The sequence below is a fragment of the Nannocystis sp. RBIL2 genome, assembly GCF_026626745.1.
GTDB lineage: Bacteria > Myxococcota_A > Polyangia > Nannocystales > Nannocystaceae > Nannocystis.
In genome coordinates this window covers 6,040,172-6,096,552 of sequence record NZ_JAPNJW010000001.1, presented here as the reverse complement: position 1 = coordinate 6,096,552, position 56,381 = coordinate 6,040,172, and the positions used below count along the sequence as shown (strand labels likewise).

Sequence of the window (56,381 nt, the reverse complement as noted above, 5' to 3'; positions counted from 1 at the left end):
CGGCGTTGGGGTCGTCGCTGGGGACGGCGTCGATGAACTTGCGGGCGTGGTGCTGGGCCTCGTCCTTGACCCCGGCCTCCCACGTCAGCACCGCCAGGTTGAAGCGGGCCGGGCTGTAGTTCGGATCGGCCTTGAGGGCGGCCAGGTAACGGCTGCGGGCGTCGTTGTACTTGCCGCGCTTCTGCGCCACGAGGCCGAGGTTGTAGAGGACCAGAGCGTCGCCGCCGGCTTTGGCGAGCGGCTCGAGCAGGCGCGTCGCCGCGTCGAGATCTTCGCGGAGGATCGCCAGCTTGGCGGCGAGCAGCTGGGCGTCGCGGCCGGCCCCCGCGGCGATCGCCTGCTCCACCGCGATCCTCGCCTCCTCGTGACGCCCTGCCGCCTCGAGCTCGAGCGCCTCGCGGTACTGCTTCTCGGCCTCGGGCGACACAGCCGGCTCGGCGGCCGGGGTCTCGGCGCTCGGGCGGTCAGGCGGGGCGGCGGGCGTCGAGCCGTCGCAGGCCACTGGCAACGCGAGCAGGAGCGGGAGCAGCACGACACGGCGCAGGCACGGCGACATCAGGACCTCGGAGCCTCGCAGTCATAGCATTAACCGGCCGCCGGGCGTCGGCGATCGCCGTCCTCCGCGCGCGTCGGCGCGCCTGCCGCCGCGCCCATATCCCAACCCGCGCCCGCGCGGCGCCGCTCGTTCACCTGCCCCTTGGGACATATCGAATGAGACGTCACCGCCCCTGCAGCATGTCCCTCGGGACATCCGAACACTGCACCGTGCAGCCGGCGACGCACTCGCCTCGCGCGAAAGTGCCGCTTGTGAACGCGCGGGCAATCATGATAGCTTGCCGGGGATTGTGGCGCTTTTCGACGTGGGTCGAACGCCGCGTCTCTCGTTGTAGACGTCGCTCTTCGGACTGGGGGTGAGCATGCGCCGAACCGCGCGCAAGCGCCGGTGTGAGGCTGGATTGGGGCTGATATGTGTCGCCGCGTTCGCGGCCGGATGTGCTGACGACACCACCGCCGGCACGCTCTCCATTAGTGGCACCGAGGGCTCGACGGCGACCACCACCGACGCGCCGACGTCTACTGATTCGCCGACGTCCCCCGTCACGACCGACGCCCCGACCACCACCAATCCGGTGACCTCCACCGATTCCACCACCACCGAGTCGCCGACCACCACGGTCGCCCCCACCACCACCGACTCGACGACGACCACCACGGGCGACACCGACTCGACGACGACCTCGACGACGTCCGTCACCGACACCGACACCACCACCGGCGATCCCCTCGTCGGCCGCTCCGTCACCCAGACCGTCAACAGCGGCACCGTCGCCTCCAGCCCCAACTTCCGCATGGTCTTCACTCTGGGCCAGCCCACCCAGAACCAGGCCGTCTACACCTCCGACAACTTTCGCCTGCAAGGCGGCCTCATCGGCGCCAACGGGAACCCGCCATGAAATCGCTACCTAGCTCGATGATGAGGAAGAAGTGGTGGCTCGGTGCCCTCCTCGCCTCCGCCTGGCTTTTCCCCCTCGACGCCAGCGCCCTCGCCGTCCCGGCCCTCGTCACCCACCAGGGCCGACTCTTCGACGCCGGCGGCGTCCCCGTCGACGGCACCCAGGACATCACCTTCGCCATCTACGACGCCGAGATCGCCGGCAACGAGATCTGGGCCGAGACCATCAGCGTCACCTTCGATGAGGGCTTTTTCTCCGTCCGCCTCGGCGAGCAGCTCGTCCTCGACGAGATCGTCTTCGACGGCAGCACCCGCTGGCTCGGCATCACCGTCGGCAGCGACCCGGAGATGACGCCCCGCGCCGCCATCGTCAGCGTCCCTTACGCCATGTTCGCCGGCGACGTCCGCGGCGAGATCAACCCCACCAGTGTCAACATTCAGGGCTTCGGCCAGGTCATCAACGAGAGCGGCCAGTGGGTCGGCGATCCTTCCGGCCTGATCGGCCCCGCTGGCCCGCCTGGACCCGCCGGTCCTGCCGGCTCCGAGGGCCCCGCCGGTCCTGCCGGTGCGGAGGGCCCCGCCGGTCCCGCCGGTCCTGCCGGCGCTGCCGGCCCCGAAGGCCCTGCCGGCCCCGCCGGCGCAGAAGGTCCCGCCGGCCCTGCGGGTCCTGCCGGTCCTGCCGGTCCCGAAGGCCCTGCCGGCCCCGCCGGCCCCGATGGCCAACCCGGTCCCGCCGGCCCGGCGGGCCCCGCAGGTCCGGCAGGTCCCGCCGGTCCTGACGGCCCTCAGGGTCCCCAAGGGCCTCAGGGCGACATTGGTCCCGTCGGTCCTCAGGGCCCGCAGGGCGAACTGGGCCCTGCCGGTCCCCAGGGCCCGCAAGGCGAACCCGGCCCTGCCGGTCCCCAGGGCACCCAGGGCGAACCGGGCCCCGCCGGCCCGCAAGGCCCACAAGGCGAACCCGGCCCTGCCGGTCCCCAGGGCACCCAGGGCGAACCGGGTCCTGCCGGCCCCGCCGGCTCGCAAGGCGACCCCGGTCCCGCCGGGCCTGCCGGTCCTGCCGGCCCCGCCGGCCCCGCTGGCCCGCAAGGCATCCAGGGCGACCCGGGCCCCGCCGGTCCCGCCGGCCCCACCGGCCCTGCCGGTCCTGCCGGCCCCGCTGGAGCCCAGGGCCCCGCAGGCCCTCCAGGTCCGCAGGGCGCAATCGGCCCGATGGGCCCCGCCGGTCCCGCGGGCCCGGTCGGTCCCGCCGGCCCCGCCGGTCCCGCCGGCCCTGCTGGCGCGACCGGCCCTCAAGGCCCGCAAGGCCCGCAGGGCCCCGAAGGCCCCCAAGGCCCGCAGGGCGTCCCCGGCCCGACCAGCATGCCCGCGTGCCCCGCGGTCGGCTTCGCCGATCAGCTCGCCGCGGTGAACACGACCCGCTCGCTGCTCTGCGTGTACCACGAGGGCTTCGCCGGCGACTGGAACAAGGCCTCGAGCGACTGTTACCTCTACTACGGCGGCGCCCACCTGTGCCGCCACGAGGAGGTCCGTCGCGCCTGCCTCGCCGGCGGATTCACGCCCATCATCAATGCGTGGCTCGCCGAACGCATCGACGACGACGACGCCATGTTCACCAACATCGCCGACTGCGGCAACTTCGACGGCCAGGCTGCGGTCGGCGACTCCAAGGCCGGCAAGTACTGCTGCTCCGAATGGCCCAAGTACTGAGCCTCGCCCCGGCTCCGCGGCCGGGCGCGCGCAATCATCGTACATGACCCGAAGTTCAGACATCTTCGCGCGCAGCGGTCGACGGACCGCCGCCGCCCTCGCCGGCAGCGCCGTGCTCCTGCTCGGCAGCTGGTACGCGCTGTCCGGCGGCGAACAGCCCGATCCGTCGCCCACCCCCGAGCGCGAACCCGTCGTAGCCCACGGCGTGCAGGCGGCCGATGCCGATTCGGCGCGCCGCGAGCTGCCCGACTTCGACCCCCGCCCCGACCACTTCGCCGCCGCCCCGCCGGCGATCGAATCTGTCCCCGAGGACACGTTGACCGACGACCGCCGTGCCTGGCTCGCCGATCCCGGCCCCCGCGTCGAGGTCGACACGGACGCGCAGACCCGTCTCCAGACCGCCCGCGACGCCGCCACCGCCGAACTCCAGAAAACCCTCGACGACCGCGGCAGCGCGCTCCTGCGCGCCTGCGGCGGCAAGAACCCGCGCGGCATTTTTTTGGAAGCGACCTTCGGCCCCGACGGCAAGCTGCTCGAGCGTCAGTTCGCCACCCACGGCGACTCCGCCGGCGTCCGCGAGTGCCTCCAGTCGCAGCCCTTCGCCATGTCGATCCCTCCCCCCGGCATCGAGCTCAGCGTCCGCGGCGTGGTCGCCCCGCCGTGAACTCGACCTGTCCCGAAGAACATGTCTCGGCAGGACCCGCCCCAACCCGGCATCGAGCTCAGCGCTCGCAGCGTCGCTGCCCCGAGAACACATTCTATTTGTAGAACACTCGCGGGCGCGAGAGCCGGCAAGACTGAAGCGGCATCGTAGCGCCGCGCGTGACCCATCGAGTCCGGCCTCGCGCCCGTGCCCGAAAGTCGGACGACGCTCGACGGTCGACGGCCGCGATCGAGCTGTCCTTTCGGGCAGCATGCGATCGCCGCTGTGAAGCCGCCGACGCACCCGCCTGCGCGAAACTGTCGTCTTGTTGGCCTGCGGACATTCGTGATAGCGTCCGCAAAATCGTCGCGTCACGAGGTCGCGGCGGTCCTGGACGGGGGGTGGAGCATGCGCCGAACCGCGCGTAAGCGCCGGTGTGAGGCTGGATTGGGGCTGATATGCATCGCTGCGTTCGCGGCCGGATGTGCTGACGACACCACCGCCGGCACGCTCTCCATTAGTGGCACCGACGGCTCGACGGCGACGACCACCGACGCCCCGACGTCCACCGATTCGCCGACCGTCACCACCGACGCTCCGACCACCACCAATCCGGTGACCACCACCGATTCCACCACCACCGAGTCACCGACCACCACGGTCGCCCCCACCACCACCGACTCGACGACCACGACCACGAGCGACACCGAATCGACGACGACCTCGACGACCTCCGTCACCGACACCGACACCACCACCGGCGATCCCCTCGTCGGCCGCTCCGTCACCCAGACCGTCAACAGCGGCACCGTCGCCTCCAGCCCCAACTTCCGCATGGTCTTCACTCTGGGCCAGCCCACCCAGAACCAGGCCGTCTACACCTCCGACAACTTTCGCCTGCAAGGCGGCCTCATCGGCGCCAACGGGAACCCGCCATGAAATCCACGCGAAGCAACCCGATGAAGAAGTGGTGGCTCGGTGCCCTCCTCGCCTCCGCCTGGCTTTTCCCCCTCGACGCCAGCGCCCTCGCCGTCCCGGCCCTCGTCACCCACCAGGGCCGCCTCTTCGACGCCGGCGGCGTCCCCGTCGATGGCACCCAAGACATCACCTTCGCCATCTACGACGCCGAGATCGCCGGCAACGAGATCTGGGCCGAGACCATCAGCGTCACCTTCGATGAGGGCTTTTTCTCCGTCCGCCTCGGCGAGCAGCTCGTCCTCGACGAGATCGTCTTCGACGGCAGCACCCGCTGGCTCGGCATCACCGTCGGCAGCGACCCGGAGATGACGCCCCGCGCCGCCATCGTCAGCGTCCCTTACGCCATGTTCGCCGGCGACGTCCGCGGCGAGATCAACCCCACCAGTGTCAACATTCAGGGCTTCGGCCAGGTCATCAACGAGAGCGGCCAGTGGGTCGGCGATCCTTCCGGCCTGATCGGCCCCGCTGGCCCGCCTGGACCCGCCGGTCCTGCCGGCTCCGAGGGCCCCGCCGGTCCTGCCGGTGCGGAGGGCCCCGCCGGTCCCGCCGGTCCTGCCGGCGCTGCCGGCCCCGAAGGTCCTGCCGGCCCCGCCGGCGCAGAGGGTCCTGCCGGCCCTGCGGGCCCCGCCGGACCTGCCGGTCCCGAAGGCCCTGCCGGCCCCGCCGGCGCCGATGGCCCTGCCGGTCCCGCCGGCCCTGCCGGTCCCCAGGGTACGCAGGGACCGATGGGCGAGCAGGGCCCCGCCGGTCCTCAGGGCCCGCAGGGTCCGATGGGCGCCATCGGTCCGATGGGCCCGATGGGCCCGCAAGGTCCCCAAGGCTTGCAGGGCCCCGCGGGACCCGTGGGCCCGACCGGTCCGACCGGCCTGACCGGTCCCCAGGGCCCTCAGGGCCCCAAGGGCGACACCGGCCCGCAGGGCCCGCAAGGCATCCCCGGCCCCACCAGCGTGGCCGCATGCCCGAACTACCCGGCCTTCTCGACCTTCCAGGTCAACACTGCCACCTCGCTGCTGTGCCTCTACTACGACACCGCCGGCGGCAATCAGAACTGGTACCAGAGCGCCGATCGCTGCCGCACTGCCTACGGCGGCGCGTATCTCTGCACCTACGAGCAAGTCCGCCGCGCCTGCGTGACCGGCATGACCCTGCAGCTCAACACCTGGATGGGCGACCGCGTCGACGACGACCGGGGCATCCGCGTCAACGAGAACAACTGCAACAACTTCGACGAGGACGAGAACTACGGCGCGACCTTCGGCGCCCGCTACTGCTGCCTGCAGTGGATGAAGTACTGACGCCGACTCGCCGCGCGCGCGTCCTCGCCCGCCGCCGCGCTTGACCGTTCCCCTGCTGTCTGCCACCACCAGTCGTGCTCCTTGCCTCGCGCCGTCTCCTGCTCGTGCGCCCCGGCGCCGCGGCGCTCGCCCTCCTGTCGGCGGTCTGCGGCGCCCCTGCGAGCGCCCCCGATCCATCAGCCCACGCGGCCTCGCCGCTCCCCGCGGACAGCCCGCCCCCTGCACCTGTCCCCAAGGACATCTCTCCGTCAGCCCCGGCCCCTCAGGCCAACCCGGCCTCGCCTGTCCCCGCGGACATCCCAAAATCACCTGTCTCCACGGACAGCCCACCTCCCGCCGACGCGCAGGTCCGCTGGTGGTGCGCCTGTTACTCGCGCGTCGGCCCGACCCCCGCCACCGCCTGTCGCAAGGCCGAGGCCGACTGCAAGGGCCTCGAGCGCAAGGCACGTGGCGCGGGCAGCAGCGCCATCGTTCCCGGCTCGCTGACGCATGTCTGCCGCGAGTTCGTCGCCGAGCACCCGGGCGACCTCCTGGGCACGCGCGAGCAGTGGAAGCCGAGCGAGCGACCTGGCGCTTGGGTCAGCTTCGGCGCCTGCCTGCTGCCCGGCCCGCCCGACGCCGGCGCCGCGGACGGCGAGCCGACCGAGGAGCTGTCGTCGATCCTCGACCGCGAGGAGCTCGGCGAGCTCAAGATCGGTCTGGCCGCCGCCGAGCTCACCCGGCTGCTCGGCGCTCCGGCGCGCCGGGGTCGAGCCGAGCTGTCCGAGGCGACCGGCAGCTACGTCCAGCAGTGGAGCTGGCCGGACAAGGGCCTCGAGCTCGGCCTCGACGCCGCCGACAAGCGCGGCCCTTACGCGCTCGCCGCCATCCGCGCCGTCGCCCCTTGCGCCCTGCGCACGACTCGCGGGATCGGCCTCGGCGACAGCTACGAGGCCGTCGAGACCGCCTATCTCGCCGACCGCGACCCCGAAGAGGAACAGGACGACCTGTCCTTCGTCGCCGGTTCGGTCTATAGCGGCGTCATCTTCACCTTCGACGCCAAGCGCGGCAAGGTCAGCGAAATTTTCTTCGGCGCCGCCGCCGAGTGATCGCGTGCAGTCATGAACGAAATGCTCCCCTGCGTCGAGGTCGACGCCAAGGTCCCCGCCACCGCCAGCGTCATCTTCCTCCACGGCCTCGGCGCCGACGGCCACGACTTCGAGCCGGCCGTCCCGCTGTTCGGTCTGCCGTGGGCGCGCTTCATCCTCCCGCACGCGCCGGCGATGCCGATCACGATCAACGGCGGCTACGTCATGCCCGCCTGGTACGACATCCGCAGCCTCGGCTTCGACCCGCACGCCGGCCCGCGCGAAGACGAGGCCCACATCCGGGCCAGCGCCGCCGCCATCACTCGCCTCGTCGCCCGCGAGAACGCGCGCGGGATCGCCAGCGACCGCATCGTCCTCGGCGGCTTCAGCCAGGGCGGCGCCATGGCCCTCTACACCGGCTCGCGTCACCCCGAGACCCTCGCCGGCCTGCTCGTCCTCAGCGCCTACGAGCTTTCGGCCGACAAGCGCGAGGAGCAGACCCGCGCCAACTTCGACACCCCCGCCCTGTTCTGCCACGGCCGCAACGACCCGCTGGTGCCGCTGTTCGCCGGCCGCGCCGCCCACGACGCCGCCCTCCGCCCCGGCCGCGACGTCCGCTGGCACGACTACCCGATCCAGCACGAGGTCTCGACCGCCGAGCTCGAGCTGGTGTCCGGCTGGCTGCACGAACGCCTCCCGCGCTGAAGCTTTTTCGAAGAATGGACATGTCCTCATGGACATGTCTCTCGAGGCACCCGTTGGGACACATGACCGCGAACATTCGCGGCGGCATCTTTTAAAAACTAAAAACTAAAAACGCAGCAGCAGCGTGGCTCCGCCGATCGTCGGGGCCACCGTCGCCCGGCCTTCTTTCCAGCGGAGGAACGCCTTGCGGCGCAGCACTCCGTGGGTGAACAGGCCCCAGCCGATCGCCGCGGCCACCAGCCCGCCGCCGATCAGCGGCACCCCGGCGCGACGGTCCTCGCCGAACACGTCGGTCGTGCGCGCCGCGATCCCGAGGCCGAACACCACCAGTCCGAGCGTGCCGACCGCCGCACCGATGATCATGCGCGGGGTCCCGTTGGGCGGGGTCTTGTTCGGATCGATCGGCGTCTCGGACACCTCCACCACCGCCGGCATCTGCCCGTTCGGCGGCCCCCAGCTGTGCTCCGCGCCGGGCAACGGGCGCTGGTAGATCTGCCACGTCCGCGGCCGCGACCGCCCCGGCTCCGGCGGCGTCTCCACGGCCACCGATCCGCCCGGAGCCGTCGTCGGCGGCACCTCGGCGCTCTCCGGCGGCACCGCCGGACTCGTCCCCTCGGCGCGCGCAGGCGAGCTGGCCGGTGCCGTCGTCGCGCTCCCCGTCGTCGACTCTCCCGGCGCCGTCGCCTCCGCAGGTCCTGTCGTCGCCGGCGCCGTCGAGCCCGCAGGTGTCGTCTCCGTCGGGATCGTCGCGCCCGGACTGAGCGGCCCCGGAGCACCCACCTTCATCGCTGTCGGCAGCCCCGCGGACGTCGCCACACCCGTCGCCGTCCTCGCGTCCGGACTGCTCGCTCCCTCGAACCTCCTCGCAACGCCGACCGAACCAGGTTCTCGCGGACTTGTTGCAGGTGCGACGTTCGTCGGCGCCGCGTACACGAGCGACGGGGTCAACGTCAGCGACACCGTCACGCAGATCGCTCGCGAGCGCATGGACCTCATGGCGGGCGCATCCTCGCACATTCGCGCCGCGAAGTCGCGCGCGTGCGAGGCTCGCGCCGACTCGGTTATGCTCCAGCCTGCATGGCGCTGCGCATCAACGGAACCCTCGCCCCGCCCGGCTCTCCCTGGTACGAGCGACTGTTCGCCGACCAGCTCTGCACCGTCGTGATCGCCTGCGGCTTCGACGAATACGGCGCCAACCGCTCGCAAGACCAGCTCCTCGAGTCCGGCCTGGCCGCGCGCGGCTTCTCGCGCGACGACGCCGGCGCCCTCGCGCGGATCGCCGCCGGCAAGCGCGTCGTCCCCCAGCGGCCCGCCGAGCACTGGATCGCCGGAGCCGCCGCCACCGACGCCGCCGGCCGTCCGGTCGACGTCCTCGTCACCCTCGTGCGCGCGGGCGACGGCAGCGCCGGCGGCGACGCGGCCTCCGCCTTCCTCGACGGCCTCGGTCGCTGCGACGTGGCGATGTACGGCGGCCACGGCCGCTACGGCACCGGCCCCGACTTCGACTACAACTTCACCGCCGACCTCGTCGACGACCAGGGCGCGATCGAGGCCAGCTTCAGCGAGTACAAGGACCTCGAGGAGTTTTTGGTCGAGCGCGGGCGAACGAGCAAGCGCTCGCCGCTGGCCGAGTACCGCGCTCTGGTCGCCAGAGGCCGCCTGCAGATCCGCCGCGTCAACTCCGGCAACCTCGTGATCAACCTGCGCAACTATCACACCGCCGAGTTCGGCGCGCACGTGATGGTCGATCAGCTCAAGACCGACCCCAACATCCGCCGCATGTCGAAGCAGGCGTTCGACAAGCGCTACCGGCTGTGGCTGTTCAACGGCTGCCGCACCAACGATTACTTTTATAACCTGCGCAAGCTCAACCCGAAGGCCAACGCCGGCGGCCTCGACCTGATCGGCACGCGACGCGTCACGTATTGGAGCATGATCGGCGACACCATGCTGAAGCTGCTCGACGAGCTGCTGCAGCGGCGCACGTTCTCGCAGATCTTGCAATCACTCCACGCGGTCAACCCCGACAACCCGGGCGACGACGCCAGGGGCCCGAGCCACGTCGCCGACCTCGGCCGCCGCGCCTGACACCACGGAGCCGACCATGTCCACCCCCGACTTCGCCAGCCGAGTCCAGGCGTTCGCCGACAACCCCTCGCCCGCCGCCGCCAAGGCCCTCGCCGCCGAGCACGACGACCGCGCCTTCGCGGCCCTCGTCGACGCCATGAACGACTTCATGGAGGGCCCCGACGCGGTCGCCTACCGCGAGGCCGTCCGCACCGTCGCCACCCCCGCCGTCCTCGCCAAGTGGATGAGCGGCGACCTCGACGCCCGCCGAATTGCCGCCCACGCGCTCAGCGCCCGCTTCCCCGACCACGTCCCCTTCATCGCCCAGGGCCTGCGCGACCCCGACGACCAAGTGCGGGCGATCTGCCGCCGGTCTCTTCGGTCATGGTCTTCGAGCCCTGGCCTTCACGACCTGTTCCTCGAGTCAGTTCGGCACGAGGACCCACGCGTCCGCCTGCTGGCCGCCGAGGGCCTCGGCAAGCTCGGCGGGCCGGCCGACCTGCCGGCGCTGCAGGCGGCCCTCGATGCCGAGCAGGACGACCGGACGCGCGACCGCCTGGCCTGGGCGGTCGAGCGCATCGAAGATCAGGCCGCGGACGAGCAGGGCTGACCCTTGCGGACAGTCGCGCGGCCGGAGGTCCGGTCCGGGCCGTCCGCGATGCGCGAGCACCGACCCCGACGAGCCGCTCCGACGTCGTCGAGCGAAAGCCTGCGCACGAAGCGGGCCCGACGGAGCCTCCGCACGAACGCGACATCCGTCGGCGAGCCGCGAAGTCGGAGCCTCCGCACGAGGCGAACGCGACGGCCCGGCCGCACGCAGCGGACACGCGATGACGACGACTCGCAGCGAACATCGAGTCGTGACGCGTGAAGCGACCCGCAGCACGGAGCGCCCGCACAGCTCGGCGGCGGCGTAGCGGTCGGACCCGCGGGTGTGCTAGCTTCCCGCGCTCCTCAAAGCCTCATGGCCAGCCGCTCCACCGCCCGCAAGCACACCCTCGCCGAACAGGCCGACCGCTTCGCTCTCTATCAAGAGGCAGTCAACGCCCCCGTCGACAACATCGAATTCATCGAGCGCGTCTACAGCGAGATGCGCGGCGTCAAGCCCAAGGTGCTCAAGGAGGACTTCTGCGGCACCGCGCTGCTGGCCACCGAGTGGGCCAAGCGCGGCCCCCAGCGCCGGTCGATCGGCGTCGACCTCGACACCGAGGCGCTCGCCTGGGCCCGCCGCCACAACCTCGGCCCCGCCGGCCCCACCATCGCCAACCGCATCGAGCTGGTCCACGCCGACGTCCTCGCCCCGAACGAGTCCCGGGCCGACGTCGTCTGCGCCCTCAACTTCAGCTACTTCCTGCTGCCCTCGCGCCAGCAGCTGCTCGCCTACTTCCGCAACGTCCGCCGCTCGCTGCGCCCGCGCGGCCTGTTCGTGCTCGACTGCATCGGCGGCACCGAGGCCGTGGCCGACTACCACGAGCGCCGCGAGTACGACGGCTTCTCGTACCTGTGGGACCACAGCGAGTTCAACCCGCTCGACCACACCGCGCGCTGCTCGATCAGCTTCGCCTTCCCCGACGGCTCGCGCATCGAGCCCGCGTTCGCCTACCGCTGGCGCGTGTGGACGGTGCCCGAGCTGCGCGACCTCCTCGAAGAGGCCGGCTTCGCCGCGCCGCGGGTGTTCTGGGAGTACACCGACGAAGAGGACGGCGCGACCGAGTACCGCGAGATCGCCCACGAGCAGAACCAGGAGATCTGGTTGACCTACCTGGTTGCCTCGACATGAACCGCAACATGGCGAACTTCCGTCCGTTCCCCGTCATCGACCTGGTCCGCGCCGCCGCGCCCCGCCGCGAGCCGCTCACCTGGCCGCCACGACATGCCCTGGAGGACAGCCTGCCCGTCGTCGCGGCGGCGCCGGCTGCCCTGGCCGGCGCCATTTATGTCCCCAGGGACAGCAAGCTCCGGTCTCGAGTACTTGCTCGGCAGGACATGACCTGAAGGACAGCATGACGAACTTCCGCTCCGACAACAACGCAGGCCTGGTCCCGGAGGCGCTGGCGGCGTTGGTCGAGGCGGCGCAGGGCGACGCGGTCGCCTACGGCGGCGACGACGTCACCAGCAAGTCCGCGACCAGGGTCGCGGCCCTGTTCGGCGCCGAGGCCCGCGCGGCGGTGTTCTTCGTCGCCACCGGCACGGCCGCCAACACCCTGGCGATCGCCGCGTTGACGGAGCCGTGGCAGCGGGTCCTGTGCCACCGCTACAGCCACTACAACGAGGACGAGTCGACCGCGCCCGAGCGCATCACCATGTGTCGCACGACGCCGATCGAGCCCGGCGCCGACCCGACCCGCCTCGCCCCCCAGGACCTCTTGCCGCACCTCGTCGGTCGCCGCGGCGACGTCCACGAGCCCGCGCCCGGCGTGCTCACCCTGTCGAACCCGACCGAGCTCGGCACCGTCTACGCCCCGGCCGAGCTGGCGGCGCTGTGCCGCCTGGCCCACGAGCACGGCTTCCGCGTCCACGTCGACGGCGCGCGCTTCAGCCAGGCCGTGGCCCACGTCATGCGCACGCTCGACCTGTCCGAAGAGGCAGCCTGCCGCGCGCTCACCGTCGACGCCGGCGTCGACGCGCTCTCCTTCGGCGGCACCAAGGCCGGCCTGGCGATCGGCGAGGCGGTGGTGCTGTTCACCGGTCACTCACCCGCCGCGGCCCGGGCCGCCGAGCGCCTGCCGTTCTTGCGCAAGTCGACCGGCCACCTGCTGAGCAAACACCGCTACGTCTCGGGCCAGTTCAACCGCGTGCTCGCCCACGGCGCGTGGGTCCGCCACGCGACCGTCGCCGCGACGATGGCCGAGCGCCTGGCCGCGGGCCTGCGGATCCGCGGCCTCACGCCCGCCTTCCCGCGCGAGTCCAACGCGGTGTTCGTCGACCTGCCTCCCGCCGTAGACCGTCGCCTGCGCAACCGCGGCCACGCCTACTACCCGTTCGCCACCCCCGTCGGCGCGCGCGCTCGCCTGATGTGCAGCTTCGCCACCACCCCCGCCGACATCGACGCCTTCCTCGCCGACATCCCGCCGCCCTGATCGAGCGGTGAGCACGGATCTCCGCGCGACTGGAGTGCCCGCGACGCGTCCACGGTGACGCGTCCTCCAGCGATCACGCGTCCTCGCAAACCCGAGACCAGAACTCAGACCTCGCACGCTCTCGCGGCCTCACGGACGCGAGCTCGAGCGCTCACGGCTCATCACCGAGAGAGCATCACCGTCGAGGCACGCGGCTCTTGTTTTTTAAACTCCGCGTCTGCCTGAGGGTCTGCTCCGGCACTCTCTGTCCGAGCGACTCTCGTCGCGTGGCAAGATCCAAAGCCGGACACTTGACCGGGCACCTCGGGACATGCCCTCTTCGACATGTTTTAAAAGACAGGGCGAAGTCGCTCATGTGCGGCTTTTCGCCCTCGCCTGAGGCCTGGAGACAAGCGCGGCGGACGCCTTGAGGTCTAGAGCCGGAATTCTCACGGAGCCCCGATCTGGGGCGGAAAGCCGGCGAAGGTGCCGCGCGCTTGCACGCCTCGGCACGCTTCTTCACGCTGGGGGGCGATGGCCATCGTCCTCGCCTTCACCGTCGCCGCCCTCGCGTTCGCTGCGCCCGTCGCGCCCGGACTCACGCGCACCGCGACGACTGTCGCGCCCGCCTCGCCGGGTGCGCCGGCGGCTTCAAAGAACCTGTCCTCAGGGCCAGCCGCCACTTCCGGCACCGCCGAGCTGCGGGTCGACTGGCGCGACCGCGTCGCCATCGGCGTCGCTGCCATGCAGACCGCCGACCCGGCCCGGCTCACTCGCCTCGAGCAGCTGCAGCCGGATCGCAAGGTCGAGGACGCCGTGTTCTTCTCGCCCGGCGAGCTGCAGGACCCCAAGGTCGCGCCTGTCCTTTTGCGCAGGTTGCTGCAGAGCCAGGATCCGATCAAGGTCCGCTGCGCCCTCGTCGAGGCGCTGCCGCTGACCGGCGGTGACTGGCAGGAGGGCGCCGCCGCCTTGGTCGCGCTCGACGCCTCGCCGAAGGTGCGCAAGCAGCTGGTCCAGGTCATGCGCTACGCCGGCGCGCCCTACAACGTCGACGGCCTGCGGCGCGGCTTCAAGGACGAGGACTCCGAGGTCAACATCGCCGCCGCGCGCACCGCCGGGTTCGCGCGCAACGGCGAGGAGCTGTTCCCCGAGCTCTACTCGAGCACCTTCGACGCCGACTGGGACCTGCGCGCCGCCGCCGTCCAGGCGCTCGGCATGCTGCGCCTGCCCAAGTCGCGCGACGTCCTCGTCAAGGCGCTCAGCGACGACGAGCGCGAGGTCCGGCTGCAGGCCTTCCTCGCGCTCGAGCAGATCGATCCGGAGGGCATCATCTGGCTGCCCGAGCTCGAGTCGCTCGCCAAGGATCGCAAGAGCCACCGGATCGCCCGCAAGGCCGAGCTCATGCTGCGCAAGCGACGGGCCGCCGAGAAGGCCGCCAGGAAGGCCGGGCGCCCGATCACCAACGCCGCGCGGCCGACCTCGCCCGAGCCGAAGCCCGCCGGTAGCGGTGGCAGCGCTGCGAGCGGCGCGATCAAGCTCGACCCATGAGAGCGATCGGTCAGACCATCTTCGGCGGCCCCGAGGTCCTGCAGGCCTTCGTCGACGTCCCCGAGCCGGAGCCGGGCCCGCGCGACCTCGTCGTGCGCGTCCACGCCACCGCCACCAACCCGGTCGACACCAAGGTCCGGCGCGGCGCCTCGGCGGGCAGTCCTGTTCCGTCGCCGCCGCTGATCCTCGGCTGGGACGCCAGCGGCGTCGTCACCGCGGTCGGCGGCGACGTCGAGCACTTCCGCCTCGGTGACGAGGTCTACTTCGCGGGCAACGTCGCCCGTCCCGGCTCGTACGCCGAGTACGTCGCCGTCGACGAGCGGATCGTCGCGCATCGCCCCAAAACCCTGTCGCACAGCGACGCCGCCGCGATTCCGCTGACCGCCCTCACTGCCTGGGAGGCGCTGGTCGAGAACATGGGGGTCACCCCCACCGATCGCAGCAGCGAGCACGCGCGCACCTTGCTGGTCGTCGGCGGCGCCGGAGGCGTGGGCTCGATGGCCATCCAGATCGCGCGCCAGGTGTGCGGCCTCCGCGTGGTCGCCACCGCCTCGCGGGAGGAGAGCGCCGCGTGGTGCCGCAAGCTGGGCGCCGACGCGGTGATCGACCACACGAAGCCGCTCCTCGACCAGCTCCGGGAGGTCGGCGACGACGGCGTCGACTTCGTGCTCAACACCGTCCAGCCGACGCAGAACCTGCCGCAGGTGCTCGAGGTCGTGCGGCCGTTCGGCCACGTCTGCGGGATCGTCGCCCCGAGCGGTCCGCTCGACCTCGGTCCGCTGTTCCGCAAGCGCGGTCACATCTCCTTCGAGTACATGTTCACCCGCCCCCTCTTCGCGGCCGCCCCGTCGCGCCAGGGAGCGATCCTGGCGCGGGTCGCCGACCTCCTCGACCAGGGGGTCTTGCTGGGCACGCGCACCACCACCATGCCCTGGGACCAGGTTCAGGCCGCCCACCGCCTGCTCGAGTCGGGGCGTTCGGTCGGCAAGACCGTGCTGGAGATCGTCCCCTAGCGCCGCGCGAGTGCGCCGCGCGCCGGCGGACTTGGTCTGAGCCAGATCAGAAGCCCACCTCCCGCCGCCGAAAGTTCCGGGTATAACCCCACGCGTCGCCATGCTCAGTCCACGCATGCCCATCCCGACGGTGGAACAGCTCGGTCCGCGCTTCGCCGAGTTCCTCCGCGGACTCAAGCGGCCGCTCATCTTCTTCGACACCGAGACCACGGGCACCGACCCGGCGCTCGATCGAGTGGTCGAGATCTCGATGATCCGCCTCAGCGCCGAGCGCGGGGTCGAGCCGCCGCGCACCTGGCGGATCAACCCCGGCGTGCGGATCCCGATCGAGGCCAGCGAGATCCACGGCATCACCAACGACGACGTCGCCGACAAGCCGACGTTCGGCCAGATCGCCGAGGAGCTGCTCAGCTACCTCCGCGGCTGTGACCTCGCCGGCTTCAACATCGGCCGCTTCGACGTCCGGGTGATGCAGAACGAGTTCGCCCGCGTCGGCAAGGGCTTCGACCTGTCCGGCGTGCGCGTCATCGACGCCCAGGTCATCTACCACCAGAAGGAGCCGCGCAACCTCACCGCGGCGATGCGCTTCTACTGCGAGAAAGAGTTCGTCGACGCCCACGGCGCCGAGGCCGACACGATCGCCACGCTCGAGGTGTTCGCCGGCCAGCTCGAGCGCTACGGCGAGCTCGGCCTCGAGATCGAGGCCCTGCACGAGGTCTCCAACATCACCAGCGCCGGCTACGTCGACGGCGCCCGCCGCTTCATCTGGCGCGACAACGAGCCGGTGTTCAACTTCGGCCGCCTCAAGGGCAAGTCGCTGCGCTGGGCCGCCAGCGAGCCGACCGAGCGCGCCTACATGCGCTCGATCGTCACCGGCAACTTCGATGAAGACACCAAGGGCATCGTCCGCGACGCCCTGACCGGCCGGATCCGCCTGCGCCCGCGCGAGACCGAGAGCTAGCCGAAGCGAAAGGTTTGAAGAGGACATGTCGCATCGGACATGTCCTTCGAGACAGACGCGGATCGCGGCTGCCTCGCGGCGACAGAGCCCTCGCACGCGTCTCGGCGCGTCTCTCTGCGTGCGGTCGTCTCGCGGCGGCGTTCAGGTTGCGAGGCCGAGCTGGCGGAGAATCGGGAGCTCCTTGCGACAGAACGCGTCCAGCACCCGCTCTTTAGTGCCAGTCTGCATGCCGAACCCGCGTGGGCGCGCCGCGCAGGCCCGGTCAATCGCGTCCTCGCCGCGGCGAGCGTTCAGGGCGCTCCGGACTTGTCTCCGTGCTTCTCCAGCGCGCTCTTCTCGAGCGCGCTCTTCTCCAGCACGCTCTTCTCCAGCGCGTTCTTCTCCAGCCCGTTCTTCTCGCCGTTGAGGGCGAAGAAGCGGAGCGTGGGCGTATCGAGGACCACGGTGGTGCCCGGGGGCACGCTGCGGGTGAGCCACACGTTGCCGCCGATGGTCGAGCCGCGGCCGATCACAGTGTCGCCGCCGAGGATGGTGGCGCCGGCGTACACCGTGACATCGTCTTCGATCGTCGGGTGGCGCTGGACCTTGCGTCCGGCCTCGCGCGACTTGACCGAGAGCGCGCCGAGGGTGACGCCCTGATAGAGCTTCACGCGGTTGCCGATCACCGACGTCTCGCCGATCACCACGCCGGTGCCGTGGTCGATGAAGAAGCTGCGGCCGATGGTCGCGCCGGGGTGGATGTCGATGCCCGTGCGGCTGTGCAAGATCTCCGCGATCATGCGGGGCAGCAGCGGCACGCGCCGCTGGTAGAGGTGATGGGCGATCCGGTGGCCTGCGATCGCCGTCACCCCGGGGTAGCTCATGATGATCTCGGCGTCGCTGCAGGCGGCCGGGTCGCCGGCGAGGGCGGCCTGGACGTCGGCGGCGAGGGCGGCGCGGATCGACGGGATCGCCTGAAGCAGCTCGAGCGCGTGCTCGTGGGCGGCCCGGGCGATCTCGTCGACCGGCCGGCGGCCCGTGCAATCGACGGCGAGCGAGCGGGTGACGACCTGCTCGAGGCGGCGCAAGATCCTGGCGCAGCGGGCTCCCACGAAGTACCGGACGGTCAGGTCGTCGAGCGGCTCGTAGTTGAAGTAGCCCGGGAACACGATCGACAGCACGTCGTCGAGCAGCTCCGAGACCTCGCTGCGGGCGGGCAGGTTGTTGCCGTCGATGTGGTTGATGTTCCCGTGGTCGCGGTACGACTCGAGGACCCCCTCGACGACGCTCGCGAGCCGGCGTTCGTGGTCGTTCACGGCGAGAACCATAGTCGAAGCGGGGGCCGTCTCCACGCGGCATGTGGTTTTTTGGCGTCGCACGCGGACCGGGTTTAAGCTGGTGCAGGTTTGCCCGCGTTACCGCTCCACATGCTCGTCCAACAGTTGCTCCTCGGTCGCACGGAGGGGCTGAGCGGGCCGCAGCTCGCGGCCTTCTTGTCCGGATGGACGAGTGTCCTCGAGTTGTTGCGACGCCCTGAGCTCTGCGTGCCCGACGCCGCGCCGGAGGTGCAGGAGGCGTTGCGTTCGCTCGCGGAGCAGATCGAGCGCGCACAAGCGGAGATCTTGAGCGACGACGACGACCCGGACCTCTGAGGTCGTCGGGGGGCTGGTGAATCAGCCAGCGCGTGTCTGAGCGCTGGTTCGTGGGGTTCGGGTGGCGGGATGCGCGATTCGACCCCTCGGTACGTAGGGTTTCCGCCCTTCGTCAGCGAGCCGGACTGTTGTTCAAGCTCACCCGAATTGCAGTGAAGTAAAACTGCCTTTTCACTTCACAATGAACCGCCGGCGCGCTCCTTCGCGCAGTCGCGGAGCTCGAACAAACCTTCCAAACATCGCTCGCCGCCCGCGCGGGTTCGCCCATCCTGGCGAACATGGCTCTCCCGCCGTGCGCTCGCCCGACCGGGCCAGAATGGCGAAACGACACCTGCACTGTGGGATCCGGAGAAAGCTGGGCGAGATCCCCGTGAGATCTCCCGAGCGCCCCGAAGGCCGCCCGCCGGGCTCCGACCTGCCGATCGCGCCACGCCGGAAACGTGCGCAGGACGCGGAATCGGGGCACTTCGCGCCGATCAGCCCGCTTAAATGAAAACAGCGCGTGACCGGGGGTCACGCGCTGGCTGGGGCTTCGGAGGTGAGGAGGCTCCGAGGCCCGGGAGGTCAGCTAGCCGAAGCGCTTACCGCCGCGGAATCGCTCGCCACGGTGCTGTTCGGGCGGGGCCACTCGATGCGGTGCTTGATAATGCGACGCTTGAGGGCGTGGCGGGTGATTCCAAGCAGCTGAGCGGCTTCGACGATGCTACCGGCGGCGTTGAGCGCTTCCACGCACAGCATACGTTCGGCGGCATTCAGATTCAGATCTTCGAGGATGAGGCGCATGGCGGCAGGATAGGCCAAGGCCTGGGGACAGGGAAGGACGATTTTGTAAGGCGGCATCCAAAAAGAACAGTCACCGAATCTGAACATCGTTTTGTATTATGCGGAAGATAACATCGTTTGCGCGCGATCACGCCCCCCGGTTGCACCGAACGCCAGTCCACTTCGTGGGGCGCTTCACACCCCTTGCAGTCGCGGGGAGCTACACTTGCTGGCTCCTCGGCCGGCCTTGAAGAGTTCAAAACCGATCCAGTTTGCCGGATTGGAGCCTCGAAAACATGGTGGATTCACTATGGCCCGAGCGCACGGGGCCCGAGGCCGGTCCTAGGTTGCATAAAAGCCCTGTCGCAAGGGCGCGCAGAGTAAGATAGGGAGCCGCGTGCCGCAGAACGCCAAGCCGAAGTCGTCCGCCGTGATCCACACCCTCGTCGTGGTCGACGACATGCTCTTGCAGGCGGCGATCGAGCGTCGGCTGAAGCACGAGGGGCACGTCGCGGCCTCGGCGAGCGGCTCACGCGAGGCGATCGATCGCCTGCGCCGCGAGCTGTTCGACGTCGTGCTGTGCGACCTGCACACGACCTCGGGCGACGGCGCCGAGCTGCTGCAGTGGCTCGGCAGCTACTTCCCGTCGATCCCGGTGGTGCTGATCGTCGAGGCGCTGAGCCCGGAGTTCCGCGGGCAGTACGAGGGCGGCGGCTCGGTGCGGATCGTCGAGAAGCCGATCGACCTCGACAAGCTCGTCAAGGCGATCGAGGCCTGCGGGGTCCGCAAGGGCTTCTACGGCAACCAGATCGAGGTCGAGTTCTTCGACTACGTGCAGATGGTCGCCGGCTCGGGCCGCGACAAGGCCGTGGTGCTGACGACGCACGCGGGCACCGGCTACCTGTGGATCGAGCACGGCGACATCGTCCACGCGCAGTGGGGCGAGATTCGCGGCGAGCAGGCGTTCTACAAGATGCTGTCGGTCGGCCGCGGCAGCTTCCGCGAGAACCTGTTCCGCTCGCCGCCCGCTCGCACGATCGTCCGCTCGAGCATGCACCTTCTCATGGAGGCCGCGCGCCAGGCCGACGAGGGCATCCTCGGCCAGACCGACGAGACGGTCGAGGAGCGCGAGGAGGAGAAGCCGCGCGCCGCTCCGCCGCCGCCCGAACCGGAGCCGACGCCGCCGCCGCGTCCCGTCGCCGAGGCGAGACCGACGCGAGCGCCGATGCCGAAGCCGGCGACCTCGCCTGCGCGCTCGGCCCCGCCGTCGTCGCAGCCGAGCCAGCCGTCGCACGGCGGCAGCGGTCTGCGTCGGGCCTCCGACGTGCGGCCGGACGACTTCGACATGGCGAGCGTGGCCGACTCGGCGATCGCCCGCATCGACGACCTGACGCTGCCGCAGGACGACGATGAGATCGAGACGCCCAGCGCGAAGCCGCCGCCGTCGCGCGCGCCGGAGCGGTCGTCCGAGCGCTCCGGCGAGCGCCTCCCCGAGCGGTCGTCCGAGCGCTCCGGCGAGCGGTCGCCCGAGCCGTCGAACGACGGCGTGCCGGTGCTGCGCCGCCGCGTGCAGACGCTCGAGCGCCGCGTGGCCCAGCCCGCGACGCCGACGCCCGCTCGCGGCACGCCGACCTCGGTGCCGGCCCTGCGCGCCACCCCGGCCTCGGTGCCGGTGCGCGCCACTCCGGCCTCGATCCCCGCAGTGCCGGCGCGCGCCACCCCGACCTCGATCCCGGCCGTGCGCACCACGACGATCCCGCCGGGCCCCAATTCCGCCGCAGCCCGCGGCCCCGCGGCTCAGCCGGCGCGGAACGACGCCCGGCCGATCAAGAAGGCCAACACCGTCGACCTGCTCGAAGATCCGGAGACGCGCGAGCTGATGCTCGGCCAGTTCTGGCAGTTCGAGGGCGTCAACGGCGTGGCGATCATCTCGAGCACCGGCAAGGTGATCGCCGAGGACATGCGCAACAACAGCACCGTCGTCACGCTCGCCGGCTTCTACATGCGTGGCGCCGCCCGAATCGCCCGCACCCTCGGCTATCACGTGTTCGACGGCGTGATCGCCCGCTCGGCCAGCGGCCAACAAATGATCATGGTCGGCATGGGGGCGACCTCGGCGGTGCTGTCCATCGCGCCGGGACATGACCCGGAGGCCATCCGCGACGCGATTATGGGAGTCGATACCAAACGATGAGCGCCGAGCCGAATCGCCAGCTAGTCAGCCTCCTCGAGGAACTCGACCGGCTCCCCGGCGTCCGCGGCTCGCTGGTGGCGACCGTCGACGGCGGTTACACCGCCAGCGAGAGCAACTTCGACGCCGCCACCGCGACCGACATCGCCAAGACCGTCCGGCGCATGGTCGTCGCCTCGGCCACCGTCGGCTCGCCCATCGAGGAGCTGCTGATCACCTTCCACACCGCCCGCATGATGATCGTCCCCGTCCGCGAGGAGGCGACGCTCACCATCATGCTCGAGCGCGACTCGGCCCAGCCCTCGGTGCGCGCTGTCCTGAAGACCAGGCTCGCCGGGCTCCGCTCGACGATCGGCAGCTCGTCCGCCGAGAGCAGCATGTCGGCCGGCTCCGCGCCGATGACCGAGCCCGAGGACGAGGTCGACCGCCTGATGCTCGGCGAGCTCGGCCCGGTCCTCCGCGAGGTCCAGAACGTGTTCACCTCGTACCTCATCCGCGGCGGCAAGACGGCCGGCGAGGCCGGCGTGATGATGCGCGAGCAGATCCGCGAGTGGCTGCTGATGGTCAACCCGTCGCCCTACACGTTCCCCGTGCTGGTCGACGCGCTGGTCCAGCTGACCAGCCGCGACGAGCGCGAGACGTTTAAAATTGACGTGCAGCAGGCGATGCGGAACTCGCGGCTGTGGCCGAAGAAGAACGTCCGCTGAGCTGCCCGCGCCGGCGTGTAGCTCGGGACATGTCCTCCGGAGCATGCTCCGGAGGACATGCCCTTGCGGACATGTTTTTGAAGCTCAAACCGGCACGTCGAACTCGCGCAGCGCCTGGTTCAGGCTGGTGCGCTCGTCGGTGCTCTCCTTGCGGCGGCCGATGATGAGTGCGCAGGCGATCTGAAATTCGCCGGCGGGGAAGCGCTTCGGGCGGGTGCCGGGCACCACGACGGAGCGGGCGGGGACGCGGCCCTTGTAGGTCACGGGCTCGGGGCCGGTGACGTCGAGGATCGGCGTCGACGCGGTCAACGTGACGTTGGCGCCGAGCACCACCTCGCGCTCGAGGTGGACGCCCTCGACGACGATCGCGCGGGAGCCGAGGAAGCAGCCGTCCTCGACGATCACCGGGGTCGCGCCCGGCGGCTCGAGCACTCCGCCGATGCCGACGCCGCCCGACAGGTGGACGTTGCGACCGATCTGCGCGCAGCTGCCGACGGTCGCCCAGGTGTCGACCATCGTCCCGCTGCCGACATAGGCGCCGATGTTGACGTAGCTCGGCATCAGCACCGCGCCCGACTCGATGAAGCTGCCGTGGCGGGCGGTCGCCGGCGGCACCACCCGCACCCCCGCGCGGGCCCAGTCGCGCTTGAGCGGCATTTTATCGAAATACTCGTAGGGCCCGACCTCGATCGTCTTCATCTCGCAGACCGCGAAGTAGAGGAGGATCGCCTGCTTGACCCATGCGTGGACGGTCCACGGCTCGCCGGCCGCCCCCGGGGTGGCGACCCGGAGCTGGCCGCGGTCGAGCTCGGCGATCGTCGCCACCACGGCGTCGCGGTACACCTGGTCTTTGAGCAAGGTTCGATCGGCGAACGCCTCGCCGATCCGGGCCTGGAGGTCCGCGTGGTCGTGGGACGAGTGCTGCATGCCCGGGGCATCGCACGGCCCGGCGCCGGGGCGCAAGCGCTCTCGCGGGCGCCCGCTCGGCCGGCGCCCGTGGTACCCTCGGCGCCGAGGTGTCCATGATGTCCTGCCTCCGCCGCGTCCCCCTCGCGCTCGTGCTGTCCCTCGCGCTCGCCCCGCTCGCCCGCGCCGGCGAGCCGCAGACCGTCTCCCCCGCCGAAGAAGAGGCGCTCTACAAGAACGAGCGGGCCACCGCGCTGCCGGCCAAGGAGAAGCCCGCCGGCGTCAAGTTCGCCCGCGAGGGCTGCTTCAACGACCCGGCGAAGTGCAAGTGCCAGAGCAGCGACGCCGGCCAGAGCCAGTTCTGCGGCACGATGCTCGGCCACTTCTGCCCCGACAGCACCCTGCGCTACCTCGCCGCCGCCTGCATGGACCTGTTCGGCGGCGCGACCCTGTGCCAGTGCGCGGCCAAGCAGCAGATCGAGGCCCACATCAAGGCCGAGGACGCCGCCAAGGCCAAGGCCGACAAGGAAGCCGCCAAGAAGGCCGCCAAGCAGAAGAAGAAGGCGAAGTAAGCCGACTGCTCGCGCGGCCTGTCCCGAAGAACAGGTCGTCGACCTCGACCCACGGTCACCGCGAGCGGCCGAATGACCGCTCGCAGCGCCTGTCCCGCAGGACAGATCGTCAGCGATCGAACAGCGCCATCAGCTCGGCGTGGCGGCTGGCGGCGTCTTGATAGCCGAGCTCGATGAGCTGACGGCAGTAGTCGGGGTCGAACAGCAGGTACGACGCCAGGTCGCTCTCCTGACGGGCGTCGTCGGCGGCCACGGCCCAGCGGATCAGGCGAGCGACGATCCCCGAGTAGCGGCTGAGACCGGTGCGGCGGACCGTCTCGAACGCGATTCGGCCGATGTCCTGGCTCGGGCGGATCAGCAGCGTGTCGATCGATTCGTACTCGGTGCTCTTCTCCTTCTGCATCCCGTTCGCCAACCGCTGGGCGAAGTCGGGCCCGAACTCGCGCGCGCCGGCGGCGAGGATCTGGTTCATCCGCGTCACCCGATCGATGTCGGCCTCGACCTTCTCGAGCAGGAGCACGTTGAGCACCTTGCCGAGCATGAACATCGCGCTCGGGAAGGTGCCCTCGGCCTCGTGACGGATCTGCCGCACCTCCTCGTCGCCGGGGGTGTGGCGCAGGCTGACCACCAGGAGCCGCGTGGCGCCGAGCCGCATCGCCGGACGCAGCGGCGTCTGCTGCCGCAGGCCGCCGTCGGCGTAGAGCAGGTCGCCGACGCGCACGGCCGGGAACAGCACCGGGATCGCCCCCGACGCCAGCGCGTGCGAGGCAGTAATCGGCGTGAGCACCACATTCTGCCGCTGACTCTCGGGCCAGCGCTGCGGCAGCTTGCCGTCGGCGGTCTGCACGAAGGTGGTGACGGTGCCGGTCGCGACCTCGGTGGCGGTGCAGGCGACCGCCGAGAGGTGACCGTGGTGCAGGTTATCGGTGATCCCGCGCCACGGCAGGCGCGCGCGCACGAAGTTCTGGATCGCGCGCGGATCGATGAGTCCGCCGATCTGCTGCCCGTGCCCCGCCTTGTCGCCGGTGCGGCCGAACAGCACCTGCGGCAGGCTGCGCATCTGCGTCCAGCCGAATCGACACACCTCGTCGAGGTCGAGCTCGGTCCACACGCGCGCGAGCAGACGCCCCTGCGCGCGCGGACGGTCGGCGGTGGCGGCGACGTAGGCGCCGTTGATCGCGCCGATGCTGCTGCCGGTGATGATGTCGAAGCGACACTCGCCGCGGATTCGCTCGCGGATGTAACGCAAGACACCGACCTCGTAGGCGCCGCGCGCTCCGCCGCCCGACAGCACGAGGCCGACTCTGGGGCGCTCGCCGCTCATGCGGACGCTCCGCGACGGGCGGCGCGGCCTTCCTGGCGCTGCCGCAGCACTAGAAGCCGATCTCCTTGCAAGTACACTTCGCCGCGTCCTTGCAGTCCGGCGGCGCCGGCGGATTGTTGGCATTCATCGACAGCTGAAACACACGCCCCGCGTCCTGCGGGTACTTGTAGATGACCTGCCACACCGCGTCGTAGTTGTTGGTGCCGTTGATCTCCTTGGCGTCCTCGTTGGTGAGGAACGGCAGCTCGAGCGTACCCGTGCCCGTGATCGCGCCCGTGTTCTGGGTCGACAGCGGGCCCGCCGAGGCCTCGATCGTGACGTACTCGCAGTTGGCCTTGGGGAACTCGCCGAACGCGGCGGCGGGGCAGTTCGCGCCGACGGCGTCGGGCAGGTACACCACCAGCGCCGCCTCGCAGACCGTGCCGTTGCACTTGTACTGACTCTTGAACTTGTGACCCTTCGACGTCACGCATGGATCGACGCACATCTCGATCTTCACCGGGATCTTGTCGCCGGGCTGGACGTTCGTCGCCGCGCACACGGTGCCGCGGAAGAACGGCAGCGTGTCGGTGAAGCCGGCGGGCGCGGGATTGGGCCCGGTGCCGTCGACGTCGAGCATCTGCAGCTCGCACGTATTGGTCGTGTCGTCGCACGCCTCGCCGCGACGCGGACAGGGAGCGCCCGCGCTGCACTCGCCGCTGTCTTCTGCGAAGCAGCCGAACAAGAACCCCGCGACCGCGAAGCTCGTGACACCGAACACTCTTCGAAGGCGAATCATGATCGTCTCGTTCCTCTTTGCTCTCAGCCCTGCATCGTAGCCGATGTTTCGCTGACCACGCACCTCCGCGATCGCCTGGGTGAGACCTCGCGCCGACCGCTGTTTCATGGCGCTGCGCGAGCAGATGCACGGAGACTACATTTCAACCCCAGGTATCTAGCGCTTGACACCGGGAACGCGAGAGGCGGTACGCATCGCCGCTCTCGCGTGCCCCTTCCAGGAGTTAGGTTCATGCGCTCAAACGCCCTTCTCTCTCTCTCCATGGTGCTCGCTTTCGCCGCGTGTAACGAAAAGGAACCCGCGACCTCGGCGACGGACAGCACCACCAACGGCACCACGACGGCGCCGGAAACTGCGACGGAGACGCCAGGGACGAGCACGACGACCACCACCGGGGAGGACACGACCACGACCACCACCACCGGCGAGACGGCCACCGAGGCGATTCCCACCACCGGTCCGACGCCGACCACCGGGACGACCGCCGAGGAGACCACGACCACGACGAGCACGACGTCGACGACGACCACCACCGGCGAGCCCGAGACCGCCGGCACGACGACGATGACGGTGATCCCGTCGACCGGCCCCTACGAGAGCTGCAGCGTGGCCAACGACGTCGACTGCGACGGCAACGCCGCCTGCGTCGACTCGACCAGCACCAGCGGCAAGATCCAGGGCTCGTTCTGCGCCCCGAAGTGCACGGGCCAGGGCATGTGCCCGCAGCCCCCCGGCCTCGACCCGGACGTCCAGGCCATCTGCGCCTTCGACACCGACATGGACCAGATGGCCGACATCTGCGCGCTGCTGTGCGTGATCGCCAACGACGACTGCCCCGAGGGCTCGACGTGCGAGGACATCGGCATCCCCGAGATGCAGATGATGAAGTTCGGCGTCTGCACGTACCCGCCGGGCTGACGGGTCCGCGGTCGCGAGGGGCTCAGGCCGCGGCGGTGGCGGCCTTGAGCTTGTCCTCGAGCTCGCCGTTCGCGTCCATCTCGCGGACGATGTCGCAACCGCCGATGAACTCGCCGCCGACGTGTCCGAGGCCTCGCACAAGCGCCTGCGTGAACGGTGGATCGCATGGGTCCTCGCGCAGCACCGCCTGGTGCTCGCGCTGGCGCTGGTCCTCACCGTCGTCTCCGTCTACATCGCGTCGCTGCTGCGCGTCGACAGCGACCTGCGCTCGCTGCTGCCGGAGGAGCACCCGGTCCTCGCCAGCATCGATCGCATCGAAACCTCGTTCGGCGCGCTCGGCAGCGTCAACGTCGTGCTCAAGGAGGGCTCGCCCGAGCAGCGCCACGCGCTCGCCGACGCGATCGCCGAGCGCGCGAGCAAGAGCCCGCTGGTGCGCGACGTCGAGTACCGCCTGCGCAGCGACTTCTTCGCCGAGCACGCGCTCTACTACTTGACCGACCCCGAGATGGAGGCGCTCGACGAGCACTTCCAGGCGTGGACTCACTACGAGCTGTGCCGCGCCGAGCCCGACGTGTGCCTCGACGAGCCCGACCCCGAGGCGCCCAAGGCCCTGCGCACCTTCATCCGCAGCAAGCAGGACGCGGCGCTGGCCCGCACCAGCTTCAAGGACTACTTCGAGCGCGACGACATCTCCGCGCTGGTGCTGCTGATCCACCCGACCCAGCCGTCGAGCGACCTCGACTTCGCCGCGGCGGTGTCGAACCAGATCCGCGCCGACGTGGCCGAGGTGGTGAACCAGCCGGGCGCGCCGTGGGCCGACTCGGGCATCCACTACAGCGTCGTCGGCCCGTACACGATCAAGGCCGAGGAGCGCGAGACGATCCAGCGCGACATGCTGCGCAGCGGCGCGTTCGGGGTGCTCGGCGTCATCGCGATCCTCTACCTGCTGTTCCGCTCGGGCCGCGCGGTGCTGACGCTGCTGGTGCCGCTGATCTGCGGCGTCACCTGGTCGATGGCGCTGACTCAGATCGTCCTCGGCCGGCTCAACGCGATCACCAGCCTGATCTCCACCGTGGTGGTCGGCATGGGCATCGACGCCGGCATCCACTTCCTCGTGCGCGTGCGCGAGGAGCTGGGCCGCGGCAGCGACCGCGAGGCGATCGCCCGCGCCTTCGCCAACCTGATCGGCCCGCTGCTGATCGCCTCGGCGACCACGCTCGGCGCGTTCGCGGTGATGGCGAGCTCGGTGTTCCCGGCGTTCCAGGAGTTCGGCCTGATCGCCGGCTTCGGCGTGGCGCTGTGCCTGCTGGCGATGCTCACGGTGTACCCGGCGATCCTGTGCCTCGTCGGCGTCAAGCGGGTCGGCGAGCCGCAGGCGGGCGACTCGCGGCCCGGGCTGCTGACGCGGGTGGTGCTGGCGCGCCCGGGGCTGATGCTCGCGCTGGTGGCGGCGCTGACCGTCGGCGCGGCAGTGATGGCGCCGAGGGCCGAGTTCGAGAACTCGACGCGCGAGCTGCAGTCGGCCCGCACCCGCGCGCTCTACAAGCCCGAGGTGTTCCTCATCAGCAAGATCTTCGGCAAGGACATCCACGCCGGAGTGCTGGTGGTGTCGACGCTCGACCAGGCGCGCGCGGTGCTGACGCAGGCGCGCCAGGTGCAGAGCGACCGCCTGGCTGATGGGACAGGTACCGTAGTCGCAGAGCTGCTCGGCGCGCCCGACCTCCTGCCCGACGCGTGGATCGACCCGGTCAAGCGCAAGGACGCGATCGCGGCGATGACCGCCGACATCCCCGAGCGCACGTGGAAGCGGCTCGAGGAGCGCGCGGCCGGCGGCGGCGAGGACGGCGAGGAGGGGCTCTCGCCCGAGGACGCGCGCCGGCTGCGGAACATGCTCAAGGCGGAGCCGGTGACGGTGGAGCGCCTGCCGCCGGCGATCCGCGACAAGGTGTACAGCCAGGACGGCCGCTTCGCGGTCTACGCCTACCCCAACTTCGACGCGGCCGACATCTCCATGGGCCTCAAGTTCATGGAGGAGACGGCCAAGTACACCGAGGGCGTCGAGGGCCTGCAGTCGGACGACGCGCTGTTCGTCGGCGAGACCACGGTCTACGCGCTGATGTACAAGCTGATGCAGTCCGAGGCGCCGACGGTGCTGGCGATGGCGCTGGTGCTGATCGCGGTGATCGTGGTGGCGCAGATCCGCTCGCTGCCGCGGACGCTGTGGACGCTGGCGCCGCTGCTGCTCGGGATGCTGTGGCTGGTCGGCCTGATGGCGGCCGCGGGCGTCCGCTTCACCCTGTTCAACATCCCGATCTTGCCGGCGATCCTCGGCATCGGCGTCGACAACGGGGTGTACTTGACCGACCGCATCCGCAACATGCGCCACGAGGCCGGCGGGATCGCCCACGCGCTCGGCGAGACCGGCGCGGCCATCGGCGCGGCCACTGCGACCACTGCGATGGGCTTCGGCGCGTTCTGCATCGCCGACTCCGGCGGCCTGCGCGGGATCGGGGTGCTCGCGGTGTTCGGCATCGGCATCGCCGCCGTGACCGCGATCCTGGTGCTGCCGAGCGTGGCCGCCATCGCCGCGCGGCGCAAGCGGTAGCGTCGAAGGACATGTCGCCGAGGACATGTCCTTCAAGGACATGTGACTTGATGCCTGTCGAGAGACGGTGTCGGCGTCGCTGCTTCGCGAGAGTCGGTCGCATGGGCCCGGTGGCTGCGACCGGCGGCGCGGCGGCCTCGCTACCTCGCAGGAGCTGGTAGCATGTGCGGGTGACGGTGACCGGCGAGCGGGGGTCCGAGCTGCGCGGCGCGGCGGCGTTCGTCGCCGCGGTGGGCCTGCTGGCCGGGGCGCTCGCGCTGGTGCAGGCGCGGCTGGAGCCGCCGCCGGCTCTCGATAAAAATGTCTCTGAGGACAGGTTCTCGGCGACACGTGCGCTCGAGCGGCTGGGGCGGCTGATCGGCGACGACGCGCCGCACCCGGTCGGCTCGCCGGCGGCGGCGGCGTTGCGCGAGCGGATGCTGGCCGAGTTCGCCGCGCTCGGCGTGCAGGCGGAGATCCAGGAGGGCTTCGCCTGCGGGCCGCGCAGCGCCGGCTGCGGGCGGGTGTGGAACGTGGTCGCGGCGCTGCCGGGGCGCGAGGAGGGGCCGGCGCTGCTGGTCTCGGCGCACTACGACTCGGTCGCGGCAGGGCCCGGCGCCGGCGACGACGGCTCGGGCGTGGCCGCCTCGTTCGAGGTGGCACGGGCCCTGCTCGCGGGTCCGCGGCCGCGCAACCCGGTGGTGTTCGTGCTGGTCGACGGCGAGGAGTCGGGCCTGCTCGGCGCGCAGGCGTTCGTCGACGCTCATCCGCGCGCCGCGTCGATCGGCGCGGTCATCAACCTCGACGCCGGCGGCACCCGCGGCGTCACCTCGCTGACGCGCACCACCGCGAACAACGACGGCCTGATCGCCGCGATCGCCGAGGCCGTGCCGCGGCCGTTCGGGGCCAGCGTGATCGGGGCCGTCTACGGGCTCACGCCCTACGACACCGACTTCACCGTTTACAAAAATGCGGGCTGGCCGGCGCTCGACTTCGGCTTCGGCGAGGACAAGGCCCACTACCACACCCCGCTCGATCGCCTGGCCAACCTCGACCCGGCGAGCGTGCAGCACCTCGGCGACACCGCGCTGGCGGCCGTGCGGGCGCTGGCCGGGGCCGATCTCGCTGCGTTGCCCGAGCGCTCGCGGGTCTACGTCGACGCGCTCGGCGCGAAGTTGTTGCACCTGCGGACGCTGTGGATCCCCGGCCTCGCCGCGCTCGCGCTGGGGCTGCTGGTTCCGGTCGCGCGTCGGCTCGCGCGTGAGGTCGGCGGCTCGCGTCGGACGTGGCTCGCGCGCGGGCTCGGCTTCGTCGCGCTGGTCGGCGGACCGGCGGCTCTGGGAGCCAGCTTGATGGCGGCGATCGCCTGGCTCACCGCGGCCGAGGTCGCCGGGCATGCGGTCCCGCTGCCTGCCCGGGTCGCGCTGTGGACGGCGGTGCTGGCGGCAGGAGGGGCGCTGGTCGGGCCGCTCGCGCGCGCCGACGCGGCCGCCCGCGCGTGGCTGTGGCTCGGGCCGTGGCTGTGGCTGGCGGTGATCGCCGCGCTCACTGCGATCGTCCTGCCCGGCGCGAGCGTCGGCGTGCTGCCGCCGGCGCTGCTCGCGGGATTACTGGCTTTCTGGACATGTCGTCTAGGTCATGTTCGACCGGGCATGTCGTGGGGGACATGGCCTTCCGGACTGGTCGTCATTCTCGGTCTGGCGTTGCCGGCGCTGATGTGGCTGCAGGCGGCGGTGCGGGTGGAGGCGGTGTTCGGCCTCGGGCCGGCGGCCGCGGGGGTGCTGGCGCTGCTGGCCTCGCTGCTGGCGCCGCTGTGGCTCGGCCTCGGGTGCCTGCGCAGGCCGCTCGTGCTGGCGCTCGCGCTCGTCAGCGCCGGGGCCACGGCGATCGCCGTCACCTCGCCCGCGTACACTGAAGCGCGGCCGCGGCGCCTGAGCCTGCTGTACCACCTCGACGCCGACAGCGGCGTGGGGCGGTGGATCGTCGGCGCGGACGCGCCGCTGCCGGCCACGCTGCAGGCGGCCGCGCAGTTCGGTCCGGCCGGGCCCGCGTTCACGTGGGACACCGACGAGTCGCCCAGCTTCGTCGCGCCGGCCGGGTCGCCGCCGCCCGAGCTCGCGCCGCCGGTCGTCGAGCCGGTGACGGACGCCGAGCCGCCGCCGAGCTCAGGTCGACGGGTGGTCGTGCGCGTACGGTCGGCCCGCGGCGCGCGAGTGATGGCGATGTTCGTACCCGAGGCCGCAGGGCTGCGCGCGGTGACCATGAACGGGGTCGCCTTGCCCCCGTATCCCGAGCACCGGCGCAAGTACGTCGCCGGCGGTGAGGTCTACGGGATCGTCGCGCCGCCGCCGGAGGGCGTGGTGGTGACGCTCGAGCTGGACCGTGAGGCCCCGGTCGAGGCTGTTGTTTGGGACCTGTCGGAAGGGCTTCCCGCGGCGGGCGACGCGCTGAAGGCGGCGCGCCCGACCTGGGCCGTGCCCTCTCACGGCGGCGACCGGACCATGCTGTCGCGCCAGATCTCGCTGTGACGACCCGCGCGCAGTTCCGTCCACATGGTCGCAGATGTGACGCGTCGGCCGAGGCTCCTCGCGGCTCGGACCTGCATCGCCGCTGCGGCGGAGGCCGCGGGCCCGCGCGAGGCCCGAGGCCGGCAGCGGGGCGGGCTCGAACGGGGCTCCGGGCTGCGCGTCTGCCGGGCTGCGTCGGCGAGCTCACCCGCGGCGCGAAGCTGCCCGAAATTGTCGTCCTCCGCACGTCCGGCGGCGACGCTCCGCGACATTTGCTATGGTGAACCGGAAGGCGGCTGGCCGCGCGAGCGACGGCCCGTGACAACTCTTCACGACGGACTACTCTGGCGCTCTCATGAATCGTCTCCGGCCCACGAAGGGGCGCCGGCCCCTCGGCACCGCGCGTCGCCTGCGCCCCGACCTCGCTCGTGACGGCGGGCTCGAGGCCGACCGCGAGGCCTCGGAGTCGCAAGCGTTGGCGCGGCGCGGCGTGGGCTGGGACCAGTCGGCGGCGCTCGAGACGACCCCGTTCCGCGAGACCGACCCGCTCGATTCGCCGCTGTCGGCGCGGATCTTGAGCCTGCTGTCCGACCCGCGGATCGACTTCCTCACCGTCGCCTCGGCCGCCGACGCGCTCGGCTCCCCGCGCCAGGACGTGGAGAACGCGCTCGAGGCGATGCGCCAGGCCGGCCTGCTGGTGGCGATCGGCGGCGGCTCGGTGGTCCGCTACGGGGTCACGCCCGAGACGAAGGGCGAGCTCGAGGCCGAGTTCCGCGCGGCCGCGCAGGAGCTCGGCGAGCACGCACTGCTGGCCCGCCTGTCCGCAGAGACAGCTTTGGTGCCGTTCGAGGACGAGGAGCCGCGCCTGCCCGCGACCGCCGGCCTGCTCAGCCTGTTCCTCCCCGGCACCGGTCAGCTGCTCAACGGCGACATCGGCCGCGCCTCGCTGGTGTTCGCGGTGTGGAGCCTCGCGTGGATCACCCACCTCTCGCCGGTGTGGACGTTCGTGTGCCTGTACGCCGGCGCCGAGGCGTTTTTGACGGCGAAGATCCGCAGCATGGAGCGCAAGCTCGCCGAGGACAACCACGCGCTGCCGCCAGGCGCCGCCGGGCCGAAGAAGCTGCCCTCGCCGCGGCCGACCTGACGCGCGTGTTCTCCTATAGAACATGCGTGAAAGGACATGCTCTCGAGCGCATGCCCGCTCGAACATGTCCTTCGTGACATATGCAGGCGGCCGGACGGAACGAGCGCTCGAGCCGGCAAGCGAGCGGCGGCCGCTGTCGACGGACCCGTGATAACGGCCGCTTCGACGTCCGGGTGAAGCAGACCGAGCGCGCCCGCCTCGACAGGGCTTTCGACCTGTGCGGCGTGCGCGTCATCGACGCGGCTCGCCTCAGCCGTGGTCGACCGGGCCCGGCGACACGCCTCGCGCGCGGCTCGGCAGGGTCAGCGGCACGTAGGGCAGGCGCTGGTCGGCGGTGAGCTCGGCGGGCGCGTGCAGCCAGCGGTAGCTGAGCCAGCGCTCGAGCACCGACTGCGTGTAGGCGCGGGTCTCGTCGTAGGGGATGGCCTCGATGAAGAGGTCGAAGTCCCAGTCCTTGCGCTTCTCGAGCCACTTGTCGACCGCGCCGGCGCCCGCGTTGTAGCTGGGGATCGCCAGCGGCACCGCGGCATCGTCCCCGCCGTAGCGGCGCACGAGGTTGCCGAGGTAGAGCGTGCCGAGGTCGAGGTTGAGCGACGGGTCGTAGAGGCGGGCCTCGTCGAAGCCGTCGACGCCGGCCTGGCGCGCGAGGTCCTTAGCCGTGGCCGGCATCAGCTGCACGAGGCCGCGGGCGCCGGCCCACGACGTCACGCCGGGCTCGAAGCGGCTCTCGGTCTGCATGATGGCGAAGGTCAAAAACCACGGGACCTGGTGCGCCCCCTCGCCGGCGCGCACGAGGTCGGAGAACGCGAGCGGGTGGGCGATCGTCCACAGCTCGCGGTTGGCGGCGGCCGGCGGGCTCTGCCGCCAGGTGCTGCCGAGCGCGCCGAGCAGCCGCTGCGACTCGCCGTACAGGCCGGCCTGGGCCAGCACCGCGGCCGCGGGCCAGCCGTCGATCTTGGCGTCGCTGAGCTCCTCGCGGGCCTCGTCGCCGAGGCCGAGGCGGGCCAGCAGGAGCGCGCGCTCGGCCGCCGGTGTGGCGGGCAGGTCGAGGCGCACTGCCGCCTGATCGGCCGACTTCGACAGCGCCGCGATCCCGCGCGCCAGCGGCTCGTCGCCGGCCTCGCGCAGGCGTGACATGGCCTGAAGGCCAGGATAACTGAGCGGCGCGGTGGCGATGACGTCGAGCCAGGCGGCCACTGCATCGTCGGCGCGACCGAGGCGGTGCAGGCCGCGGCCGCGGAAGTAGTGCAGCTTGGCGCGCTCGCGCAGGTCGAGGCCCTTCTGCGTCAGGCCGTCGTCGGCCAGCTTGAGCGCGTCGGCCGGGCGGTCCTGCGTCAGCGCCAGCACCAGCAGCCGGCGCCGCGCCTCGAAGGCCATGTCGCCGCTGCCGAAGTCGGCCAGCATGCGCTCGTAGGCCTGGCGCTCGCGCGGCTTGTCGCTCTTCTCGGCCCACGACTCGCCGGCCAGCAGCAGCGAGTCGTCGGCGTAGCTGTGGTCGGGGAACTCGTCGGCGACCGCGGTGAACTGCTTGGCCGCGCGCTCGTACTCGCCCTCGGCGTAGCGGCCGCGGCCGGCCTGGTAGAGGGCCTTGACGAGGGTGTCCTTACGGCCAGGTCCGGACTTGCGGCAAGCCGCCGCGGACGATTCGAACACCGGGCGCGACTTGGCCCGCTTGCGCTGCTTGAAGATCGCCGTGCCCTTGAGGAACAGCGCCTCGCAGCGGTCGGCGTCGGGGGGCTGCAGCGCGAGGAACTCGTCGACGTCGCGGATGACCCCGGCGTAGCGGCTGCGCGCCAGCTGGTCGCGGATCTTCGCCAGCTGGCGCTGACGCGTGGCGTCGCGGTCCTCGGTGAAGCTGCGGCGCAGGCCGACCTTCTGCGCCAGCGCCGGCAGCCGCTCCTCGGCCTCGGCGCCGTAGTCCGACAGCGGCACGTCGAGCAGCAACTTCTCGTAGAGCTCGATCGCCTCGCGGAGATCGTCCGGCGCCTCGCCCTCGGCCAGCAGCCGGGCCCGCTTGGCCCGCACCTCGTGCCGCCGCGCGGACTCAGGGAACTTGGCGAGGAAGCCGGCGTACTGCGCGAGCGCGCCGGCGCGGTCGCCGGTGCGCGCCTTGGCGTCGGCGCCGGTGATCGTCGCGGCCGGCTCGATCGCGCTGCCGGCCGCGGCCTCGACCAGCCCGGCGAGCGGCGCCTTGGCCTTGTCGGGCATGCCGGCGTCGAGCCACGCCTGGGCCTCGAGCAGGCGCAGGCGCGGCCCGACCGCGGCCAGAGCCGGCGCGGTGCGAGCCTCGGCCAGGCGCGCGGCCCCCTCGGCGAACTTCTGCGCCCGCAGGTCCTCGAGCGCGCGCAGCCACAAGGCCGCGCCGCGGTCGTCGGCCGCGAGCGCGCCGTCTTGCAGCACCTCGTCGAGCAGCTTGATCGCGGCCGGGAAGTTCTGCCGCTCGCGCGCGAGGATCGCGTCGCGGCCAGGTCCGCTGGAGAACCACAGCTTGCGCTCGGGCTCGGCGACCGGCGGCGGCTCCTTCTTCTTGTCGGGCTCGCCGTCGGACTTGCCGAGGTCGCCGGTGAACAGCGGCGGCGTCGACTCGCCCCGACATGCCCCGAAGGACAGGCTCATCAGCACGAGCAAGGCGACCGGGCCGCGAATCGATGGGCGTTGCATCACCTGCTCCTTAGACCAGCCGGGTCGGCTCGTTCTCGGGGTCGTAGATCTCGACGCGGTCGCCACCGGCGCGGCGGGCGATCGTCAGCGCCGACTCGGCGGCCTTGATCAGCGCCTCGGCGGTCGGCTCGTGCAGCAGCGCCAGGTCGGCGACCCCGAGCGAGAGGGTCAGGCGCGACGACTCGGCCCCGGGCAGCTCGCGCGCGGCGATCGTCTCGCGCAGCCGCCGGGCCGCCCGGGAGGCGCGCATGGCGTCGACGTCGCGGCAGAGGAACGCGAAGTCCTCGTCGCCGAGGCGGGCCAGCAGGTCGTCGCTGCGGGTGCTCTCGACGATCGTCAGGCACATGGTCCGGAGGACATGGTCGGCCGCGGCGTCGCCGACGGCCGCGCGCACGCCCTCGAAGCGGTCGAACTCGAAGCGGACCAGCGCCAGCGGCTTGCCGTGGCGCAGGGCGACGGCGACGTCGCTCTCGAGGCGGTTGAGGAAGTACCCGCGGGCGAACAGGCCGGTGAGGCGGTCGCGCAGCGTCGACTCGTACAGCTCGCGCTGCTGGTCGTCGTCGGTGTCCTCGTGGAAGGTGAAGCGGAGCACGCTGGCGGCCCCGAGCTGGATCTTGTCGCCCTCGCGCAGCGGGTGGCGGTCGACGCGGTCGCCGTTGGCGAACGTGCCGTTGGTCGAGCCCGCGTCGGAGAGGTAGTACACGCCCTTGTCGACGGATACGGCCGCGTGGGTGCGGGAGATTCCCTCGTCGTTGATCCGCACCGTCGCGGTCAGCCCGCGGCCGATGGTGGTGTACGCGGGGTCGAGCTCGAACATCTCGCCCATGCGGTCGCCCGCGAGCACGACGACGAACGCCCTCCGCGGTCCCTCCTTGTCGGAGGGGCGGTCGGGAGGCTGAAAACGTCCGGGCGCGGCGGCCACTCGCCGGCATCGTAGGGCCGGGGTCCCCCGCGGGGCAACAATTGGGCCTCCAGCGCCGGGGCGCCCGCAGCGCGCGCTCGCGGCCTTGCGCGAGCCGGTCCGCCGCCTCATACTCGTGATTCGCCGCGGCGCCCGTCGCTGCGGCGAAGGTCCAACCACTCACGGGGGTGTCAGGTTTCGACGGGGGTACTGAACGTGACGGATCGCGTGCCGGGGCTGCCTACTCAGCCACGTAAAAATGAGTGGGAATCATAGCTGCCAACGACAACAGCTACGGCCAGATGGCCCTCGCGGCGTAAGAACCCGCGACATCCCCGCCCGAGAGGCTCCAATAGGAACGGGGGTGTGATTACTGGAGCTGGCGTGCGCGCCTCGCCCCGAGCGCACACGTGAGATGAGGGGATCGCACCGGAGAGGGCCTGCCGTGGGCATGCTCCGGGGCTAAATCAAATACAGCGGCTACGCACGTAGTGGTCCCACCGGATGGCTCGCGGACCCGGGTTCAATTCCCGGCGCCTCCACTCGGCCGGACTCGGCAACCAGAGTCCGGCCACCCTCTTCGCACGGTGACGAGCAAGGTCTCGTCGACCTGCCGCCTCGCTGGCAGACCGCCTTCAACGGCAGCCTGAGCGGGGCGTAACTTCTTCTTCGCACGGTGACGAGCAAGGTCTCGTCGACCTTGCCGCCTCGCTGGCAGACCGCCTTCCACGGCAGCCTGAGCGGGGCGTAACTTTTTAAAAAAGGGGGCGCTCATCACGAGCGCCCCGCGTACTTCGCGTGAGGCCTGCCGCGAGCGGCCGCCGCGAGCGGCAACCCTGCCGCACTGGTTCGTCCTCGCGCCCTCGCTACCCGCGCACTCGCGGCCTTTTAGATCCCGTCGATGCAGTCGGCCACGGCGAACAGCGCCTGATCACCGGCGTCGTCGGGGTCGAAGCAGGCCTCGTCCACACTCTGGGCGGCCGCCGGCAGGGCGGTGATCCGGCGAAAACCCTGGCCGGGGCGCAGCCGCGGCGAGCGGAGCAGGTACACGCGGCCGCGCGAGACGTAGAAGACCCGGCGATCGTCGGCATAAAAACCGTCGCGCACGCGCACCAGCGCGAAGTCGTCGCCGTACACGTGCATCTCGAGCGTCGCGCCTGGCGCAGGGCGTGTCGTCGCCCGTGTCTCCGGGGTCATGAAGGTCGCGAAGTCCAGCTGCTCCCAGGCCTCGTAAGCACGCATCGATCGCCTCCGACTCCAGAGGCCATTTAACAGCCTCCGCCGCCGCGGCCGTCAAGCGCCATCGCCGGCCAGCCCGCGAGCCGGTCGCTGCCAAGCTGTGGAGCGGCGCTGTGGACAAGTCCGGAAACGCCTGCAGGTGCCCCGCAACGCGGCTCTCCCGCGATTCGGCGGTCCTGTGGACGCGGCGTGAGTCGACCGCTCGCGCGCCCGCGCATGAGCTCGCCGCCTGCGCGCCCGTACAGCACCGCCTGCGCGTAGCCGCGCAGCGCATATGCCCTCGAGGACATGCTTTTTGAGGCATGTGCCATCGGGCATGCCCTTCAGAGCATGCCCGAAGGGTCAGCCGAGCTCGACGCGCACCGTCGAGACCAGGCGGCGCAGGGCGCGGGCCACCACGTCGGTGTCGGGGTGGCGGAGGATCGCGTAGCCCTCGCCCTCGTACGACTCCGCGCGCGGCTGACCGATCTGCGGCAGCTTGACGTCGACCACCAGCTCGCCGAGCTCGCGCTGGGCCTCGGCCACGCCGTGCAGCGCGACCACGCGGGCGCCCGGGCGGGTCTTGCCCTGGCCGCGGAAGAACGCCACGCCGGCGGCGAACTTGCGCGGGGGCGCGTCCCACTGGTCGAACACGATCAGCCGGGCCCAGCGCTCGTAGAAGTCGACGCCGTGGGCGTACGAGTTGAGGCTGACGATCTGCGCCCCCGGCGGGCGCGCGCCGACCTCGGAGATCGCCACCGGCGGGCCGCCCGGGCGGTCACGGCGGAACCACTCCATGTGCGACAGGCCGGTGCCCATCCCGAGCGCCTGCAGGGCCGCCAGCGCGTGCGGGCGCGCGAGCCGGGTGTCCTCGGTCTCCTCCTCGCGCGGCATCAGCACGGTCCACTGGATCCACGGGTTCTCGAGCACGTGCAGCGGCGGCGGGTCGTACAGGGTCGACGAGAACCACACCGGCTTGCCCTGGATCGTCACCGTCTCGAACGAGCGCTCGCGGCCGGTGACGAACTCCTCGGCCACCGCCGGGCGCTCGGGCGACGGCCGCAGCGCCGACAGGGCCTGGTGCAGCGTCTCGGCGTCGGTGACGCGGAAGGTGCCCTTGGCCGCGGCGGCGTCCGGCGGCTTCAAGATCAGCGGGTAGCCGACGTCGAGCGCGAACGCCCAGCCCTCGCCGGCCGAGGTGATCCGGCGGTGACGCGCGCACGGGACCCCGGCCCGCTGCAGCACGTCCTTCATGCGCGCCTTGTCGCGGAAGTTACGCGACGCCTCCTCGCCCATGCCCTCGATGCCGAGGCGGTCGCGCAGCTGGCCGAGCTGGACCTGCAGCTGCTCGAGCGTGCCGATCAGGCGATCGACGCCGCCGAGGCGCTTCGCCACCGCCTTGACCCCTGCCTCGAGGTGATCGACGTCGAGCGCGTCGGCGACCCGCTCGTAGGCCGCCAGCCGGCGCCGCAGGTCGGGCGCGAGCTTCTCGATCGGCTCCTGCGAGATCAGCCCCAGGCGCACGTTCGGCAGCGCCGCGACGGCGTAGACGAAGCGCATCGTCACCGGGAGGTGGAAGGGCGCGATGAAGATGACGGCGGGCATGATTCGGATGTCTCTTCGCGCAGGTCCCTTCGTACAGGAACCTGCGGACAGGGCCTCAGGAGTGCTCGGCGAGGTACTTGGGCAGCATCTCGCGCCAGGTCGGCCAGTCGTGGTCGTGGTCCTGGCCCCACAGGTCGACGCGGTTGGGCACGCCGCGGCGGCCGAGCACGCTGGCCATCTCCCACGAGTTGCCGGGGCGGTCCCAGCGGCCCTCGCCGACGGCGAGGATCGCCAGGCGCGTGCGCAGGCGGGTCAGCTGCGGGCCTTCGGGCAGCGTCGGGATGAAGTGGATCGGCGAGAAGTAGTGGAAGTCGAGCGTGTGCACGCCGTCCATCCAGCCGGTCAGGTTGTAGGTGCCGCTCATGCCGATCGCCAGCGCGAACGCGTCGGGGTGGCGGGTCAGCGAGGCCACCGCGTTGAGCGCCCCGATCGACGCGCCTGCCGTGATGATCTCGATGTCGGGCGTGCGGCAGTCGGTGCGGATCGCCGGCACCAGCTCCTCGGCGACGAACGCGTCGTACTGGTTCTGCAGCCACGCCTTCTGCTGCGGCGAGCGGTCGTCGCGGATCCAGTTCTTCCCCGCCGTGCTGTCGGGCGAGTAGACCTTGATCCGTCCGGCGTCGATGAGCGGCGAGAGGGCGCGGATCATCAGCATCCGCTCGCACTCCTCGCAGTCGCCCCCGGCCGTCGGGAACAGCAGCACCGGGCGGCCATAGCTGCCCCAGCGAGCGAACGAGACCTCCTGACGGAGGCGCGACGAGTACCAGGTCGAGCGCGTCTTATCCATGGCCATGGCTGAGGGGGCGCCGCGAGGCGGGCCGGACGGCCGGCGCCGGCCCCTTCGCGCGGGGCCGGACGAACCGGTTCTTGAGGACATGTCCTTCGGCACAGACTAGTTCTTGACCTTCTTGCCCTTGCCGCCCTTCGGCGGGGCGGCCGGCTTGACCGGCGCGAACGCGGCCGGCTCGGGCGCGGCAGCCTCGGCCGCCGGCGCCTTCTCGGTCGTGATCGCAGGCTCGGGCTTGGCGGGCTCGGGCGTCGCGACCTCGGGCGTGCTGACGGCCTCGGGCGTGGTCACCACCTCGGGCGTGCTGACGGCCTCGGGCGTGGTCACCACCTCGGCCGCCGCCGCTGCGGCCGCGGCCTGCTCCTTGACCGAGTTCATGCGGTCGGCCTCGCACTTGCGCCAGAACTGGATCAGGCCGAAGAAGTGGTCGGTGAACACCTCCACCTCGTGGGGGGGGAACAGCGCGGCGACCTTCTGGCGCACGAAGCCCTTGGCCATGTCGGTGCCGAAGAACTCCCACGTGACCTCGTCGAGGTGCGACAGGTGCTTGGCGACGAACTCCTGGAAGCGGTCGTGCTCCATCCGCTCGCGGGCGATCTTGGCGTAGCCGGCCAGGCGCTCGCGGTACGGCAGGTCCTTCTTGGCGATCTCGAAGAACGGCGCCCAGTCGAGGTTGAGCGCCTTCTTGCGCCCGGTGGCCGCGCAGAACAGCGACCAGCGGATCATGTTCTTGACCAGCTCGGGGAAGTGGAAGTGCAGCGACGTGACCTGGAAGTCGGGGCACGCGTTGGCGAAGTCGATCGGGTAGAAGGTGCCCTCCTTCCGCAGCGACTCGCACGAGTTGAACTCCCAGCCGAAGAACGCGTTGATGGTGAGGCAGGTGTCCTGGAGGACGCTCCACTCGTCGCCGTTGACGAAGAAGAAGTCGACCTTGTAGCGGTCGTGGAGCGGGGCGTCGGGGTCGTAGCGGACGATGTGGACCTGCGGGCCGATGCCGATCGCGCGCACGAACAGGTCGAACGGGTCGACCGCGCGCTGCAGGTGCATCACCCGCCGGCCGCTCTGCTCGTAGGCCTTGAGCAGCTGCTGGGTGTTGTTGATCTTGGTGACCCCGACCCACGCGCCGCCGTCGTAGGGCTTCATGAACAGCGGGTAACCGAGCTTCTCGCCGATCTCGGCCAGCTCGAACTTCCGCCCGTAGCGCTCGAGGGTCGGATAGATGTCGGGGTTGTCGGGCGAGACCTCGCGCGGCGGCACCATCCACGTGTCGGGGATCGGCATGCCGAGGGCCATCATCGCCGAGTAGGTCGTGTGCTTCTCCATCGACTGGAGCGACCACGGATTGTTGAGGACGTAGAGGCCGTCCATCACGACGGCCTTCTTGATCCACTCGCGGCTGGTGTGGAACCAGTGGGTCAGGCGGTCGAGGACGACGTCGTAACGGACGGGCTGGCGTAGGTTGAACGGCTCGACGCTGACGCGCTCGACGTGGAACTTGATCGCGTCCTCGCCGGAGGGGATGTTCAAATCGAGACGCTTGATGATCTCTTCGTAGCAAGCGGGCCAGCACAGGTCGGCCCCGAGAGACAATCCGATGTTCTTGGTGATGTTGGCCATGTGTCGGCTCCTACGGCAGCCGCGACTCTTGCCAAATTCGCCCCAGTTTGCAAGGGCCGCCGCCCGCGCCGCTCCTTACTCGTAAACCATCCACAGCGGCCCCGGGAACAGCCACGAGAGCCCGCTACGCAGGCGATCGCGCCAGTTCTCCCAGTTGTGGCCGTCGCGCGCCTCTTCGTACTTGACCTCCATGCCGGTCGATTGGAGGAGCGGCACCAGCGACCGATTCTCGTAGATCAGGCTCTCGTAGGTGCCGCAGCTCAAATAGACCTTGTCGCTCGGCCTGCCCGGGCTCTCGCGGAAGGCGTTGACGAACTCGACGACCCTGGCGAACACCGGTCCGCGCTTGCTCTCGCCGATGTCGGTGAACGCGAAGCTCCCCGATTGCAGGAGCAGCCGCCCGAACGTGCCCGGATAGCGCCACGCGGTCGAGAGGGAGGCGACGCCGCCGAAGCTCGCGCCCATCAAGCAGCGCGCCGCGGGCGCCGCGTACAGCGGGTAACGGCTCTCCATGAACGGGAGCAGGTGCTCGGCGATGAAGGCGGCGTGGCTGGGGTTGTTGGGGTATTCGCCGATCCGGTCGCCCGGGTGAGTCACCGCGGCCACCAGCGGCGCGACCTCGAGGCGGTGGATCAGGTTGTCGAGCACCGTCTTCAGCGCCGCGTAGCGCATGTAGTCGCCGCCGTCGTGGACGATCAGCAGCGGGTAGCGCCGGCTCTCGCGGAAGCGGGCCGGCAAGTAGATGCTGACGCGCTGGGTCCCGAGCGGCGTGTTCTCGAGCTGGGTCTCGACCATCGTCCCGGGCCTGGCCTCGGGGTCATGTTCCGTCCAACCAGGGGTCTTGTAGCCCTGGCCGTGGGCCACCGAATTGGCGCCGAACGGGTCGTGCGCGAGGTTGGGGTTGAACGGGTCGCGGATCCACGTGCCCACGCCGCCGAGGATCACCTCGAGCTTGTACTCGACGCGCGACTGCGGCGGCAGCTCGAGCGTGTGGTACCAAAAGTCGCTGTTCCCGACCCGCGTGAACGGCTGCGACGAGCCGAGCCCGAACACCCAGTGACGCAGGTTCACCTGGTCGCCCGGGCCGCGGTACACGAAGGTCGCGTTGCGGCCCTCGATCAGCGGGAACGAGTGCGTCTTCAAGAATTTGTCGATCGCCGCCGCGTCGACCGGGCCGTGCGCGAGGAGGCTCTGGATCGCCAGCTTCATGGGCGGGTTCAGACGGGTGTTCATGGCCGGCATCAGTGCAGCGCCACCAGGTGGCCGTCGGTGCGGAGCTGGAACGTGTTGGCCCCGGCGCTCCAGCGCGGACCCTCGAAGTGGATGAAGCAGCGCTCGTCGAGCGCCACGCAGGTGGCCGGCGCGAACCGGCGGGCGAACACCGTGATGCGCCCCGGGTCCTGCAGGTTGAGCCGCCGGCGCGCGTGCGGCAGCGGGACCACGCCCGGGAACAGCCCGAGCCCGCCTTCTAGGACCTCGGCGTTGCCGCGGCCCTGCGGCGGGCTGTCGTGGAACAGCACGATCCGGCTGGCCACCACCATGGCCCCGGCCGACCAGGCGATGATCGGCAGGTCGGCGAGGCGCGGACCCAGGTCGAACAGCCGCAGGCGATTATAAAGGACGGCGACGTGCCCGCCGGCGATCGCCACCCCGGCGCAGCCGGCCAGGATCGCCTCGATCTCCTTCAACTGCTTCACCACCGCCGGCCGCTCGAGCGGCTTCACCTTGCGGTCGAAGTCCTTCTGGATGTGCTGCGTCTTGGCCACGTGGTGGGCGTCGAGCAGGCGGATCGCCTGGACCGCCTCCTCCAACTCCGACTCGATCAGGTCGCGCGGCGCCTGGGCCTGCTGGACCCGCCGGGCCGCCTTGAGGTGGCTGGCGAGCCGCAGGCGGTAGAGGTCCTGCAGCTGGCGCAGGCGGTCCTGCTTGGCCCGGTGGGCCGCGAACAGCTCGGGATCTTCGCGGAAGGCCGTCTCGGCCCGCGCGTGCAGCATCAGATTGACGGCCCGGTTGCCGAGGGCGGCGCACAGCTCCTGGTCCTCGGCCTCACGCTCCTGCCAACCCGCCGTGACGGCGGCGATCTGGCCGTCGATGCCGAGCATGTCGGCGGCTTTGTCGACGATTTGGTGGTGGCGCTGGGGGCCGAGGAGCACGCCGCGCGTCATGGAGTTGTTCTCCTGCGCAGGCCCGTGGTAAGGCGCTCGAGGGGCCCCTGCGCGTCGACCCGTCCGACGCAATCGGCGGCCCGGAGGGGTACAATCTCGTCATGCATGTCCTGTTCGTCGCCCCGCACTTTCCCTCTTACCAGAGGCATTTTGTCCGCGCCATGCATTCGGTCGGCGCCCGCGTGACCGGGATCGGCGAGGCGCATCCATCGCAGCTCGATGATGAACTGAAGAGCTGGCTGCACGGCTACGAGCAGGTGCCCTCGGTCGTCGACGAGGGTGCGCTGTACGACGCGGTGCGGCGCTGCCAGAAGCGCGAGTGGGTCGACCGACTCGAGTGCACCATCGAGGCCCACATCATCACCACCGCCAAGGTGCGTGAAGCGACGCGGATCCCCGGGCCCTCGGTGCAGTCGGCGATGCTGTGCCGCGACAAGCCGATGATGAAGGAGTTCTTGCGCAAGCATGACATCCCGTGCGCGCAGTCGACCGGCGTCGACACGATCGAGGAAGGCCTCGCATTCGCCCGCCGGGTCGGGTTCCCGCTGATCGTCAAGCCGCGAGCCGGCGCCGGCGCCTCGGGCACCACCCGCGTCGACGAGGAGCAGCACCTCGTGCAGACCCTCCGCGAGATGAACGTCGGCCGCGGCGCCTCGGTCGCGCTCGAGGAGTTCATCGAGGGCCACGAGGGCTTCTACGACACGCTCTCGATCGACGGCCGCCCGGTGTTCGAGTTCGTCTCGCACTACTACCCCAACGTCCTCGACGCGATGCGCAACCGGTGGATCACGCCCTACATCGTGTCCACCAACCGCATCGACGCCGACGGCTACGACGAGCTCAAGGCGATGGGCCGCAAGGTGATCGAGGTGATGGACCTCGGCACCACCGCGACCCACATGGAGTGGTTCTACGGGGCCAAGGGGCTCAAGTTCTCGGAGATCGGCTCGCGTCCGCCGGGCGTCGGTCAGTGGGACGTCTACGCCGACGGCAACGACATCGACATCTACCGCGAGTGGGCCAACGCGGTCGTGCACGGCCGCGTCGAGCGTCGGCCGTCGCGGCGGTTCGCCAGCGGCATCATCGCCCTGCGGCCCGACCGCGACGGGCGGATCCGCGGCTACGAGGGCATCGACGAGGTCCAGCGCCGCTTCGGCCAGTACATCTGCCGCTCGCACTTGCCGCCCGCCGGCTGGCCGACCCAGCCGATCGAGGCCGGCTACATGGCCAACGCCTGGATTCAGATGCGTCACCCCGACTACGACACGATGCGCGAGATCTTCGAGATCATCGGCCGCACCGTGAAGGTCCGCGCCGGTTGAGGAGCCAGTCCATGAAGGTTCTCTTCATCTCCCCCCACTACCCCGAAGAGATGCAAGACTTCACCCGCGGCCTCGCCGAGGTCGGGGCGCAGGTCTTCGGCGTCGGCGAGCTGCCGAAGGGCGCGCTGCCGGCGAAGGTCCAGCGGCACCTCCGCGACTACTTGCAGATCCCGAGCCTCTTCGACGAGGACGCCGCGGTCCGCCACATCGTCCAGGCGGCCCGGCGGATCCGCCCCGACCGCGTCGAGTGCCTGTGGGAGCCCTGCGTCGTGCTCGCCGCGCGCGTGCGCCAGGAGCTCGGCATGCCCGGCATGAGCCCCGACGTCGCCATCGGCTTCCGCGACAAGCCGATCATGAAGCAGCGCCTGTTCGAGGCCGACCTCCGCGTGCCGCGGTTCGCCCGCGTCCGCACCGCCCGCGAGGCGTTCGAGGCCGCCTACGCGATCGGCTACCCGGTGTGCGTCAAGCCGGTCGCCGGCGCCGGCTCGGCCGACACTTATCGCGTCGGCGACGACGCCGAGCTGCGCGCGGTCCTCGGCGCCGTCGAGCGCCACCCCGAGATCAACCTCGAGGAGTACATCGAGGGCGAGGAGTTCACGTACGACACCGTCTGCATCGACGGCGAGCCGGTGTTCGAGAGCGTCGCCCAGTACTTCCCGAAGCCGATGGAGGGCCGCAACAACGAGTGGATCACGCCGGCCCAGGTGGTCTTCCGCGACCCGTACCAGCCGGCGCTGATGCCCGGCATCGAGCTCGGGCGCAAGGTGATCAAGGCGCTCGGCATGACGACCGGCTTCACCCACATGGAGTGGTACAAGAAGCCGAACGGCGAGGCCGTGTTCGGCGAGATCGCCGCCCGCTCGCCCGGCGGCAAGCTCGTCGACCAGATGAACTTCGCCAACGACTTCGACCTCTACCGCGAGACCGCGCGCGCGATCTGCTGGAAGAGCTTCGAGGCCAAGCCGCAGCGCCGCTACCACGTCGCCGCGCTGTTCAAGCGCGCCTTCGGCCAGGGCAAGATCCGCCGCATCGAGGGCCTCGAGCAGATCAAGCAGCGCCTGGGGCCGAGCCTGGTCGTCACCGACCTGCTGCCGGTCGGCAGCAACCGCCGCGACTGGCGCCAGACCCTCCTGTCCGACGGCTTCATGATCCTGCGCCACCCGGACTTCCGCACCTGCATGGACATGATGCGCTTCGCCATCTCGACCCTGCGGATCCACGCCAGCTGACACGCCAGCTGACACGCCAGCTGACGGCCGCCCGCGCGAAAGCACGAAGGGACATGTCCTGACGGGCATGTCCCTTTTCGCATGCGCGAAGGGACATGCTCCGAAGAGCATGCCCCTTCGAGCGACTCAGTCGGCCTTGACGCCGGCCGCGGCCGCGTGGGCGCGGTCGCGGACCCACTTGGAGATCGCCCGCAGCGGCTCGGCCTTGTCGCCGAGCGGTGCGGCGATCGCGTCGCACTCGCCGACCAGCTCGTCGACGCGGGCCAGCGCCTGCGTGCGCAGGGCCTTCTGGTCGTCGTCGAGGACGTCGTCGGCGTGCTGGAACGCGATGCCGAACTTGAGGCCCCACGTCTCGAGCGAGCGCACCGTGTCGGAGTCGGCGCCGGCGTAGAGGGCCCCGAGCGCGCCGGCGGCCGCGTAGAGCGCCCCGGTCTTGAGCGCGTGGACCTGCTCGAGCGCGGTGAGGTCGTGGGCGTCTTGCCCGAGGGCCAGGTCGAGCGCCTGCCCGCCGACCATGCCGTCGACGCCGGAGTGGTGGGCCAGGACGCGGGCCGCGGCGACCAGGTTGGCCGGCGGCACGCCGTCGGCCCCGCGCATCAGCGCCATGAAGGCCTGGCTGAGCAGCGCGTCGCCGACGAGGATCCCGCCGGCGTGGCCGAACGCGACGTGGACCGTCGGCTGGCCGCGGCGCTCGAGGTCGTTGTCCATCGCCGGCAGGTCGTCGTGCACGAGCGAGTAGGCGTGGACCATCTCCAGCGCGCAGCAGGCGGGCAGCGCGGCCTCGGCGGTGCCGCCGACGGCCTCGCAGGCGGCGATGATCACCAGCGGTCGCATGCGCTTGCCGCCCTGCAGCACCGCGTAGCGCATGCCTTCCTTGAGGCGGCCGGGGTCACCGGAGCCGGCCTCGGGCAGCGCGCGCACGATGGCCTCGTCGACCAGCCGGCGGCGCTCGCCGAGGTAAGCGTTGAGCTCAAAAGTTTTCGTCATCGTCGTCACTCTCTTCCGCTTCGCCGGCCCCGGGGAACGGCACCGCCTCGTCGCGGCCCTCGAGGAGGACCTCGACCCGCTGTTCGACCGCGTCGAGCAGGGACGTGCCGCGCCGCGCGAGTCGCACGCCGTCTTCGAAGCGCTGCAGGGCCGTCTCGAGCGGGAGGTCCCCGGCCTCGAGCTCGGCGACCACACGCTCGAGGCTGGCGAGCACCTGATCGATGGCGGGGCCGTCGCGCGCCGGCTCCGCCGCGGGGTCGGCGGGTTTCCCGGCAGCGGGGCGCTTGGATGGGTTCGGTTTGCCCGGGGACGCCATGCGGCCGCGGAGTATACGGGCCGGAGATCCGCCCTCGCAACGCTTGCCGCGGCGGCTTTGCCGCGATAGCTTTCCTGCCGATGCACGACCGTCGGCATTCTGTGCTGCCCGACATCGAGAGCTTGATGGGGCAGTTCCACGCCTACCTCAGCAAGAAGCAGCTCAAGTCGACCCGCCAACGCGACCTCATCGCGCAGAAATTCTTCGCCGCCCACGGCCACATCAGCATCGAGGAGCTGCTCAACCTGAGCCGCGCCGAGAACCCGCGCATCGGCTACGCGACCGTCTACCGGACCTTGAAGCTGCTCGCCGAGTGCGGCCTCGCGGCCCAGCGCCGCTTCGGCGACGGCCAGACGATGTACGAGACCGCCGGCGACACCGAGCACCACGACCACCTGATCTGCATCGAGTGCCAGCACGTGCTCGAGTTCCAGAACGACGACATCGAACACGAGCAGGAGCGGGTCGCCCGCAGCTTCGGGTTCAGCCTGGTCCGCCATCGGCTCGAGCTCTACGGCCTTTGCCCCAGAGCGCGTGGGATCAAGGGCGGGTGGTGCCCGAACGAAGAGCAGCGCAAGCTCAGCGACTGACGTAAGCTTTTTGTGCTCCGCGTCACCATGCCCGAAGCCGATCTCCAGGTCCTTCTGCAACAGCTCGCCGCGCTTGCCGCCGTCGCCCTGGCCGCGGGCTGGCTCACCGCCCGCTGGCTGATCCGCCGCCGGGCCGACTGCGGCGGCTCGTGTGCCCGCTGCGAGGGGGCGAGCGCGTGCGAGAAGGCGTCCGGGGCAGCCCCGCCCGGACCCCGGCCGAGCTCCACTTCGCCCCGCGGCGTGCGTGTACCCGCCCTCCGCGTCATGCAGTCCGGGCCCGGTTCGGCCGCTCACCCGGGAAATCTGCCCGGCCCCCCCGCCGTCTGACCCGGCACATCGGAGCCTCTCACCCATGCGCAAAGCCTCGCGTCCTCTCCTCCTCGTCTCCCTCGCCCTCGCCCTGGGCGCCTGCGCCGGCGGTTACTCCGGCAAGTTCAAGGGCAACGGCACCGGCGCGCGCGTGCCGGCCTCGCAGGTCAAGACCGTCGCCTCCAAGGAGGCCCTCGGCGACACCGCGTACACCCAGCTCGGCACCGCCATCGGCAAGGCTCCCACCGCGCAGGAGGCCGTCGACCTGGCCAAGCAGCACTGCGGCATGAACGGCGGCAACCTGCTGATCCTCAACACCGAGCCCTATCAGTCCGGCAGCCGCTACGTCGCCGACGCCGCCTGCGGCACCGACGGCTCGGCCCCCAAGGCCGCCAACACCTCCGGCAAGGGCAAGCCCGCCCGCTGAGCCGACCCCGCCCCGAGCGCCCCTCGAGCCTTCACGGCTCGGCGGGCGCTCTGGCTTTAAGGACATGCCTGAAGGGCCCTGTCCATCAGAGCATGTCCTCTCGGACCTGTCCTGACGGACCTGTCTACAGGTCCTGGTCGAACGAGCCGGACTGGCTGGCCATCAGCCGCTCGAGGCGCGCGCTCTCGTTGGCCTCGTCTTCGCGGCGCGCGTGCTCCATCAGCAAGTACGTGATCGACAGCGGCTCGAGCGTGAGGTCGTGCATCTCGCGCGGCTCGAGCGTGAAGAACTCGAACTGGCCGCCCTCCCAGCTCAGCAGGTCGAACACGCGGTCGATCGCGGAGGCGGCGTAGCCGAGGTTCTTGACGTCGCGCAGCGTGCCCTGCAAGAGCCGCAGCACCGCGCTGTCTTGCCCGTTCTCGAGCCGCAGGTCGCCGGTCTTCTTCTCGGCCTCGAGGAACGACAGCACGCTGCCGAGGCGCACGTGCTGCAGGTCGCCGCGCAGCCCGCGGTTCTCGACGGCCCCGAGTCCGGCCCGGCGCGCGACCACTCCTTGCAGGCGAGCCACGATCTCGTCGGGCGACAGGTTCTTCGGCAGGTAGTCGTCGACGCCCATGCGGTAGCCCTGGAGCCGCGACATGTCGTCGGACAGCGCGGTCAGGAACACCACCGGCACGTGGGCCAGCTTCTTGCGCCCGCGGGCCATCCGCAGCAGCGTCCAGCCGTCCATCTCCGGCATCTCGACGTCGGTGAGCAGCAGGTCCGGCTCGCTCTTGAGCGCCGCGGAGATCGCCATCAGCCCGTTGTCGGCGGTGGTGATGTTCAGCCCGCGTTCGCGCAGCGCCGCGGCCAGCTCGGTGCGCACGCTGGCCTGGTCGTCGACCAGCAGCACGTTGAGCGGACGCGTCGGCGGCGGCTCCGCTTGCGGGCTGGTCGACGCGTCGAGCACCGAGTTCACGCACAGGCCGAAGATCCGCTCCTGCTCGGCAGTGAACGCCGCCAGCTGGATCAGCGTGCCCTTGCCGCCGTCGGCCCCGAGATCGACCGCCGTCCCGCTGAGGTACAAAATGGCGCGGTTCGGCAGGCTCAGCTTCACTCGCACCGGCTGGTTCGCCTCGAGGCTGCGCACGCCGGGGAGCAACAGAAACCCGCGCCGCAGGTTGTCTGTGTACTCTACGAGGAAGTCGTCGTAGGATTCGAAGCGCACGCCGAACGTGGCGATCTTCGCAGGCTTCGGCGCGTCAGCCATTCCCGTCGCCACATCCTACGGGTTTTCCCCGCGAGGATCCAACGACAGTCTTCACTGGCCCCCACGCCACTCACTCGAGATAGTATCTGCAAGTGAACATTTCGCGCAGCGCACCGAGGCACGCCAGGCCGGGCATGAGCGCGTCCGTGGCGCTGAGCTCGCTCGGCGCCTTTGCGCTCGTCCTCGCGTCGATGTTCGTGGTGCCGTTCGCGCTGTGGTGCAACTTTTCGCTCGCGCGCACCGCCCAGCTCGACGCCCGCGTATCGGCCCCGTGGCTGTGGATCCTCGCGTTCATCGTCACTCTGGGCCTGCCGATCGCCCTCGCGGTGTGGAAGTACGGCACGGACGGCCGACGCCTGTCCGCGGCGATGATGTGGCTGCCTCTGCTGTGGAACCTGGCGGCGATCCTCCTCTGCACTCAGGTGATCCCGGACCTTCTGGTCCAGTCGCTGCGGGCGCAGGGCGACCTCGCGGGCAAGCGCTTCGGCGACTCTCACAAGGTCGCGCGGATCCTCAGTGCGGTGGGTAACGGACTGGCAGATCGCCTCGCCCCGCCCGTCCCCGCCGCTCCCCGCGCCATCGCGCGCGAGTCCGCGCCCACGCCCGCGCCGATCACCGCCGTCGCGGGCGCAGCGCCCGGCACCGCCATCGCCGTGCCCTTCTCCGCCGCCGGCAACGCGATCCTCATGAACGTCGAGCTCGAGGGCCCCGCGGGTCGACTCAGCTTGCCGTATCTGTTCGACACCGGCGCCTCGTTCACCACGGTGCACACCGAGACCGCCGCGAAGCTCGGGCTCACCGTCCCGGCCGACGCACCGACGCTGCAGTTCAACACCGCCAGCGGCCCGCGCGAGAGCCGGATGGTCTACCTGCCGAAGCTGCGCCTCGGCGGCATCGAGCTCAAAGGCCTGCTCGTGTCGGTGTGTGACGGCTGCGCCAACGACCGCTCGCAGGGTCTGCTCGGGCTCAACGTCATGCGCGAGTTCCTGGTCGAGATGGACTACCAGGCCGAGCGCATGAAGCTGCTGCCGCGCCCGCACGATGGCCGGGCCAACCGCGCCTACGACATCTATCCGGCGGTGCAGATCGAGGTCGAGGGCTCGCCGGAGATCTGGCTCGGACGGATCCGCTGGGTCCTGCTGGTCAAGAACCGCAGCACGGTGGCGATCGAGAACGTGGTCCCCGAGGTCCACTTCTCCGACGGCCAGCGCATGGCCGGCGCGACGATCGCCCGCATCGAGCCGGGCGGCTCGGGCCGCTCGCTGGTCGAGGGCAAGACGCTCGCCGAGGACCACGAGAAGCTCGGCTTCACCCTCGCGCTCGCCGAGGCCTACTGGTGATCGCCATGATGGTCGAAGAAGCCGCGCCGGCCTTCGAGTGGTCCTACGTCGTCCTCGCCGTCCTGATCCCGGTAGCGATCCTCGTCTACATGCTCGGCAACTTCCGGGCGAAGCGCCTCGGCAGCGCCCGCAACCTCGAGCCCAAGGGTCGTCGCATGCCCAGGGGCGCGATCAAGACCGATCCGCAGTTCTCCGGCTTCGTCGCCCGCTCCCTCGAGCGCGGCCTGCTCACGCCGATCGCCGGCGCCGAGGCCCAGCCGATCATGATCCGCGGCGTCATCACCTCCGCCGACGGCAACCTCGGCGGGCCCCCGGGGCGCGAGTGCGTGTGGCGCAACCGTAGCGGCGCCCCGCGTGACGCCGCCGTCGCCGCCGAGATCGTCGTCGTCGCCGACGGCACCGGCCGCGCCACGATCGAGAACCTCGAGCGCGCCGAAGTCATCGCCCCCGAGGAGAAGGCCGGCCCGCGCGTGGCGAGCACGGGGCTCTACATCGGCGACGAAGTCGAGGTCATCGGTCGGTTCAAACCCGAGCGCTTCGGCAACGACCCCGACCCGGCGAAGCTCGTCTACGGCTCGCTGGGCGGCGACGGCAACCTCTACGTGCGGGTTCACAGCCGGCCGAATCCGCCCGCGCCCGCAGAAACTGCCGTCCACGCCGCCGCCGAGGCGCTATCCTCCCCTCCCTCCCCCGCACAGGCCCCGCAGGAGACCACCGAATGAAGCGCATCCTCGTCTGCCTCGCCGCGTTCAGCCTGATCGCCGCCTGCAAGAAGTCCGCGGACACCACCCCGCCGCCCGACGGCAAGCCCACCACCGACGCCGGCGACAAGCCTGCTCCCGCCGCCACCGAGCCCGATCCGCCGGCCATCGCCGAGGCCCGCCAGAAGTACATCGCCGGCCAGTACGGCCAGGTCATCGAGAGCATGAAGCCGCTGGTCGACGACCTCAAGTCGAAGCAGAAGGCCCGCGCCTCCGGCCTCGGCGCCGCCTGGCTGTCGCTCGCGCTCGCCGAGGACGTCGTCGAGAACGCCAAGGAGCCGGCCGACCACGCCCAGGCGATGGCCGAGCAGACCGGCGACCCCGAGGTGAAGATCGCCGCCAAGCTGGCCCAGGGCACCTACAAGCTCAAGACCGAGGACTTCGCCGGCGCCGCCGCCGACTTCGAGGAGGCGTACAACCTCCAGAAGGACGGCCCCAACGCCGGCCTCGCCCTCGTCATGTACGGCAACACCAAGATCAACCTCGCCTTCGGCGGCGAGGACAACGCGATCGTCAACCCCGGCGAGCTCGACTCCGCCGCCTCGACCTTCGTCAAGGCCCAACGCCTGGTCGAGAAGCAGCCCGGCAACGAACTCATCGGCGCCCGCGCGCTCGAGGGCCAGGCCGCCGTCGTCCGCTACAAGGACAAGAAGAACACGCCCGAAGCGTGCCGCCTGATCGGCGAGGCCAGCAAGATCTACACCAGCAAGGGCGCCGGCCAGCCCTTGATCGACGCGGCCAACGCGCTCCAGGACGAGGCCAGCTGCGGCCCCGCCCCCGCCGCCACGCCCTGAGCACCCGCTCCGCGCGGCGCGACCTCTCGCCGCGCTCCACCCGAGAGACCTCGCGGCGACGCAGCGAACCTGCGCCGCCGCGACCTGTCTTGGCCGCCTCGCCGCAGGCTCCCGGCGCTCCGCCCTCACGCCGGCGCGTCGCGCTGAACCAGCGCTCGGCCGCCGGCGCGTCGCTGCGACTGCTTGGGACCGCCCTCCCGCTGAACCAGCCGCCCCCCGCGCTGGAAAACACCGCTCGGCCGCCACGCCGGCGCGTCGCCACCACCCGAGCGGACCGTCCCCGCGCTGAGACCACCGCGCTCGGCTGCCGCGCCGAACATCGGCCGGCGCCGGGCGCTGCGCTTTATTAAAACCATGTCCTCGCGCCGCGCCGCCGCAAAGTCACCAGCGGTCGTGAGCGCGGGGCTTCTCGCGGCGTCGCGCATCTGCGACAACACTTCCCGCCATGGATCCCGCAGCGGGTCACGATCCGTACCTCAATCACTGGGCCGACGCGGCCGCCGCCAAGACCCTCGCCGCGCACTCTGACGCCAAGGTCGTCACCGTCGCCGCCGGCATCACCCCGTCGGGCGTCGTGCACGTCGGCAACTTCCGCGAGGTCATCACAGTCGACCTCGTCGCCCGCGCCCTGCGCGACCGCGGCGCCGACGTGCGCTTCATCTACTCGTGGGACGACTTCGACGTCCTGCGCAAGGTCCCGGCCGACATGCCGCAGCGCGACATGTTGACCGAGAACCTGCGCCGCAGCATCAGCGCAGTGCCCGACCCCTACGGTGAGCACGACAGCTACGCCGGGCACAACATCGCCGCCTTCGAGAAGAGCCTCGCGCCGCTCGGCATCCGCCCCGAGTTCATCCGTCAGTCGCAGCGCTACCGCGCCGGCGCCTACGCCGACGGCATCCGCCTCGCGCTCAAGCACGCCGCCGACATCCGCGCCGTCCTCAACAGCGTCCGCGACAAGACCACCGCCAACACCCGCCTCGAGGACAACTGGCTGCCGCTGTCCGGCTTCTGCGACAACTGCGGCCGCGACACCCTCACCTTCGCCGTCGAGGGCGAGTGGACCGTCCACTACGACTGCAGCGCGTGCAAGCACGCCGCCGACGTCGACCTGCGCCAGGGCGGCAACCTCAAGCTCCCGTGGCGCATCGACTGGCCGATGCGCTGGGCTCACGAGCGCGTCTGCTTCGAGCCCGGCGGCAAGGACCACAGCACCGCCGGCGGCAGCTTCGACACCGCCAAGGACATCGTCCGCGTCGTCTACGGCTGGCAGGCCCCCGAGTACGTCGGCTACGACTTCGTGCGGATCAAGGGCCGCGCCGGCAAGATCTCGAGCTCCAAGGGCGACGTCGTCACCGTCTCCGACTGCCTCGAGATCTACGAGCCCGAGGTGCTGCGCTGGCTGTTCGTCTCGTTCCGCCCCAACACCGAGTTCCAGATCAGCTTCGACCTCGACGTCATCACCCTCTACGAGAACTTCGACCGCACGCGGCGGATCGCCTACGGCGTCGAGCCGGCCAAGGACGCCCAGGCGCGCCTGGTCGCCCAGCGCACCATGCAGCTGGCCAGCGTCGACCACCGGCGGATCGCCGAGGGCGACGTCATGCCGTTCGTGCCCGGCTTCCGCCACCTCAGCATGACGCTGCAGATCTTCGAGGGCGACCTCGACAAGACCGTGGCCTACTACGAAGAGGCCGGCCAGATCGTCGGCGACGAGTCGCGCCGCCTGACCCGGCAGCGCGCCCGCTGCGTGTGGAACTGGATCGCCGAGTGGGGCCCCGACGAGTTCCGTTACAAGCTCCGCCGCGAGCCCAAGCAGCGCGAGCTGTCCGCCGACGAGGCCACCTGCCTCGCCCGCCTCGTCGCCCCGCTCCGCGGCCGCGAGGAGATCCGCGAGGACGAGCTCGTCCCGACCATGAAGGCGCTGTGCGAGGGCACCAGCCTCGACAACAAGACCTTCCTCCCGGTCGTCTACGACCTCCTCATCGGCCGCGACAAGGGCCCCAAGCTCACCACCCTGATCACCGCGATCGGCCCCGCCCGCGCCCTCTCGCTGCTGGCGCCGAGCCTGCCCGCAGGGACATGAGCCCAAGGACATGGTCCGAAGGACATGCTCCGAAGGACCTGCCCGCTGGCTCGGCTCTAAAGTTCCCCGGCCTCGATCACCGAAGCCTCGACCGCGCGCAGCCACTCCACGCAGCGCGACACGTCCTGCGCCGCGAGCCCGCGGACCCACTCGACGTGGTCGACGTACGGCTCCTCCGCCGCGATCGCCAGCGGGCACGCCAGCTCCGGCGCCGGCAGCATCGGCATCGCCACCCCGCGCTCCTTTAAAAAGGCCGCGAGCCGCTTCTCGCGCTCGGCGACGCACAGCGTCAGCGTCTCGATCGCCGCCGTCATCACCGCGCGCACATCGTCCCGCGAGCCCGGCACCCGAGCCAGCCGCACTTGCCGGTACCAGGCCAGTAGCGCGTGCAGCTGGGCGATGTAGCGGACCTGCCGGCGCGCCCGAGGTTCGGCCGCGTCGAGGTGCTCGGGCGAGTACGCGATGTCGACCGCGCGCGGCGGCTGCACCACCAACCTGTCCTCCGGGACATCCTTGCGCACCACCTGCCCCGCGCCCGTCACCGCGCCGAAGCCGACCTCGCGCGGCCCGACCATCCCGCCGGCGCCGCCGAGGAAGATCCGCCGGGAGCGCAGCAGCACCCCGTGGGGCACGTCACCGACCAGCGACGCGGTCGCCTTGTCCCCGCGCGCCCCCCACGGCGTGAAGTTGAAGTGAATGAAGCCGCTGCCGACCTCGGAGTGGTCCTCGCGCGACGTCCCGCCGGCCAGCAGCACGTCGCAGAAGTTGATCAGCGACCCCAAAGTCCCGAAGCACAGCACGATCGTGTGCTTGAGCCCGACCGCGTGGGCCGTGCTGGCCTCCTCTTCGAGCAGCGTCCCCTCGCGCAGGTGCGCCGCCGACCCGGCCGAGGCCCCGCGCAGCAGCACCGCGCCGGACGCGTAGCCGCCGTCGATGCGCGCGCGTTCGCCGAGCACGCAGTCGACCGCGACCACCGGGCCTTCGCGCCCGAGCTCGGCGCCCGGGCCGAGAAAAGTGCGCGCGCCCTGCAGCCGCGTCCCCGGGTGGAGCACGACCCCTGCGTGGATCCGCTCGACGCGCACCTCCGGCCCCACGTAGGTCTGGCGGGGATCGATGATCTGCACCCCACGCCCCGCGAGCGCCGAAAGCCGCGCCTCGATCGCTGCGACGTCCGTCATGGCCGCGCTTTCTACCACGCGCCGGGAGCGCAAGATCGGGTACGCTTTCGAGGCGATGAACGCGGGACCTGGCCTTTCGGAACAGGAGCTGCGCGAGGCGGCAGCGGAGGCGGGGATCTCGCCGGAGGAGCTCCGCCGGGCGCTGGTCGAGCGCAACGGCCCACAGGCCACCGGCAAGGCCCTGGTGCGGCGCAGCGAGGGCGCCGAGCTGGCCCAGTACAGCGCCGAGACCCGGCTCGACGTCCCGCCGGAGCAGGCGCTCGACGTCGTGCGGCGCGCCTTCGCCAAGCAGGTCGGTCACACCGGCCATCGCCAGGGC

The 56,381-nt window shown here is 71.0% G+C and carries 51 protein-coding genes and 1 other RNA gene (2 of these 52 running past the window's edge); 33 read left to right on the top strand and 19 right to left on the bottom strand.

The window, feature by feature from the left end:
• Positions 1-532, bottom strand: the 5' portion of a protein-coding gene (locus OV090_RS24300; protein WP_267706721.1) for a tetratricopeptide repeat protein. The gene continues 65 nt to the left of window position 1, outside the view; 532 of the gene's 597 nt are visible here — the first part of the coding sequence; it begins with the start codon at positions 530-532; its stop codon lies beyond the left edge, outside the window.
• Between the two features lie 424 nt (positions 533-956).
• Here OV090_RS24300 and OV090_RS24295 point away from each other — a divergent pair, with 424 nt between their 5' ends.
• From OV090_RS24295 to OV090_RS24265, 7 genes are all read left to right on the top strand, one after another.
• Positions 957-1,454, top strand: a complete 498-nt coding sequence (locus OV090_RS24295; RefSeq protein ID WP_267706719.1) for a hypothetical protein — start codon at positions 957-959, stop codon at positions 1,452-1,454.
• Positions 1,451-3,160, top strand: a complete 1,710-nt coding sequence (locus tag OV090_RS24290) for a hypothetical protein (protein WP_267706718.1) — start codon at positions 1,451-1,453, stop codon at positions 3,158-3,160. Before OV090_RS24295 ends, OV090_RS24290 begins: the two co-directional genes overlap by 4 nt.
• A 43-nt stretch (positions 3,161-3,203) precedes the next feature.
• A complete protein-coding gene (locus OV090_RS24285; protein WP_267706716.1) occupies positions 3,204-3,824 on the top strand; it encodes a hypothetical protein in 621 nt (206 codons plus the stop codon).
• A 426-nt stretch (positions 3,825-4,250) separates the two neighbouring features.
• The gene (locus OV090_RS24280) at positions 4,251-4,742 is read left to right on the top strand and encodes a hypothetical protein (RefSeq protein WP_267706714.1); all 492 of its coding nucleotides are present in this window, start codon (positions 4,251-4,253) and stop codon (positions 4,740-4,742) included.
• Positions 4,739-6,076, top strand: coding sequence for a collagen-like protein (locus OV090_RS24275; protein ID WP_267706712.1), 1,338 nt, complete (start codon positions 4,739-4,741; stop codon positions 6,074-6,076). Before OV090_RS24280 ends, OV090_RS24275 begins: the two co-directional genes overlap by 4 nt.
• Before the next feature lie 74 nt (positions 6,077-6,150).
• Entirely contained in the window at positions 6,151-7,164 is a 1,014-nt protein-coding gene (locus OV090_RS24270; protein WP_267706710.1) for a hypothetical protein, read from the top strand.
• A gap of 12 nt (positions 7,165-7,176) precedes the next feature.
• Entirely contained in the window at positions 7,177-7,848 is a 672-nt protein-coding gene (locus OV090_RS24265) for a dienelactone hydrolase family protein (protein WP_267706707.1), read from the top strand.
• A gap of 105 nt (positions 7,849-7,953) precedes the next feature.
• On the opposite strand, the gene OV090_RS24260 is transcribed toward OV090_RS24265, so the two are convergent.
• Complete coding sequence (locus OV090_RS24260) at positions 7,954-8,445, bottom strand: hypothetical protein (protein ID WP_267706705.1); 492 nt, start codon at positions 8,443-8,445, stop codon at positions 7,954-7,956.
• Between the two features lie 480 nt (positions 8,446-8,925).
• Here OV090_RS24260 and OV090_RS24255 point away from each other — a divergent pair, with 480 nt between their 5' ends.
• The 8 genes from OV090_RS24255 (at position 8,926) to OV090_RS24220 (ending at position 16,496) form a co-directional block, all read left to right on the top strand.
• Positions 8,926-9,936 (top strand): hypothetical protein, encoded by a 1,011-nt coding sequence (locus OV090_RS24255; RefSeq protein ID WP_267706703.1) that lies wholly within the window; start codon positions 8,926-8,928, stop codon positions 9,934-9,936.
• A gap of 16 nt (positions 9,937-9,952) precedes the next feature.
• Positions 9,953-10,525, top strand: coding sequence for a HEAT repeat domain-containing protein (locus OV090_RS24250; protein WP_267706701.1), 573 nt, complete (start codon positions 9,953-9,955; stop codon positions 10,523-10,525).
• A gap of 354 nt (positions 10,526-10,879) precedes the next feature.
• The gene (locus OV090_RS24245; RefSeq protein ID WP_267706700.1) at positions 10,880-11,695 is read left to right on the top strand and encodes a class I SAM-dependent methyltransferase; all 816 of its coding nucleotides are present in this window, start codon (positions 10,880-10,882) and stop codon (positions 11,693-11,695) included.
• On the top strand, positions 11,692-11,910 hold the full coding sequence (locus OV090_RS24240; RefSeq protein ID WP_267706699.1) for a hypothetical protein: 219 nt from the start codon (positions 11,692-11,694) through the stop codon (positions 11,908-11,910). Before OV090_RS24245 ends, OV090_RS24240 begins: the two co-directional genes overlap by 4 nt.
• Before the next feature lie 8 nt (positions 11,911-11,918).
• A complete protein-coding gene (locus OV090_RS24235; protein WP_267706698.1) occupies positions 11,919-12,995 on the top strand; it encodes an aminotransferase class I/II-fold pyridoxal phosphate-dependent enzyme in 1,077 nt (358 codons plus the stop codon).
• A gap of 513 nt (positions 12,996-13,508) precedes the next feature.
• Complete coding sequence (locus OV090_RS24230) at positions 13,509-14,522, top strand: HEAT repeat domain-containing protein (protein WP_267706697.1); 1,014 nt, start codon at positions 13,509-13,511, stop codon at positions 14,520-14,522.
• Positions 14,519-15,535 (top strand): zinc-binding alcohol dehydrogenase family protein, encoded by a 1,017-nt coding sequence (locus OV090_RS24225; RefSeq protein WP_267706696.1) that lies wholly within the window; start codon positions 14,519-14,521, stop codon positions 15,533-15,535. Before OV090_RS24230 ends, OV090_RS24225 begins: the two co-directional genes overlap by 4 nt.
• Before the next feature lie 115 nt (positions 15,536-15,650).
• Positions 15,651-16,496 (top strand): 3'-5' exonuclease, encoded by an 846-nt coding sequence (locus OV090_RS24220; protein WP_267706695.1) that lies wholly within the window; start codon positions 15,651-15,653, stop codon positions 16,494-16,496.
• 290 nt (positions 16,497-16,786) lie between these two features.
• Here the strand turns inward: OV090_RS24220 and epsC are convergent, their stop codons facing one another.
• Positions 16,787-17,791 carry a serine O-acetyltransferase EpsC gene (gene epsC / locus OV090_RS50860; protein WP_267706694.1) on the bottom strand — a complete coding sequence of 335 codons (1,005 nt, stop codon included), beginning with the start codon at positions 17,789-17,791 and terminating at the stop codon, positions 16,787-16,789.
• A gap of 111 nt (positions 17,792-17,902) precedes the next feature.
• Here epsC and OV090_RS24210 point away from each other — a divergent pair, with 111 nt between their 5' ends.
• Positions 17,903-18,127, top strand: coding sequence for a hypothetical protein (locus OV090_RS24210; RefSeq protein ID WP_267706691.1), 225 nt, complete (start codon positions 17,903-17,905; stop codon positions 18,125-18,127).
• A gap of 564 nt (positions 18,128-18,691) precedes the next feature.
• Here OV090_RS24210 and OV090_RS24205 read toward each other — a convergent pair.
• Positions 18,692-18,910: a helix-turn-helix domain-containing protein gene (locus OV090_RS24205; protein ID WP_267706689.1), complete on the bottom strand. Its 219-nt coding sequence runs from the start codon at positions 18,908-18,910 to the stop codon at positions 18,692-18,694.
• A gap of 376 nt (positions 18,911-19,286) precedes the next feature.
• On the opposite strand from OV090_RS24205, the gene OV090_RS24200 reads away from it, so the two are divergent.
• Complete coding sequence (locus OV090_RS24200) at positions 19,287-21,083, top strand: response regulator (RefSeq protein WP_267706686.1); 1,797 nt, start codon at positions 19,287-19,289, stop codon at positions 21,081-21,083.
• Positions 21,080-21,787: a roadblock/LC7 domain-containing protein gene (locus OV090_RS24195; RefSeq protein WP_267706685.1), complete on the top strand. Its 708-nt coding sequence runs from the start codon at positions 21,080-21,082 to the stop codon at positions 21,785-21,787. The genes OV090_RS24200 and OV090_RS24195 overlap by 4 nt, the downstream gene beginning before the upstream one ends.
• 84 nt (positions 21,788-21,871) lie before the next feature.
• On the opposite strand, the gene OV090_RS24190 is transcribed toward OV090_RS24195, so the two are convergent.
• Complete coding sequence (locus OV090_RS24190; RefSeq protein ID WP_267706683.1) at positions 21,872-22,714, bottom strand: 2,3,4,5-tetrahydropyridine-2,6-dicarboxylate N-succinyltransferase; 843 nt, start codon at positions 22,712-22,714, stop codon at positions 21,872-21,874.
• Between the two features lie 95 nt (positions 22,715-22,809).
• Between OV090_RS24190 and OV090_RS24185 the strand changes: the two genes are divergently transcribed.
• Entirely contained in the window at positions 22,810-23,265 is a 456-nt protein-coding gene (locus OV090_RS24185) for a hypothetical protein (RefSeq protein WP_096329197.1), read from the top strand.
• Positions 23,266-23,374: 109 nt separating this feature from the next.
• Here the strand turns inward: OV090_RS24185 and OV090_RS24180 are convergent, their stop codons facing one another.
• Both OV090_RS24180 and OV090_RS24175 read right to left on the bottom strand, forming a co-directional pair.
• Positions 23,375-24,589, bottom strand: coding sequence for a patatin-like phospholipase family protein (locus OV090_RS24180; protein ID WP_267706679.1), 1,215 nt, complete (start codon positions 24,587-24,589; stop codon positions 23,375-23,377).
• A 49-nt stretch (positions 24,590-24,638) separates the two neighbouring features.
• Positions 24,639-25,367: a hypothetical protein gene (locus OV090_RS24175; RefSeq protein ID WP_267706677.1), complete on the bottom strand. Its 729-nt coding sequence runs from the start codon at positions 25,365-25,367 to the stop codon at positions 24,639-24,641.
• Between the two features lie 261 nt (positions 25,368-25,628).
• Between OV090_RS24175 and OV090_RS24170 the strand changes: the two genes are divergently transcribed.
• From OV090_RS24170 to OV090_RS24155, 4 genes are all read left to right on the top strand, one after another.
• Positions 25,629-26,285 carry a hypothetical protein gene (locus OV090_RS24170; protein WP_267706675.1) on the top strand — a complete coding sequence of 219 codons (657 nt, stop codon included), beginning with the start codon at positions 25,629-25,631 and terminating at the stop codon, positions 26,283-26,285.
• A gap of 121 nt (positions 26,286-26,406) precedes the next feature.
• Positions 26,407-28,890, top strand: a complete 2,484-nt coding sequence (locus OV090_RS24165; RefSeq protein ID WP_267706673.1) for an MMPL family transporter — start codon at positions 26,407-26,409, stop codon at positions 28,888-28,890.
• 170 nt (positions 28,891-29,060) lie between these two features.
• Complete coding sequence (locus tag OV090_RS24160; protein WP_267706671.1) at positions 29,061-31,397, top strand: M20/M25/M40 family metallo-hydrolase; 2,337 nt, start codon at positions 29,061-29,063, stop codon at positions 31,395-31,397.
• Between the two features lie 334 nt (positions 31,398-31,731).
• On the top strand, positions 31,732-32,520 hold the full coding sequence (locus OV090_RS24155; protein WP_267706669.1) for a hypothetical protein: 789 nt from the start codon (positions 31,732-31,734) through the stop codon (positions 32,518-32,520).
• A gap of 249 nt (positions 32,521-32,769) precedes the next feature.
• Here OV090_RS24155 and OV090_RS24150 read toward each other — a convergent pair whose 3' ends face one another.
• Together OV090_RS24150 and OV090_RS24145 are read right to left on the bottom strand one after the other, a co-directional pair.
• Entirely contained in the window at positions 32,770-35,181 is a 2,412-nt protein-coding gene (locus OV090_RS24150; protein ID WP_267706667.1) for a transglycosylase SLT domain-containing protein, read from the bottom strand.
• A gap of 10 nt (positions 35,182-35,191) precedes the next feature.
• On the bottom strand, positions 35,192-36,103 hold the full coding sequence (locus tag OV090_RS24145; RefSeq protein WP_267706665.1) for a diguanylate cyclase: 912 nt from the start codon (positions 36,101-36,103) through the stop codon (positions 35,192-35,194).
• Between the two features lie 163 nt (positions 36,104-36,266).
• Here OV090_RS24145 and ssrA point away from each other — a divergent pair.
• Positions 36,267-36,627, top strand: a transfer-messenger RNA (tmRNA) gene (gene ssrA, locus OV090_RS24140).
• A gap of 343 nt (positions 36,628-36,970) precedes the next feature.
• Here ssrA and OV090_RS24135 read toward each other — a convergent pair.
• From OV090_RS24135 to OV090_RS24110, 6 genes are all read right to left on the bottom strand, one after another.
• Positions 36,971-37,324 (bottom strand): hypothetical protein, encoded by a 354-nt coding sequence (locus OV090_RS24135; protein WP_267706662.1) that lies wholly within the window; start codon positions 37,322-37,324, stop codon positions 36,971-36,973.
• A 339-nt stretch (positions 37,325-37,663) separates the two neighbouring features.
• A complete protein-coding gene (locus tag OV090_RS24130) occupies positions 37,664-38,905 on the bottom strand; it encodes an ATP-grasp domain-containing protein (RefSeq protein ID WP_267706660.1) in 1,242 nt (413 codons plus the stop codon).
• A gap of 55 nt (positions 38,906-38,960) precedes the next feature.
• Positions 38,961-39,692, bottom strand: coding sequence for an alpha/beta hydrolase-fold protein (locus tag OV090_RS24125; RefSeq protein WP_267706659.1), 732 nt, complete (start codon positions 39,690-39,692; stop codon positions 38,961-38,963).
• Positions 39,693-39,797: 105 nt separating this feature from the next.
• The gene (locus tag OV090_RS24120; protein ID WP_267706657.1) at positions 39,798-41,309 is read right to left on the bottom strand and encodes a hypothetical protein; all 1,512 of its coding nucleotides are present in this window, start codon (positions 41,307-41,309) and stop codon (positions 39,798-39,800) included.
• Between the two features lie 75 nt (positions 41,310-41,384).
• Complete coding sequence (locus tag OV090_RS24115) at positions 41,385-42,542, bottom strand: alpha/beta hydrolase-fold protein (protein ID WP_267706656.1); 1,158 nt, start codon at positions 42,540-42,542, stop codon at positions 41,385-41,387.
• A gap of 8 nt (positions 42,543-42,550) precedes the next feature.
• Positions 42,551-43,474, bottom strand: a complete 924-nt coding sequence (locus OV090_RS24110) for a Type 1 glutamine amidotransferase-like domain-containing protein (RefSeq protein ID WP_267706655.1) — start codon at positions 43,472-43,474, stop codon at positions 42,551-42,553.
• Positions 43,475-43,635: 161 nt separating this feature from the next.
• Here OV090_RS24110 and OV090_RS24105 point away from each other — a divergent pair, with 161 nt between their 5' ends.
• Entirely contained in the window at positions 43,636-44,796 is a 1,161-nt protein-coding gene (locus OV090_RS24105) for an ATP-grasp domain-containing protein (RefSeq protein ID WP_267706653.1), read from the top strand.
• Positions 44,797-44,807: 11 nt separating this feature from the next.
• The gene (locus tag OV090_RS24100) at positions 44,808-46,025 is read left to right on the top strand and encodes an ATP-grasp domain-containing protein (RefSeq protein WP_267706651.1); all 1,218 of its coding nucleotides are present in this window, start codon (positions 44,808-44,810) and stop codon (positions 46,023-46,025) included.
• A 126-nt stretch (positions 46,026-46,151) separates the two neighbouring features.
• Here the strand turns inward: OV090_RS24100 and OV090_RS24095 are convergent, their stop codons facing one another.
• Together OV090_RS24095 and xseB are read right to left on the bottom strand one after the other, a co-directional pair.
• On the bottom strand, positions 46,152-47,012 hold the full coding sequence (locus OV090_RS24095; protein ID WP_267706650.1) for a polyprenyl synthetase family protein: 861 nt from the start codon (positions 47,010-47,012) through the stop codon (positions 46,152-46,154).
• A complete protein-coding gene (gene xseB / locus OV090_RS24090; protein WP_267707149.1) occupies positions 46,996-47,235 on the bottom strand; it encodes an exodeoxyribonuclease VII small subunit in 240 nt (79 codons plus the stop codon). Before xseB ends, OV090_RS24095 begins: the two co-directional genes overlap by 17 nt.
• Before the next feature lie 194 nt (positions 47,236-47,429).
• Between xseB and OV090_RS24085 the strand changes: the two genes are divergently transcribed.
• Both OV090_RS24085 and OV090_RS24080 read left to right on the top strand, forming a co-directional pair.
• Positions 47,430-47,918, top strand: coding sequence for a transcriptional repressor (locus OV090_RS24085; protein ID WP_267706649.1), 489 nt, complete (start codon positions 47,430-47,432; stop codon positions 47,916-47,918).
• A 352-nt stretch (positions 47,919-48,270) separates the two neighbouring features.
• Complete coding sequence (locus tag OV090_RS24080; RefSeq protein ID WP_267706648.1) at positions 48,271-48,654, top strand: hypothetical protein; 384 nt, start codon at positions 48,271-48,273, stop codon at positions 48,652-48,654.
• A 124-nt stretch (positions 48,655-48,778) separates the two neighbouring features.
• Here the strand turns inward: OV090_RS24080 and OV090_RS24075 are convergent, their stop codons facing one another.
• Complete coding sequence (locus OV090_RS24075) at positions 48,779-49,903, bottom strand: response regulator (protein WP_267706647.1); 1,125 nt, start codon at positions 49,901-49,903, stop codon at positions 48,779-48,781.
• A gap of 134 nt (positions 49,904-50,037) precedes the next feature.
• On the opposite strand from OV090_RS24075, the gene OV090_RS24070 reads away from it, so the two are divergent.
• The 4 genes from OV090_RS24070 (at position 50,038) to lysS (ending at position 54,884) form a co-directional block, all read left to right on the top strand.
• On the top strand, positions 50,038-51,243 hold the full coding sequence (locus tag OV090_RS24070; protein ID WP_267706646.1) for a retropepsin-like aspartic protease: 1,206 nt from the start codon (positions 50,038-50,040) through the stop codon (positions 51,241-51,243).
• Between the two features lie 5 nt (positions 51,244-51,248).
• On the top strand, positions 51,249-51,965 hold the full coding sequence (locus tag OV090_RS24065) for a hypothetical protein (RefSeq protein ID WP_267706645.1): 717 nt from the start codon (positions 51,249-51,251) through the stop codon (positions 51,963-51,965).
• Positions 51,962-52,798, top strand: coding sequence for a hypothetical protein (locus OV090_RS24060; RefSeq protein ID WP_267706644.1), 837 nt, complete (start codon positions 51,962-51,964; stop codon positions 52,796-52,798). Before OV090_RS24065 ends, OV090_RS24060 begins: the two co-directional genes overlap by 4 nt.
• Positions 52,799-53,243: 445 nt before the next feature.
• Entirely contained in the window at positions 53,244-54,884 is a 1,641-nt protein-coding gene (gene lysS, locus OV090_RS24055) for a lysine--tRNA ligase (protein WP_267706643.1), read from the top strand.
• Positions 54,885-54,940: 56 nt separating this feature from the next.
• Here the strand turns inward: lysS and OV090_RS24050 are convergent, their stop codons facing one another.
• On the bottom strand, positions 54,941-56,062 hold the full coding sequence (locus OV090_RS24050; RefSeq protein WP_267706642.1) for a UDP-N-acetylglucosamine pyrophosphorylase: 1,122 nt from the start codon (positions 56,060-56,062) through the stop codon (positions 54,941-54,943).
• 55 nt (positions 56,063-56,117) lie between these two features.
• Between OV090_RS24050 and OV090_RS24045 the strand changes: the two genes are divergently transcribed.
• Positions 56,118-56,381 carry the 5' end (the start) of a hypothetical protein gene (locus OV090_RS24045; protein ID WP_267706641.1) on the top strand. It continues 372 nt past the right edge of the window, so only the first 264 of its 636 coding nucleotides appear in the window; the start codon lies at positions 56,118-56,120; the stop codon falls past the right edge of the window.

Excerpts from the sequence above, each read along its gene's own strand:
- OV090_RS24290 (WP_267706718.1), top strand. The coding sequence starts at position 1,451 with ATGAAATCGCTACCTAGCTCGATGATGAGGAAGAAGTGGTGGCTCGGT.
- OV090_RS24285 (WP_267706716.1), top strand. The coding sequence starts at position 3,204 with ATGACCCGAAGTTCAGACATCTTCGCGCGCAGCGGTCGACGGACCGCC.
- OV090_RS24275 (WP_267706712.1), top strand. The coding sequence starts at position 4,739 with ATGAAATCCACGCGAAGCAACCCGATGAAGAAGTGGTGGCTCGGTGCC.
- OV090_RS24265 (WP_267706707.1), top strand. The coding sequence starts at position 7,177 with ATGAACGAAATGCTCCCCTGCGTCGAGGTCGACGCCAAGGTCCCCGCC.
- OV090_RS24255 (WP_267706703.1), top strand. The coding sequence starts at position 8,926 with ATGGCGCTGCGCATCAACGGAACCCTCGCCCCGCCCGGCTCTCCCTGG.
- OV090_RS24250 (WP_267706701.1), top strand. The coding sequence starts at position 9,953 with ATGTCCACCCCCGACTTCGCCAGCCGAGTCCAGGCGTTCGCCGACAAC.
- OV090_RS24245 (WP_267706700.1), top strand. The coding sequence starts at position 10,880 with ATGGCCAGCCGCTCCACCGCCCGCAAGCACACCCTCGCCGAACAGGCC.
- OV090_RS24240 (WP_267706699.1), top strand. The coding sequence starts at position 11,692 with ATGAACCGCAACATGGCGAACTTCCGTCCGTTCCCCGTCATCGACCTG.
- OV090_RS24235 (WP_267706698.1), top strand. The coding sequence starts at position 11,919 with ATGACGAACTTCCGCTCCGACAACAACGCAGGCCTGGTCCCGGAGGCG.
- OV090_RS24230 (WP_267706697.1), top strand. The coding sequence starts at position 13,509 with ATGGCCATCGTCCTCGCCTTCACCGTCGCCGCCCTCGCGTTCGCTGCG.
- OV090_RS24225 (WP_267706696.1), top strand. The coding sequence starts at position 14,519 with ATGAGAGCGATCGGTCAGACCATCTTCGGCGGCCCCGAGGTCCTGCAG.
- OV090_RS24220 (WP_267706695.1), top strand. The coding sequence starts at position 15,651 with ATGCCCATCCCGACGGTGGAACAGCTCGGTCCGCGCTTCGCCGAGTTC.
- OV090_RS24210 (WP_267706691.1), top strand. The coding sequence starts at position 17,903 with ATGCTCGTCCAACAGTTGCTCCTCGGTCGCACGGAGGGGCTGAGCGGG.
- OV090_RS24205 (WP_267706689.1), bottom strand. The coding sequence starts at position 18,910 with ATGCGCCTCATCCTCGAAGATCTGAATCTGAATGCCGCCGAACGTATG.
- OV090_RS24195 (WP_267706685.1), top strand. The coding sequence starts at position 21,080 with ATGAGCGCCGAGCCGAATCGCCAGCTAGTCAGCCTCCTCGAGGAACTC.
- OV090_RS24190 (WP_267706683.1), bottom strand. The coding sequence starts at position 22,714 with ATGCAGCACTCGTCCCACGACCACGCGGACCTCCAGGCCCGGATCGGC.
- OV090_RS24185 (WP_096329197.1), top strand. The coding sequence starts at position 22,810 with ATGATGTCCTGCCTCCGCCGCGTCCCCCTCGCGCTCGTGCTGTCCCTC.
- OV090_RS24180 (WP_267706679.1), bottom strand. The coding sequence starts at position 24,589 with ATGAGCGGCGAGCGCCCCAGAGTCGGCCTCGTGCTGTCGGGCGGCGGA.
- OV090_RS24175 (WP_267706677.1), bottom strand. The coding sequence starts at position 25,367 with ATGATTCGCCTTCGAAGAGTGTTCGGTGTCACGAGCTTCGCGGTCGCG.
- OV090_RS24170 (WP_267706675.1), top strand. The coding sequence starts at position 25,629 with ATGGTGCTCGCTTTCGCCGCGTGTAACGAAAAGGAACCCGCGACCTCG.
- OV090_RS24155 (WP_267706669.1), top strand. The coding sequence starts at position 31,732 with ATGAATCGTCTCCGGCCCACGAAGGGGCGCCGGCCCCTCGGCACCGCG.
- OV090_RS24150 (WP_267706667.1), bottom strand. The coding sequence starts at position 35,181 with ATGCAACGCCCATCGATTCGCGGCCCGGTCGCCTTGCTCGTGCTGATG.
- OV090_RS24135 (WP_267706662.1), bottom strand. The coding sequence starts at position 37,324 with ATGCGTGCTTACGAGGCCTGGGAGCAGCTGGACTTCGCGACCTTCATG.
- OV090_RS24130 (WP_267706660.1), bottom strand. The coding sequence starts at position 38,905 with ATGCCCGCCGTCATCTTCATCGCGCCCTTCCACCTCCCGGTGACGATG.
- OV090_RS24125 (WP_267706659.1), bottom strand. The coding sequence starts at position 39,692 with ATGGATAAGACGCGCTCGACCTGGTACTCGTCGCGCCTCCGTCAGGAG.
- OV090_RS24120 (WP_267706657.1), bottom strand. The coding sequence starts at position 41,309 with ATGGCCAACATCACCAAGAACATCGGATTGTCTCTCGGGGCCGACCTG.
- OV090_RS24115 (WP_267706656.1), bottom strand. The coding sequence starts at position 42,542 with ATGAACACCCGTCTGAACCCGCCCATGAAGCTGGCGATCCAGAGCCTC.
- OV090_RS24110 (WP_267706655.1), bottom strand. The coding sequence starts at position 43,474 with ATGACGCGCGGCGTGCTCCTCGGCCCCCAGCGCCACCACCAAATCGTC.
- OV090_RS24105 (WP_267706653.1), top strand. The coding sequence starts at position 43,636 with ATGCATTCGGTCGGCGCCCGCGTGACCGGGATCGGCGAGGCGCATCCA.
- OV090_RS24100 (WP_267706651.1), top strand. The coding sequence starts at position 44,808 with ATGAAGGTTCTCTTCATCTCCCCCCACTACCCCGAAGAGATGCAAGAC.
- OV090_RS24095 (WP_267706650.1), bottom strand. The coding sequence starts at position 47,012 with ATGACGAAAACTTTTGAGCTCAACGCTTACCTCGGCGAGCGCCGCCGG.
- OV090_RS24080 (WP_267706648.1), top strand. The coding sequence starts at position 48,271 with ATGCGCAAAGCCTCGCGTCCTCTCCTCCTCGTCTCCCTCGCCCTCGCC.
- OV090_RS24075 (WP_267706647.1), bottom strand. The coding sequence starts at position 49,903 with ATGGCTGACGCGCCGAAGCCTGCGAAGATCGCCACGTTCGGCGTGCGC.
- OV090_RS24070 (WP_267706646.1), top strand. The coding sequence starts at position 50,038 with ATGAGCGCGTCCGTGGCGCTGAGCTCGCTCGGCGCCTTTGCGCTCGTC.
- OV090_RS24065 (WP_267706645.1), top strand. The coding sequence starts at position 51,249 with ATGATGGTCGAAGAAGCCGCGCCGGCCTTCGAGTGGTCCTACGTCGTC.
- OV090_RS24060 (WP_267706644.1), top strand. The coding sequence starts at position 51,962 with ATGAAGCGCATCCTCGTCTGCCTCGCCGCGTTCAGCCTGATCGCCGCC.
- lysS (WP_267706643.1), top strand. The coding sequence starts at position 53,244 with ATGGATCCCGCAGCGGGTCACGATCCGTACCTCAATCACTGGGCCGAC.
- OV090_RS24050 (WP_267706642.1), bottom strand. The coding sequence starts at position 56,062 with ATGACGGACGTCGCAGCGATCGAGGCGCGGCTTTCGGCGCTCGCGGGG.